The sequence below is a fragment of the Legionella jordanis genome, from assembly GCF_900637635.1.
In the GTDB taxonomy this organism is placed as follows: Bacteria; Pseudomonadota; Gammaproteobacteria; order Legionellales; family Legionellaceae; genus Tatlockia; species Tatlockia jordanis.
This window is the reverse complement of sequence record NZ_LR134383.1, coordinates 392,501-450,171: the sequence shown is the minus strand read 5'-3', so window position 1 is coordinate 450,171 and position 57,671 is coordinate 392,501. Positions and strand designations below refer to the sequence as shown.

The window sequence follows — 57,671 nt, the reverse complement described above, 5'->3', positions numbered from 1 at the left end:
GGTAAACCCATCAATTTGGCAGTTTTATCGAAAGCCTCACCCACAGCATCGTCCAATGTTTCACCCAGGATTTTATAATTTCCCAAAGATTGGGCCTCTATAAATTGCGTGTGCCCCCCCGACACCAGCAACGCCAGGAAGGGGAAATCAAGTTCTTTTGAATCCAGTTTGGCTGCCAATAAATGCGCTTCCAGATGATGGATAGCCAAAGCGGGAATATTAAGGGCCAAAGCCAGACTTTTTGCAAAACAGGCGCCTGTTAGCAAAGCGCCGATAAGACCTGGACCTGCCGTATAGGCAATTGCATCCATATCCTTTTTACTTAATTGAGCCTGTTTTAAAGCCTCATCCGTCAAGGACACCAAATATTTAACATGATCACGAGAAGCCAGCTCGGGAACTACCCCGCCGTACTGCTGATGGATTGCAATCTGCGAATGTAAGGCATGAGCCAGCAAACCTTGTTCTGAATCATAAATAGCAATGCCGGTTTCATCACAAGACGATTCAATACCTAAAACTCGCATTGGTTTATACCTTCCAAAACTTAGCATTATAAAAGATAGGGCTCAGAACACCAAGGCACAATGCCAAAAGGATGTTAAGATCCCCTTAAATTCCAGCGCTTACCACTGCGACATTATAAAAACAGGCTGGCTCTGCTTTGCCGCTTTGAGCTCAATTCATTATACTTTATCGTATTTAATGGTTTTATTATTTACATTGGCAGCATATAAAACTTGACGACCGCCCTAAGTGGCACTAGAATTGCCAGCCTATTATATTAAATTTAATCAGAGGAAATAAGTTAATGCCTACCGTTCGTGTTAAAGAAGGCGAAAATCCTGAATATGCATTACGTCGCTTTAAGCGTTCTTGTGAAAAAGCAGGTATTCTAACTGAATTACGCCGTCGCGAATTTTATGAAAAGCCAACTGCTGAGCGCAAACGTAAGCAAGCTGCAGCCGTTAAACGTCACCTCAAAAAAATCTCTCGTGACGTTGCTGTTTCTGCCCGCCGTAATGCCAAACACAGACGCAAGTAATCATGACTATTAAAGACCGCATTAGCAGTGATATCAAAGACGCCATGCGTGCCAGAGAAAAATCGAAACTGGATACGCTACGCCTTATTACTGCTGCGGTTAAGCAAGTAGAAGTCGACGAAAGAATTACCGTTGATGATGAACGCATGCTTGTCATCCTTGATAAGCTAGCCAAGCAAAGAAAAGAATCCATTGCCCAATTTAAAGCTGCCGGTCGAGACGATTTGGTTTCCCAGGAGCAATTTGAATTAGAGTTAATCAACCAATACCTGCCAGAACCTTTGTCAGAAACAGAAATCGAGACTCTAATCACTAAAGCGATTAGCCAAGTGGCCGCTGAAAAAATGAGTGATATGGGTAAGGTCATGGCTATTCTTAAACCCGAGCTCCAAGGCCGAGCCGATATGGCCAAAGTCAGTGCGCTAATTAAGGCCAAATTGAGCCAATAGACCATCATGTCTGGCTTAATTCCTCAGCCATTCATCGATGAGCTTCTTACTCGTACAGACATTATTGAGCTAATTGATGGCTATGTCCCATTAAAAAAAGCAGGTCACAGCTTTGTAGCTTGCTGCCCATTCCACAACGAAAAAACCCCTTCCTTTAATGTCGTGGCCAAAAAGCAGTTTTACCATTGTTTTGGTTGTGGCGCGAGTGGTAATGCAATTAGCTTCATCATGAATTATTTAAACCAGGGTTTTGTTGAAGCCGTAGAAACCTTGGCCTCACGTATAGGTCTGCAAATTCCAAGAGAAGGACGCAGTGAGAAGCAACAGCAATCCTTAAGCTTATATCAATTGCTCTCCCAGGTGAGCCAACTCTACCAGAAGCTGTTGAAAGCCAAAGGAGAAGCGGCCATTGCTTATTTAAAGCAAAGAGGCCTAAGCGGTGAGATAGCTAAACTATATCAGCTGGGTTATGCCCCAGCAGAATGGCAAACCCTGGAAAAATATTTCAAAAGGCATCGGGCTGAATTAATTACCACAGGCATGCTGATTGAAAAAAATGACGGTAAAACCTACGATCGATATCGGGATCGCATCATGTTCCCCATCCATGATCGTCATGGCAGAATCATTGGCTTTGGTGGGCGAGCCATTGCCTCCTCACAAAAACCGAAGTATTTAAATTCTCCCGAAACCATTATTTTTCAAAAAAGCCGTGAACTTTATGGCCTTCATCAAATTTTGAAATCTCAAAAGTCAGTTGATCACATTCTCATTGTTGAAGGATATATGGACGTCATTGCTCTGGCGCAGCATGGCATTTTCAATGCCGTTGCCGCCCTAGGAACAGCAACCAGCATTTATCACATTCAATTGTTGTCTAAATACAGTCAGAAACTCATCTTTTGCTTTGATGGGGATAATGCCGGCCGCCAAGCAGCCTGGCGGGCCCTCGAAAGCTGCCTCCCTCAATTGCACAGCGGTTTAAACGCCAGCTTCATTTTTCTGCCCGAGGGGCATGATCCGGATAGTTTAGTGCGCGAAGAAGGCAGTGAGCGCTTTAAAGAACGATTGCATCGAGCAAAACCTTTAAACCAGTTTTTTCTAGAGAGCATCTCACAGCAACTTGACCTCCATTCCGTAGCCGGCAAAAGCCAGCTCATCAACGCAGCCAAACCCTATCTCCTTAAGATTCAAGATAGCCCCTATAAGCAGCTATTGTTTGATGAACTCGCCCGGATAAGCCACATTGAAAGCCATCGCCTCGACCAGATGATTACGAATAAAACCGAATCGGCGATTCATGTGAAATCCATTTCCCGAACCCCCATTCGCATGGCTATCGCCCTGCTCATCCAACACCCTGAAATTTTTAAAGCTTGTCAGGAACATTTTAATCCTGAGTGGCTGGAAGGAAAAGAACAAGAGATATTGCAAACCTTAATCCAGCAGATCAAGGACTATCCGCAAGCGAACACCGCTTTTTTGATTGAGCTTTGGCGAGCCAGCCCTTTCTTTGACGCTCTAACAAAATTGGCCGGCTGGGATCATCAAGTCCCGGAACAAGCGATGAGCAAGGAATTTATTGATATTATTTTGCTTTTGCAAAAACAGAACTTAGAGAATAAAATTAACTCATATATTGAAAAATCACGTAATCAAGGCTTAACTTTATCAGAGAGGTTAAAATTACAGGAAATGCTTAAGCAGAAAGCCTCTAATGATTGATGATAAAAAATAACGCAAAATTTACTGGCAAGTTTGTCCGTGCAGGTTTATAATCAAAACCTTTTTGTAGCCCCTTAACCTCAGCAAATGCCTATGACGACTATGAATGACCAAGAACAGCAGCACTCGCAGATCACCAAAGTCATCCGCTTAGGTAAAGATCAAAATTACCTAACCTATGCCCAAATAAACGACTTGTTACCTAACATTGTCGACACCGAACATTTCGATGTCATCATTAGTATGTTAGAAGGCATGAACATTAAAGTCTTCGAGGTTTCTCCCAGTGAGGATGAATTAGCACTCCTGGGCACAACCGAAGAGGCGCCAGAAGACGTTGAGGAGGCAGCTGCTGTACTTGCCTCAGTCGACAAAGAAACTGGACGAACCACTGACCCGGTGCGAATGTATATGCGCGAAATGGGTACAGTAGAACTCCTCACCCGCGAAGGCGAAATTCGTATTGCCAAACGCATCGAGGAAGGCATCTACCAGGTTCTCAAATCCTTAGCCCACTACCCAGAGACGGTGCAGCTGGTGCTTGAAGATTACGACCGCGTTCTTAATGAAGAAATTCGCTTAAGCGAAATCATCAGCGGCTTCTCCGACGTGGATGAAGAAGCCCCTCCCTCCAGCATTGGTTCCATGCTCGAAGATTCCGAAGCAGACATCGACATTGCCGCGGCCTTGGAAGAGGAAGAAGACGAAGACGGTGAAGGCGGCTTGAGTGAAGCCGACGAAGGCCCAAATCCCGAACAGGCCAAAATTTACTTTGACGAATTGCGCGAAAATTTTGAAATCTCCATGAAGGCGTTAAAAGAGCATGGCCGCACTTCAGCCCACACTATTGAACTGCTGGATAAAATGTCTGATTCCTTCCTGAAGTTAAAATTGACTTCGAGACAAGTGGATCGTTTAACCAGACATTTTCGGCAGTTGCGTAATCACATCCGTGAATTCGAACGCAACATCATGCGCCTTTGCATTGAGAAAGCCAAAATTCCGCGTAAGCTGTTTATTGAAACATTCCCAGGCCAAGAAACCGATTTATCATGGCTTGAGACCATCATCAGCAAACATGGCAAAAAACTTGATTTGTCGCGCATTGAAGAATTCCGTGAAGAGATTTTGCGCCTACAGGCTAAATTAGCCAGCTTCGAAGAGGAATATGGCTTAAAAATTAGCGAAATCAAAGACATCAACCGCAAAATGTCCATTGGTGAAGCCAAAGCAAGACGCGCCAAGAAAGAAATGGTGGAAGCGAACTTGCGTCTGGTGATTTCAATCGCTAAAAAATACACCAACCGCGGTTTGCAATTCCTCGACCTGATTCAAGAAGGTAACATTGGATTGATGAAGGCCGTTGATAAATTTGAATACCGACGCGGTTATAAGTTCTCAACCTATGCGACCTGGTGGATTCGTCAGGCTATAACCCGCTCCATCGCGGATCAAGCCCGTACCATTCGAATCCCAGTGCACATGATTGAAACCATTAACAAGCTCAATCGCATTTCAAGACAAATTTTGCAAGAAACTGGTCGTGAAGCCACTCCTGAGGAATTGGCAGTCAAAATGGATTTGAGCGAAGATAAGATTCGCAAGGTCTTAAAAATTGCCAAAGAACCCATCTCCATGGAAACTCCCGTTGGCGATGACGATGATTCCCACTTAGGCGATTTCATCGAAGACAGCAACATGGAATCCCCCATTGACGCAGCCACGGCTGAAGGACTTCGCGAAGCCACTCTGGAAATCCTTGAAACATTGACACCAAGGGAAGCCAAGGTTCTTCGCATGCGTTTTGGTATTGAAATGAATACCGACCACACGCTGGAAGAAGTCGGCAAGCAATTTGACGTAACCCGCGAGCGCATCCGCCAAATCGAAGCCAAGGCACTGCGCAAACTACGTCATCCCTCCCGTTCAGAAAAACTGAGAAGCTTCCTCGAAGGCGACGACGCTTAAAATCAAGCAATAACTTTGCTATACTGGTTCTGATGAAAATCCAAAGATGTGCATCAGAACCAACAAATCAAAACCAGGCTGTTCTGGATTAAAATCAAAATTTTAGTGGCAATTCACCGCCATAACGATTAGAATGGCAACTCTCCGGGCCCATAGCTCAGTTGGTTAGAGCAGCGGACTCATAATCCGTTGGTCCTAGGTTCAAGTCCTAGTGGGCCCACCAATAAAATCTTAGCGGTTACAGAATTTTTCTTCCTGACCCATGGAGCACTTAGAAATAACAACCATTGCCAATAAATGGTGAGTTAAAGCAATTAATTTGTTATACCTTCTTGATATTTCCACTGGTCAACAACTTTAAAGCTGCAGATATTCTTTAGATAAGTTCAGTCCAGACTCTTTAATATTAGATCAATAGATCCGTAAACATGTAAAGAAGCAAGATCTTATGAGCTATTCAATTATTTGAACCCAATATGCTTTCTGTATATAAAAACGATGAATAGGCTAATGAGGCAATTATTAAGCCCTTATTCCCAAGCAATTTACCGAACAGTAATTTAAGAAATGAAAAATAAATACATCCATACTCAGCAAACTGGGCCAAGTTAAACTATAAGGGTAATCAATTAATTAAATGAATGATAAATGTATCAAGTCTTTTATGCTTTCCGGTCACATAAAATGCTTTGAAATAGGAGGGGCTTTTCATTTTAATACTCATATCCGTTTAGGCTTGTTTAATTCATTTTTTCTTGAATCAATCCATTCTTGCCAATGTTGATAATCGTATTCAGAATAATTTTGATGGCTAATTTCTTTAAGGGTAAGGTAAGCTGGGTTATGATTATTAGGCTGTTTTAATTTAAGTAAATTAACGAGGATATTGCCTGCCCCTGTTATTATTTGCTCATGTGTCGTGGCATCATTATGTGCAGCATGATATAAGACATTTGCCGCCTTATTCCTATCTGTAACCAAGGGGTAATTTAAGGCTTCTATTATTTTTTGTAGCGGTAAATCATCTATTTTATGAGTAGACAAAATGCCGGCAATTACTCGAAGGGAGTTATTTCTCACCACCGCGCTCTCATCATTCACATAGTCGAATAAAAATGAAGCCGTTGACCTGTAATCATCGGAATGAGCTAAAAGAAATATTGCATCACCGCGCTCTTCATCATTGGAGCTTAGGCGAATAAAATTCTTAAGCTGATTGATATTTTTGCTAGCTAAAGTTCTAAATTTCGGTAAATATTCATTGAGCTCTTTTTTATCAAACCCCCAAATACAATGCACTACAGGACAAGCTTGTTGTTTCGAGCTAAAGGTCCCCTTATTTATTAAGCTGATGTTATCCTCGTTATACCGAGACCATAATTTAAATAGGTTTTTAGTTTCAGTATTTAAAACTAGCTCTTTATCAATTTTTCTTTTAGGGGGGTTGGGAATACGAAACATTTCTGATGAAGGGACAATATCAATCGTCGTATATCTTGTGTTTTTATCTGGGTAATAAATAATTGAAATATCAACAAAGCTAAAATCGCCATATTTTTTTATTTGGTTAATGATTTGATCATGCAATTTCAAATGCTTTGAGAGTGCATCGTCCATTTTATCAGGACTAACAGCTCCCATATTTGATTCCATTTCAACATATCTTTGAATGTTTGCGTTAGATTGCCTAATTATTTTTGACGCGATTGGCTCATCAACACCGTACAGATCAATGATGGCATTGGCTGAAAAAAGATCATTAAAATAGAAGGTTAGGATTAAGATTTTAAAGATTTTGTTCATTATGCAGTTCGCTTAATTTCGTTTAAATAGACATGATTATCAATGTTGTGATTAACAATCTTTAGAGCTTCACCATTATAATCAGCAAGGCAGATGGCATTTTTATGAGGCACCCAGGAAAAATTAAAGCTTCTCTTCGTCATGAATGAACAGAAGATATCTAGATAGTGAGTTTGGGGCAAGATGTCTTCGATCCATAAAAATTGACCTTGTTCATTAACTTCCAAGAATACATATTCCTCTTCTGGAGTCACAATAAAATCGAAACAACCGAATACAATGTTCATCTTTTTCATATATACAATAATTAAATCTTTAATCGGGTTTGGAATTTCTGATTCATCTAACTCTAAACTGCTCGCTGCTGTTTTTCTCCAGTCCGTTTTACTTATATTACTGTTTTGAGAATCAATCTTGATTGCACTAATATGTGAACCAAAGCAAGTAATCCTTAACTCATATAATTTCTCTACATAATGTTGATAAATTCCCGGTACTATCCTAACCATTTCGTCTGCAGGAAGATCATCAAGTTCTATTTTTTGTGTATAAAGCAAATTAAATCCATTCTCATCATGCCAGGAATTAGGAGTGAAGGATTTATAAACAACTGCTGTTGCACCGGAATCGAGAAGAAAGGATTTAATATCGTCAGGGGAATTAGATATTAATGTATTGGGTAGCTTAAACCCACATTCCCTCGCTAACTTAAGTTGATATATCTTGGACTTCACTTTATTTTGCGAGGAAATGGGATTTATCCACCACGATTCCTTTGAAAGGAGATGCGGAATCGACTGAAAAAACACTTGGTTTTCACGTTTGATAAATTTTAAGTCATCCTGATGAGCGTATCCAGAGGGTATATGAGGTTGCCTTGGACGTCGCCACCAGATGATGGAATAGTCAGGAGAGGCCATATCGTGGTTGACTTTATCCGCACATAAGGAACTCCAGCTTAACTGCTCATTATTAATTAAAATTGAATTTTCCTGTTTGCTGGGCATGTCTGCTGAAAAGAATAAATCACAAGGAATTCCTTTTTCTTTTAGAGCTAATTGCACAATTACCGCATGAAAATCATCAGGTTCAGTTACAATTAATACCGCCATAATCATTCCTGTCTCATATTAGTTATGAACAATAGAGCAGTAGTAGGACTACTGCTTCTGTTTACCAATCCCATACTTCATCATAACGCACATCAGCATTACCAATTTGTCCTGTACCCTTTACGCTCCGCTCGTGAGTCATGCCGGCATTAGAACCTCCCGAAACCACTCCCAGTTCCTCTTCCGATATCTCGGTTGATTTTTTATAAGCCAATACTCGTTGCTTGCTTGTTTTGTCCATTTTTCCTCCATTATTTGCGTTGATTAACTGATAACCTCTCAATTTATTTTTGTTGGCTTTCTACATAAGTCTTGTGTATTAAATGCATTCATATATTCGTAAAGAATTCAGAAACCATCCCAAAAATAAACTTTTATTTGACATCTAAAAAAGCTAAATTCGTCTGCAACCCAAAAGATAGCTTCTATCTCTGAACGCTAATCCCCTCATGAGATAGTAGAACCAGGGAACTCTTTCAATAACGCTAAATTATTTTTTGCGGTATTTACCCGCTTGTTGAAGAATACTCTAACTATCTACCCTCTCTTACCCCCATAACCAATAGTTGACATTAAGAGGGTTGCTTTTTTCGGCCCATTCGGGCCCCTCATGACAAGATCAAGCATGGAACTTATTTATACGTGGCTCCAGAGAGATAAATAAAGATGAGCTTTTTCCCAAAAGGAATAGCCCCATCTCTATTCTTGTCACTTCGACTCCCTACAACTCTATGTAAAAATTAATATCTTTATGGTAAAATATGAACCAACATTAACTATGATTAAGAATAAATTCGATGAAAATAGAAGAGTTTCGTGAAGAGCTTAAACAGAACACCGGCAATTACTCAGATAAGAAATTATCAATCGAGGGAATTCAATCACAAGAAGACGTTGAGCAATTGATCGAATTGTTGTCAAATGATTCATTAGTATTTGGCAGCTTAAGCATTAAAGTTGATGACAAAGTTTCCGAATTCTTCATTTCACAACTTTCAGCTATGGAAACCAAACCTAAAATCATAGGTTTGGAATTACCTGAAATCAAATTATCGCATTCAAGCTGGCAAATTTTCTTTAAGGGAATATCAAATTTTAAAAGCCTAAATACTCTTGACCTATCAAACAGTAACTTTGATTACAGCAATGATCTCAATTACTTAGGTGAATATTTAGCAGGCAATCCCAGGTTAAAAAAAATCAATCTGTGTAGCGATGAGAAAATTAGCAACAAGACTTTTCAAACGGGTAGGGATGCTATCCGTCTACTTGGTTACTTAAAAACAAATAGAAACTTGATTTGCATTAAATATGGCCATAGCTTCGATGACGTTTTCAGCTCGAATTTAAGTAAAGAAATACAACAAAAACTTCAATCAAATGCACTGGAAAGTGTAAATGAAGAAAGGATTTATGAATCTGTGGCACGGCTAAGAAGTGATGTCTATTTACAAACATTAAGAGAAAACCTCGACCAGTTCCTTGTCCAGAGTATTAATGATTCTTTACTCAAAGGCACAAAAAATGAGGGTGGCATCCAATTGGATATATACGGGTTACCCCTAAGCATTAAAAAACTAAATATGGAGCTTGCCAGACTTGTAGAAACCCTAACCACAGCCAAACAAGATGAAGAGTTTTGTAAAAGTAACCAAGTAGATAACATTAAAAATCTCGGAAAATACTATTCTTCACAGTATTTCTTACTTGATGCACTCGATAAATTATATCAACAGGAATTGGATGCAAGCCCGCATGATAAACCTATCCTGCATAATCTTCGCGAAGACTTTCTCAATCGATGGAAAACTGTTGCAGCAACTAAAAATGTAACAGAGAGAAATAAACAAATGTCCAAACTAATTGGAGTAACGCTACAAAATTGTGAGCAAGCTTTAAAAGAAGTTAAAGATAAGACCAGTGGTGCTCTAATTAAAAATTTGTTATTGATTGTTAGTGCACTATTTACTGCCGGTATTTCCTTAGGGATATACGCTGCTGTAACTCGACAATCAAGAGCGGAAAGAGGCAGCTTCTTCTTCAAAGATATCGAGTTAAGTAAAAGTAGAATTGATGAAATGAAACACAGTCTTGAAGATGTACAAACGGAAGTTGGAAAAGCGCTACAATAATCGATAATTGTTTTATGGGACTGCATCCGTAGTCCCGTTTCACCCAATTCCTGTATTTCAAAACCAAAGGCAACTACCCCCGACAAAGTGTTTGCGCGCAACCATTCTTATGGGTTTAAGTGTCAGTTTTGTCGCAGTTCAAAAATGAAAATTCAAACTCGCCCATCCATTATCAACATACTGATGCTTATCGACCCAATAAGGCTGTGCTAGCTTTTTAAAGCAGATTGAAGTTTTTAACCGTAATCTGCCTATACATCAAAATAAATGATTCAATCTACCAAGCCCTTTCTTAACATAATTGTAATATTACTTGATGACAATGAAATAATGGGCTATTTTTAAACCCTGGATTTTTGCAGGAGAAAACATGTTCATAAAGCTCATTCTCGGATTTCGAAAGTTTCAAGGCAGTACTTTTAAAGAAATGGAATCCATTTTCGAGTTGTTGAGCCTTGGACAGTTCCCTGAGGTGCTCTTTATTACTTGCTCAGACTCACGGGTTGTCCCCACTTTGATCATAGATGGAGATCCTGGTGATTTGTTTGTTGTGCGTAATGTGGGAAATATCATTCCGCCATTTGCAACTCACAATGCTTCGAGTGAAGCTGTGGCCATTGAGTACGCCATCAAAGTCCTTAAAGTAAAACATATCATTGTTTGCGGGCACTCTGGCTGCGGAGCAATGGAAGGCTTAATGAAACCCAATATTGGGCAAGAATTACCCACGCTTGCTTCCTGGCTTAAGCACTCCTCTTCTGTCATTGAGCATTTCAAAGACAAGCAGGGCGTTCAACTAGAGGATGTCGTCAAGCAAAATATACTTGCTCAAATCGAACATTTAAAAACTTACCCGGTTATTTCTAACAAACTTGCTTCACAAGAATTGGCCATCCATGGCTGGTTCTATAAAATTAAGTCCGGTGAAATTCATGTGTACGATGAAAACCAAAAGGAATTTCTACACTTTGAGCAGGCTGTCAAAACTTCCCTTGAGGATAGAAAAAATAAAGTAGTTAAGCAGATAATCCATCATTATCTGGAACAATGCCTTCAACCTAAAACAGCGACAGAATTTCAAGAAGCCATGCGCTTATCTGCATTAATAAAATCCGATTTAACTCCGATTTGGGAGCACGTAAAACCGCTGGTAGAGAAGAAGCTCTGGGAGGAAATAGGCGAGCTATACTCAAGTCCCGCCGACCAGGAATTTCAGGCTTTGCTCGATTCGGGAGTAACCATGAAGCTAGAGGATTTGGAGGAGTTAAAAGTGAAGCTGCAAAACTCAAGCGGCTACCATCAGTTTTGCAGTCAGCATACTTTATTTACGAGTACTTCAGACACGAGCAATGCAAATTCAGATTTGGAAAATTTCCACTACCCTAAGTAAATGATTAACAATCATCAAATGAGTTGCGGAACTAATAATTGTTTTAAAAACCGATTGTTAAAATTCATGTTAAGATTCCAACTTATCCCACAATTCATGAGAGAATTAAGGCGCCATGGAAGAGCCTTTAATAAACCAGGATGACCCCGGGGGGCAGCTCACTGCATGGGCCATTTTCCTGATTTTTTTAAAGCTGGGTTGCCTCAGTTTTGGTGGTCCTATTGCCCATTTAGGTTATTTTCGTGAAGAATTTGTCAGGCGTCTGAAATGGCTAACTGACCATGCTTATGCAGATTTGCTAGCGCTATGCCAATTTTTACCCGGTCCGGCAAGTAGCCAAGTAGGCATGGCACTTGGATTATCAAAGGGAGGAATTCCAGGAGCAATCGCTGCCTGGCTTGGATTTACCTTGCCTTCGGCGCTCCTCATGCTGCTGTTTGGTCTGACCCTTGTTAAAATGGGGCCTCAAAATCATCTTCCCTGGCTTCATGGATTAAAAATTGTTGCTGTGGCTGTTGTTGCCCAGGCAATTTGGGCGATGAGTACTTCTTTGTGCCCCGATAAGACCAGGCTGAGTATGGCAGTGCTGGCTTGCATAGGTTCCAGCATCATGCCGTATGCAAGTGGACAAATCCTGATGATGATTGCAGGTGGGCTGTTTGGCCTGTTATTTCTAACTCCAAAATCATCACCCTATCCCAGAGAAAGGTTGGTCAATACAGGTAAGCACAAGGGAGTAATGTTGCTGTTGGTATTTTTTATTTTGTTAGTTGCTTTGCCCATTCTCTCTTCAGCTAAGCAACCCTATCCATTGCAACTTTTTGCGGTTTTTTATCGCGCGGGGGCATTGGTGTTTGGTGGGGGGCATGTGGTCTTACCCTTGTTGCAAGCAAAAGTAGTACCTAATGGCTGGATTGATAACTCAATTTTTCTCGCCGGTTATGGGGCGGCACAAGCCTTACCAGGTCCTTTGTTTTCTTTCTCGGCATTTCTGGGCGCAGCATCCACTCAGTCTCCAAATGGATGGCTGGGCGCAATTATTGCTTTGTTTGCAATTTTTTTGCCTTCTTTTTTATTAGTCATTGGCGTCTTGCCGTTTTGGAAGGATATCAACCGCCATCCTTTTATGCAGAAAGCCCTTTTGGGGATTAATGCCGCAGTGGTGGGATTATTGTTAACCGCCTTTTATCAACCGGTTTGGACAAGCGCTATTTTTTCCCTAAACGACTATTTATTAGCTATTTCTGCTTTTCTCCTGTTGCAATTTTGGCGGGTTCAAGCGTGGATTGTGGTCCTGTTCTGTGCCTTAATAACTGGACTAGGCTGGCGCTAGTCAGAACTTTAATTTTTCCTCGTCTATGGTGAATGACATTCAAATTGCGATAAAATTTAACAATAATACAGCCCAAGTCATCCAGAAGGTTCATTTTGTCTAGAACAGAACGGCTTTTCGCTCTTCTTCAAATCTTGCGTCAACATCGCTATGCCATTAGCGGGAAACAATTGGCCGCTGAACTTGGGGTCAGTCTTCGCACCGTGTATCGAGACATTGCCACTTTGCAAGCACAAGGAGCGGATATAGAAGGTGAGCCGGGCCTGGGATTCAAATTGCGCCCAGGCTTTATGCTGCCGCCTTTGATGTTTTCCGAAGAGGAGCTGGAAGCACTGGTACTCGGTTCACGTTGGGTTGCCCGAAGAGCAGATGCAACACTTAAACTGGCAGCCAATAAAGCTTTAGCGAAAATTTCAGCTGTCCTTCCCGGTGAACTAAGGCATCAACTTGAATCAGCCGGCCTCTTGATAGGTCCTGGGAAATCAGTTTCCACCAACCAAGATTATGAAGCAATCATCCGGCAAGCTATGCGCAAGGAAATAAAGTTATACCTCGGCTATATGGATGTTAAGGGGCAAGTATCTCTACGCACCATTTGGCCATTGGCTTTAGGTTTTTTCGAAGAAACACGGGTGATGGTGGCTTGGTGTGAGCTAAGGCAAGAATTTCGGCATTTTCGAACTGATCGCATCACCAGTTTAAAACTACTGGACACTTCTTTTCATCCAAGACGGCAAACTCTTTTGCAACAATGGCGAAACTTACATAGCATCCCCGAGCAATAAATGATTGCTGACAAAAACTGTCAGCAGCATCCATTACACTCTTCATCGATAACCATCATGAGGAGAATTAAATGAGATTGGAACCCAGTGCCATTGTTTTTTATGTGGGAAATCTTTCGCAAAGCCGTCAATTTTATCAGGATTTGCTCGGCATACCGCCAGAGGAGTCTTCACCTGCTTTCAATATGTTTCGTCTATCTAATGGAATGGGCATTGGTTTAAAGGATAAGCAGTCAATGCAAGCCAATATTGGCGAGAGTGGTGGTAGTGAATTAGCTATTACTGTGGATGATATTCGGTTGGTCGATGAGCTGTGTTCAGTTTGGCAGCAAAAGGGAGTTAGCATTGCGGAGCTACCTGCCTCCCTTCCATTTGGCTATACGTTCACTGCCAAAGATCCCGATGGTAATCGCATCCGAGTGGTTTGCCTAAAGAATTAACCCGTTTCAGCCGGCTCGCTGGTTTTTAAGAACAGCAAACCGTGATCACATTCAGGAGGACATATGACTGCATTAAAACCTGTGAAGCAATACGTGGAGCAATTCGCCATCACTGGCTTTTCCAAGCGGACAAAAAACATCGATGAAGCACACCCAGAACAAGCCAAGATTCCCGCACTCTGGCAGCAATTCCAGGAAAGTGACTTGAGTGCACATAAACCTGCCATAGCAGTGTATTCTGACTACGAATCCAATGCAGAAGGATTGTATACCATTACTGTCGGGGTGGCTCAAAACCAGCAACTGCCGTTGTGCAGCCGTGTGGAAATTAAAGCCGGACAGTATTTACAATTCAAAAATAATGGTCCCATGCCCGATACCATCATTAAAACCTGGCAAGAGATATGGGGTTATTTTAATGGCAACACTCACTATCTACGCAATTTCATCAGCGATTTTGAAGTTTACAATGGTCCAAATGAGTTTGCGATTTTCATCGGCATTCAATGACAAATGGAGGCAGGCTTATATAAAGCAGGGGATTTTCTGCATTAAAATTGCAATGACTGCAGAGAACCCCTACAATCGCGCTTCACAACATTTTGAGACAATAACATGAATGCAGAAACCAATTCTCCTTCCGCTGAAACCCTGACTCTTGAACATTACAGTAAGGCAATGAACTTTATAGGACATAACTTACTCGCCGCATTAAGCCAGTCTGTGGAAAAATTGCCGGCACAATTGCGCGATAACAAGGTAGTATTTCAAGGATTGTCTGCTTTTTTGGCAAATGTCATTCATAAGCAATTCCCCAAAAACCCAGAGTTTGGCTATGAAGTACTTGATGAACTTAACAAACTTGTAAAAGCGCAATTGGATAAGTTGCTTCATCCTTCTGAATAATTAAATTGGGTTCCTGATTTTTGACATCAGGAATCCAAAACTTGCCTATGCTGATTTGCCGTAGCGATTTAATACATGTAGGCCCATGTTTTTCGCAATTTCACCCTCTGCAAAAAATACCTTCCCGCTAATTTCCTTTTCCAACAATAAAGCTTCTTCTTCATCGTGGGTGCGAATAATAATTTCAATTTCTGGATTAAGTTGCTTGGCATAGTGGATCATTGTTCTAACCTGAACGGTATCGGACATGGCGATGATAAGCATTCCTGCACGAGCGATATGCCCCTGAATTAATACGGTTGGCTCGGAGGCATCACCGTATACCGCCGGGTGCCCTGCTGCTCTTAACCGTTTAATGGTTTCACGATTTTCATCAATCACCACATAAGGAATATTTTGCTCCGACAGCATATGTGCAATGCGTTCCCCCACACGCCCATAGCCTACGAGAACCACCTGCCCTGCTAAATATTTTTCTTGAACTGTGCTAGGTAAAGCGGCTAAAGGATCTTCAGAACGTTTAAACACTGGATGAAAGCGGACCAAATTAATGCGAGAGGCCAACTTTTGCAGCGGCGTGATGAGTTTAAACAGCAAAGGATTAAGTGCGATGGAGATAATGGCACCCGCTAGAATATAATTTCTTCCCTCCATCGGCAGCATGCCTAAACGAATTCCAAGTTCAGCCAGAATAAATGAAAATTCTCCAATTTGCGCCAAGCTTGCTGAAACCACCAGGGCAGATTGAAAGGAGTAGCGGAACAAGAGCACTAAAAAAAAGGCGGCAACGGATTTTCCAATGACAATAATGCCCAGAACCGTTAACACTTTTAAAGGGTGGGCAATAATTACCGCAGGATTGAATAACATACCCACGGAAACGAAGAATAGTACGGCAAAGGCATCCCTTAGCGGTAAAGATTCTTCTGCGGCGCGATGGCTGAGTGATGATTCCCGCATGATGGTGCCAGCGAAAAAAGCCCCGAGCGCAAAAGAAACTCCAAACAATTGGGCCGCTAGGTATGCGATGCTAATTGCAGCCGTAATTACACACAATGTAAACAATTCACGCGAACCTGTACGAGCCACATGCCAGAGAAGTTTTGGAAAAAAACGACGGCCAACGACAAACATGATGGCAATAAAAGCAGAAATCTTCAGCACGGTTAATAATAAAACCAGCCATAAAGGCTGCTGCTCAATGGTGGTTGTCTGATGTCCAAGCGATTGAGACAAGGCTGGGAGTAGCACTAGCACAATCACCATTGCCAAATCTTCGACTAAAAGCCAGCCCACGGCTATTTGTCCGTTGATGGACTCCAAAGTCCCCCTTTCTTCCAACGCCCTCAAGAGCACCACGGTACTGGCAACTGATAGGGAAAGACCAAAGATTAAAGCACTTCCATAGCTCCATCCCCAAAGCAGAGCAATGCCCCCTCCCAAGAGTGTGGCCACTACAATCTGAACAATGGCCCCCGGAATTGCAATTTTTCGTACCCTCATCAAATCGCCAAAGGAGAAATGCAATCCCACTCCAAACATCAGCAGCATGACACCGATTTCTGCAAGCTCCTGAGCAATATTAACGTCAGCAACCAATCCTGGAGTAAAGGGGCCAAGCATTACCCCTGCTAATAAATAACCGACCAATGCCGGGATTTTTAAGCGCACCGCAATAAAGCCTAAGAGGAAGGCCAATGCAAATCCCATTGCAAGCATGGTTATCAAAGGGATTGCATCATGCATATTTATAGTCCTTAAGGGTGCTTGGTAACATCTTAATGTTAGCCAAATTGCAAAATAGTGCCAATTTCAGCATATCGCTTAAATATTAATTATTAAACCGCTCAAATAATTAAATTTTTAGCAAAGGCTTTTGGCGTTTGCCCAGTCATTTTTTTAAATTCTTTAATAAAATGGGATTGATCAAAATAAGCATCGGCAGTTTGTATTTGCGACCAATCGCTCTGATTTTCAAGCTGTTTAAGGCTATTTTGCAAGCGGATCACCCTCAAATATTGTTTTGGACTTAAGCCGATGCAATCCAGAAAATGGCGCTGAAGGCTTCGCTCGCTGTAAGAATAGCTTTTTGCTAAATTGCCTAATTTACCCAAACCATCCTCTTTGATTACTTCATGCCAGAAAGACTTGATACGCGAGTTATCAAGTTTCCGATTTAATTGGCATTGCCCAAGCAGAAAAGATTGGATCAGAGAAAGCCTTTCATTCATCGATTTTGCCAAAGCAATTTGCTCTTGCAACACGTTGGCTGCTGCCGGTTTAATTATGTCGCATAATCCCAATGACCGATTACTTAAAGCTCTTGCAGGAATTTGAAACAATTTTGGAATGGCCCAAGGGTATAGAGTAAGCAAAACCGAGCCAGTGTTAGCCGATAATGCTTGAAAATCCCGAAAGCAAGTCAAAAGACCTGTAATCCCTATGTGTTTAAGCTTATGTCGATCATTTTTGCTGTCGACATAAGCCAGCTCACCTTGGAACTGAAATCCTAAAACAGGATATAAACCCGGAAAAATTCGATAAGCATCAATAGACGAAGCGTTCACCACAGAAATTGAATGTACATAAGTCCTTAATGCCGGGTGAATGGGAATTTGGACACTCATCTTACATTAAACCGGGTTGCTTAACATTAAAGGGGCTCAGATGCTGTTTCATCTTTGTGGAAAATCTCTAGGTTTTTTCTGCAACAACTCAAGCGTCTCCTGCACCTTAAGACAGGGCAACATAAACTTCAAGCCTTCTTCAATTTCTTCTGCGCTTAAACTTTGGTTAAACTGTACCATAATACTTTGCAGATCTTCATTTCTATATTGCTGCCAAAGAATTTCAGATTGCAGCCGCTCCTCTTCATCTATGTGTTGTAAATAAGAGGCTATGAAGCGATTAAATGCCAAATAGAGTTGGTGGCTGTCCTTTCCTGCTGTTAAATGCTGTATCAATGAGAGTTCCATCACATCCAGCTGCTGGTGCTGTTGATTTAGTCTATTTAATTGTTGCACAAATGGCTCAAAATAGGGGTGAATAAAACGTTCTTCAGACTGGCTGTGCTGTTTGATGTGAGACAACAACTGTTTCATTGATTGAGTTATTTTCTCATACTCTTCTGCATCATTTTCATCCATTTTAGCGATGGCGATGGCCAACTCATAAAGACGTTGCCTTTGAGCCTTGTGAATTAATTTGTATAAATTTAATTTCATCTTATACCTCGTGATTATGGAGTGCATAAGTGTGAACACCAAGAACTTTAAAATATTGTAATAATCCGCCAATTTTGCTGACAAAAGAAAGTATAAGTGGCTATTGAGATGCCTCTATTCAACTGTTATATTGATTCCGCAAAAAAATTACATATTGGATGTGAGACGATGATAAGGACTTTCACCGCAGCCTCTTTGCTGCTTTTTTCTTCCGCTTTACTGGCACAATCCGTCATTCAAGTCGCAAAAGACGTGGATTCGTCATCTGTTCAAGCTACAGGCCAACGTTCCATTAATGCCAAGCATTATCGACTAGTCGAAATTGACATCAACCAGCTGTATGCCGATTTAGAGAATGTGCCTAATCGGGACCATCCTGGCCTTGGCAATCCAACGATGATTGAATTGCCCCACCCAGACGGCAGCAATCATCGCTATAAAGTCCTTGCCAATAGTACCATGCACCCTGATTTGGCTGCCAAATTCCCGGACATTAAAACCTTTGACGCTTATAGCATGGATAAATCCGATGAATTTGTAAAACTTGACGTCACACCTCAAGGATTTCATGCCATGATTATGGTGCCTGGAAAAAATACCATCTTTATCGATCCCTTAGAAAAAGATAATACCCAATATTACATGGTCTATTATCAAAAAGATTTTGTGACCCACAAACGCATCAAATGCGGAGTCACTGGTCAGGATAGAGCTGTAAAAGATTTCAGCCACCTCAAACATTTTGCCAATTTTGCCTCTTGCGAATTAAGAACATACCGTCTGGCAATGGCTGCAACCGCAGAGTACACGGAATATCAGGGTGGAACAGTGCCCATGGCATTGGCAGCTGAGGTTACCACTGTGAACCGGGTCAATGGTATTTATGAACGCGACATTGCTGTGACCATGCAGCTTATCCCGAACAACGCCGCCATCATTTATACCGATCCCAACACGGAGCCTTATACTCATGGCAACCCACCCGCTTTGATTGAAGAAAACCAGACAAACCTAGATAACGTCATTGGTTCTGCAAATTATGACATTGGTCATGTGGTTGACTCAGCAGGCAGTGGTTTGGCGGCAGTGGCTAGCGTTTGCGATCCTGAAGACAAAGCCAAGGGAGCAACCGGGCAAGAAAATCCCGTGGGTGATGCCTTTGATGTGGACTATGTCGCCCATGAAATGGGACATCAATTTGGTGCAAATCACGTGCAAAATAACTCCTGTGAACGCCATATCCCCACGGCCGTTGAACCTGGCAGCGGCAGCACAATTATGAGTTATGCTGGCATTTGCCCACCTAACGTCCAGAGCCATTCTGATGCTTATTTTAATGGCATCAGCTTGCAAGAAATTGGTAGTTTCATTAATAGCCCCAGCCATACTTGTGCCGTCAAAACTCCTATCGGGCCAGCCCCACAAATCCTTGGGACGAATGGGTTCGTCACAATTCCTGCAAACACTCCATTCAGTTTAACCGCCTCAGCAACCAATCCTTCGGGATTACTGCCTACTTATACTTGGGAGCAAATGAACAACGAACCCTCACCTCAACCGCCCCAAAGTACGTCTCTGGTGGGACCTAATTTCCGAAGTTATAGTCCTTCGCTTTCGCCCACACGCTTTTTGCCAAATTTAATGGCTTTGGTTAACCACGGGCCATTTACTTGGGAGGTTTTGCCTTCAGTGTCGCGTGTTTTAAAATTTAGAGTCTCAGTTCGCGCCAACACTCCAGGGGGCTCTTGTAATGCATTCACAGACGTCCTCGTAACCACAGACAGTCACTCCGGACCCTTTCTAGTTACCTCCCCAAGCAATCCAGGCACAACTTGGCCGGCTCTGTCTCAGCAACTCGTAACCTGGAATGTCGCCAACACCAACGTTGCACCAGTGAATGCTCATACGGTGGATATTCTTCTCTCGACCGATGGTGGCATTACTTATCCTTATTTGCTGTTGCAAGGAGTGCCTAATGTTGGCGCGGTATTACTTACCGTCCCAAATCTCACAACATCGACGGCACGCATTATGGTAAGGGCGTCAAATGGCAGCTTTTTTAATGTTTCTGCGAGTAATTTTATTATTACTCAGCAGCTGCAATTAACGAAAGCGGATCGAAACCCGATGAACCGCAGAGAAGCTTTTATCCAGTACACAGGCTTAAATACCCAGCTGGTCACGGCTTATGTTCTGAATGGATTGCCGAATGCCACACTCACTTTGGACATGGTGCATCAGCGATTTGTGGTAAAAAACATTAATACCCCTCATGCGGTTCCTGTGTCCATTACATTGGTGAGACAAGACGGCAGAAATGAGACATCCAATCAAATTACTATCCCAAGCATTTTATAACAGAGGCTAAACATGAATAAATATTTTTCACTTTTAATGGGCTTAGGCTTACTGCCCTTAAACGCAAATGCCAGTTGGTATGGCGTTATTAATCTTGGGGGAAATGCCGTTGATGTCGAAAAACAACTTATCTATCCCTTGGAGGATCCTTTTGCTTCAACAGCCAATTTCGACAGTGGGTACAGCAATTTTCATGGGCAGCTGGCTGCAGGATATGAATTTTTATTTGCGGAACAATACGGCTTTAGCATCGAAGGAAATGCCGACCTTTTCACGGGGAAAGCTAAACATAATATTGATAATTGGTTCTTCAGTGAGTTTGCCCAGGCGGAAGAACAGTTGAAATACGGTTTTAGCTTATTTGCCCTTCCCGAATATCGTTACAACACTGCCGTTCGTTTATTTGCAGGTCCTGGAGTCTCAACCAGCAAATTTGAAGTCGGATATGATAATACGGCAGGTAATCTTGGGGTCAGCGGCAATTTTGATAAGTGGTTAACCGGCTGGAGTGTAAAAGCAGGAATTGCCAATCAAATCACAGATTACGCAGAACTTATGTTTACTTATCAATTTACCCAATACGAAAGTGTCACCTGGACCACCGTCGAACCTCTTTCTGGCTCATTGCTAAGAGGACGCTACCGACCCGATGCAAATCTGTTTATGGTTGGAATTCGATTCCACCTTCCTGAAAGCCAACCCTATCTGGAAAAATAATACTCACATTGAGACCCCTGCATGGGTCTCAACTGTTAAGCCGACTACTTAAAGTCAGCAAAACCATCGCATCCTAGGCTTAAACAGTCTAAAGTAATGCTTTAGCTATGGAGACACTATGAAAATAATTAGCCATGGGGCCTTTATCTTAGGATTGTGTCAAATTTTCAGTTTTCCAGCAGCATGTGCCGCGGGCTTACCTTGTCCTAAGGAGATAGATACGAGACAAATTTTGCTGCACAATATTCCTGGCTGGCAGAGCTACAGCGCTGCTTCAAATCAAAAGAATTACTTAAATCGTTTAACCTTTTATTCCGGCCATCCTAAAGAACAAGCCAGTCTCGCACCCGATAATGAATCATCCAAAAGTAAGATCTTGCAATGGTCTTTCAATGATGAAGAAATCTGGATTGCATGCGGATACGCAGAAACTAATATTGAACTCATTCGAAAATTGGAAAAACCTGCCCATCAGTGTAAAGTCAGCTACAATACGGCTGATTTGCCGATTTCAATGAATTGCAGGTGAGCCATTGTGAAACTTAATTTTTCACGTTACTACCTGCTTCAAGGGCCATCGGGGAGAAATTGGTAAATCCAATGATAGCTCTAAACCTTTGGTGACGGAGCTTATCTTATCTAATCATTAGCTTCGAGGAAACAGTATCCATGACCCACCAAGTAGCCAACCTTGGAATCGTCATTTTATGCTTAAGAGCTGCTGTTGCTTTTTCGCTAAACGAAGAATCTTTTGCGAATCCCGCCAAGCCACAAGTCGAAATGCGCTCCCCCTCCACCAGGGCGGAATCCGAGCCCAAAGCTCACCCCGTCCAGGGAAAAGGATTGCTTGATCATTTAGTAAAAAATACAAAAGCCAATATTAGCTTAACTTCAAACTATCTGTTTCGTGGAATTACTCAAACTGAAAACTCAGCTGCGATTCAAGCTGGATTGACTTACACGTCCCCTTTTAATGTATACGGCAACATCTGGTCTTCCAATAGTAAGTTTGCTGGTACCGATATCCGCTGGGAGATTGATCCGGGAATTGGGTTTTATAAGGAATTTAGCAACGATTTTAACATTGACCTGGGACTTTATCGCTATATTTTCCCCTCATATAACATTTGGAACTATAACGAATGGGTAGGACAAATCAATTTCAAATTTCTGCAATCGAATTTCGGTTACTCATCTAATGTCGTTAACGTAAAGCGCAAAGGAATTTATTACGATGCTGGGATCAACTCTGAACTTCCTGCACACTTTTTTTCAATTGAAGGGTTAAGAATTCTTGCTTTGTTAGGACGTTATGAACTACCCAAAGGCTTTGAGGACATTACAGGAATTAGCTATAACACATATGTTATTGCTTTAGCTAAACCTTTCAGGCAATACAATGTGGCCGTGTTTTTTAGCAACACGACTGAACAAGACTTTTATCGCCATTATGGCGGTCCACATTGGGTTTGCACAGTCACTGTAGAACTTTAAACTCCATCAGTGACAGTAACTTAAACCAGGGATTAAACGTTTAAAGAAGCTTCTGTCCTTAAGGATTCGTCAATGTTATCCAAGGCCTTTGCCTTCTTAAGTGAGAAAAAGCTAAAAATTCGATGGCTCGCCAATGCTTCACGGACATCTTTATCCAATCGTACATCAAGTACCTGTTTGGAAATAGCATTGGTTAAAGCAGACTTAATGCGCTGGGCCTTTTGATAGGAACCGAAATTAAAGCAACTGTCGCTGCTTTCCAAACGGGCGATTTCATTTTGGACCAGCTTAACCCCTAATGGCCTAAACGGGGAAGCGGATGATAGAGGCTCCGATGGAGAATAAGAACTTTCTGAGTTATGGTCATTAAGCAACTGCTCATGTTCTGAATGCGAGGTTGAGATTTCCTCTTGCGGGAATTCTACCGAAACTTTTAATGAGTCCGCTGGACGCTTAAGTGGGGCTTCGTTACGCGGGGACTCTAACAACTCTTCATCAGCTAAATCATGTTCTGGATCACTTTCATCATAGCTAAATTCCTGATCACCTTCGGAATCATCAAAATCATAAACAAGGGCGGCTCTTCTCTGTATTTCTTCCTTTCTCCTAATCGCTTCATTTTTTACAATAAAAGCCTCTGTAGGATCTTTATAAAAATCTTCAACAAGCTCAATATCTGAATCAGCCATCCGTCCCAACAGTTCGTCGTGGCTACGGCGAATGCCTTCAATATGTTCTTTATAGACTGGGAGTTCACAGTTATAACGCAAGAGTTCTTCCGGTAATGCGAAGGAATCATCCAAAGAAGCAATCCAGTCGGGGTGATTTAACGCGTATCTTAAGAACTCCAGACAAATCGGCCCGCAAGAAACCAGTTTCTTTTTCTCTTCCTCTGCAACGTCAGCATCACTTTGGGCTGCTATGTCTTTTCGCTCACTTTGAATTTCATGGGGGGAGAGGGCCAAAGGCATTCCAGCAACCATAAATTCACTTGGAAGTTTGAGTTTTTTCACCGCTCGGGCTCTCGCCTCAGAAGTTGGATACCCTAAAGGGTTAAAAAGAAAAAACTTAATGCTACCACTGGGTTGCCGGCAAAGTATCGCTGCCATGTAATGGGCACTCCCCATTTCAGGTTTAAAGAGAATGGGAAAATAGCGTTTGTTGGATTTAAGCAAAAGGCCTTTACAAAAATCGACTATTTCTTCGAAAGGAAGTTCATCGATGCCATCCATAAATACATAAGGGGGAAGAAATTGGTTCTTCTTGGTTTCATCGAGAGCTTTGGATTGCAGCATAGACTGATAATAAGCCCAAACAATACGTCGGCAATCATCCAGGTGATACCACACATTAAATTTGCGGCTATCCTCATTGTCTCTTTGCCTAAAATCCTTTTGCGCTTTGCCCATATTTCCCCCAAAGAATTAGTATATAAGACGCTTAAAAAGTCGGAATTACAGTTGGAAAGTTTTTAAATAGAATAGGCAATTAAACCATTTTTTGTTGAAAAAGTAAACAATATTGCTGGCTAAGCTGGCATTAAGCTTCAGTATTTAGAGTTATACTCGCCTAACCTTAAGCTTAACAATACTATTGCCCATTACAGTTGGACAATGTGATAGCAAAGTGTGAGACAAAAACTATGTCAGAAATTATTTTAGCAACCTCAAACCCTGGAAAAATAAAAGAATTACAAGAGATTCTAAGTCCGCTTCAATGCATCCCCCAAAATACCCTGGGCATTGAAACGGCCATTGAGACCGGCTTTAGCTTTATAGAAAATGCTATCCTTAAAGCTCGACATGCGAGTCGAGTGGCTAAAAAGGCTGCTCTTGCAGACGATTCTGGCCTGGTCGTGGAAGCTTTACAAGGTGAACCGGGGATTTATTCAGCTCGTTATGCTGGCGATAATGCCACAGATAAGGAAAACATTTCTTTGCTGCTCAACAGGCTGAGGCATGTCGAAGAAGAAAAACGCGAGGCTTACTTCTACTGTGCCATTGCCGTTCTAAGGCATGAACAAGACCCAACTCCCTTAATTGCCACAGGCAAGATGAAAGGTCGGATTGTGCTCAAACCTCAAGGAGAGCAAGGTTTTGGTTATGATCCTATATTTTTTCTTGACTCATACCAGTGCACTGTTGCCCAATTAACTGCTAAGATTAAAAATGAAATTAGCCATCGCGCACAAGCCTTGCAGCAGCTGCGCAGCCAACTGTTAGAAATGCCTTTATCATGAACATAGCCATTTATTCTTTTGAAGAATTAAGCATTAACACACTGTACGACATCCTGGCTTTACGCAACCAGGTTTTTATCGTTGAACAGCAATGCGTGTATCAGGATTTGGATTTTAAAGACCAGCAAGCACGACATCTACTGGTCTATGACGCAGGGAAATTGATAGCCTATGCCCGTATTTTGCCTTTCAATCACAAAGACATGAGCTTTGGCCGTTTGGTCACAGCGCAAAGCCATCGAAGATTTGGATTAGGCAAGCAATTGATGGCTAGTATTTTAACTTATTTACAAACCCATTTTGCTTCCCAGGCGATAGTCATTACAGCACAGCAATATTTGCAACATTTTTATCAAAGCTATGGTTTCCTTCCAGAAGGAGAACCTTTTGACATGGATGGCATTTTGCACATCAAGATGGTTAAAGCCCCATGACCGAAGATTTGGAGGCCTTGTTTGCACAAGCTTATCTTCTGCAAAGGAATAATGAATTAGCAGAAGCCATTGAGCTGTACAAAAAGCTCTTACGTCTTAACCCGGAACATGCTCAGGCTTTGCATTTTTTAGGTCTTGCTTATGCTCAAAAGGGAAATCTCCAGGAGAGTATTGATTTCTTGCATGAAGCACTGAAACTTAATCCTGACGACGCCAGCATTCATAATAATTTAGCCAACGCTTACAAAAAAAGTCATCAATCTGACAAAGCCATTGAGCATTATCAGAAAGCTTTGGAACTCTCACCAAATTACGCCCAGGCGCACCACAATTTAGCCATTGTGTATGGGGAACAGGGCCAGTATAGAAAAGCCCTGGAACAATATCGCTCAGCGATTCATGCAGAACCCGATTTTGCTGCGGCTCATTTTAATTTGGGCTTACTGCTTCTTCGTAATCATGAACTGCAAGCCGCAAAAACCCAATTCAAAAACGTGTTGGCCCTTTCTGATGGCCATTTGGAAGCCAATTTTTATCTAGGCGTATTGAATTTGGAATTCAATTTGCTGGACGAAGCAGAACAAGCCTTTAAAAATGTACTTCAGCAAAATGAACAGCATGTGGAATCTTTGGTAAATTTAGGGGTTATTGCTTTAAAAAGGCAACAAGGGCAAGTAGCCGTAGATTATTTTACCAAAGCATTGGCTTTCGATAATGATCACGTCGATGCACGTAATAATTTAGCCGCTACATTCATGCATTATGATCGTTTTGAAAATGCTTTAATGCATTATGATGTATTACTAAAACAAGACTCGAAAAATATTGAATACCTTTACAATTCTGGCGTGGCGCAGATGGCCTTAGGGCACTTAAGTGAAGCGATTGCTCATTTCGAAGACATTTTAGCGCAACAGCCTAAGCATTTTGCAGCATTAAGTAATCTTGCCGCCATTTACATTCGACTCGAAGATAAAGAACGAGCTCGTGCATTGCTGGAAAAAGCCCTTGAGGCGAATCCGGCTGATAAAGCCAGCCGGCACATGCTGCATGCCTTAAGCAATGATGAGTTAAATCCCAAGACTTGTCCTGAGTATGCAAGCAATTTATTTAACAATTATGCCTTGTATTATGATCAACATATGAACGATCAGCTAGCCTATAGCCTTCCACAACACATCAGCCGAGTGATTCATCAATTACCCATTGAACACGTTGAGAATGCCTTGGATTTAGGTTGCGGCACAGGATTAACTGGGGTTATTTTAAGGGAAGTATCACATCATTTAACTGGCGTTGATATCGCCCCCAAAATGCTGGCTCAAGCCCGTGAAAAAGACCTATATGATGATTTGGTTGAAGCCGAGTTGCTTGATTTTCTTAAGGAAAACAAGCAAGCCTATCAACTAATTGTTGCTGCTGACGTTTTTCCTTATTTTGCTGAGTTAGACAGCCTTTTTGCGGAAATTCAGCAGCATTTGAGCCAGGATGGTTTTTTTATTTTCAGCACGGAAATCAGTGCGGACAAGCCCTGGTTATTGCAAAGTACAGCGCGTTTTGCCCATCATCCGGATTACATCCAGGCATTATGTGCGAAATACGCCTTCAGCATGAAACAGCAGCACAAAATTGTAGCCAGAACGCAAAATGCTGCTCCATTAGAGGAAATGCTTTTCGTTTTGCAAAAACCATGCGTGGTTTAACAGCAATCCTTTGCCTTTATCCATGCAGCAGAGACAGCGATTCGGCAAGGTCTACTGCTAAGCCGTCCACGGACTTTGAACTTGCACAGCAAGTGCTGATGAATATCGCAGTTTCCGCATCAGCATAATCTTTGGCGGTTTTATTATCCAAATCAATAAGATCAGGCGATGCGCCATGCCCAAGCAACATTTTAATGAGTTCTTTGTTGCCCGTCGAAGCGGCATAATGCAAAGCCGTTTGGCCCTTATTATCAACCGCATCCAATTCAACCCTCACTTGAATTAATAACCTGGCGCAATCCAGATCTTTCAGGCAAGCCCAATGCAAAGCACTTCTTCCAAAAGTCGGATCGGGTGAATTAAGCTGCAATTTATCTAGGGATTCTACTAGCACTTTCAGTTCAAACAAACGCCCCCAGGCGGCGGCCCTTCTTAATGCCTGTTCGTAAACAGGATTGGTTGTTTCACCCTGTTTCCGCAGAGAAGTGCAAACTGTATTTAGTTGGATCTGGGCGGAAGTATTTCTCGATTCATTTAAAAAGCTCAGTAGTCCAGGAGCCAATTTTCCATTAACTTGTGCAACCACTTTTTCATTGGCTTGGACAAGCTTTTTGGTGACCGCATCTTTAGCCAATAATTCTTGGGTCCTTTCTATATCAATTTGGGACAGAGGCTTATCTTTAAAGAGTAGTTTTGACAATTCAAAAATAAGATCTGGCATTGCACCTATTAGGGAGGAATCACTGTCAACAATGGATTTTACCGCCATTAAATAGGAGGCAACGAACTCATTATTATTGGATAAATTCTGATAATAAGTTAATTTACTATCCCGCATGGCTTCAAGTGTACTCATTACCCCTGTTGACAGTACGAGACAAGAATAGGAATTTGCCAAAGCAAGGCGCATTGTTTTATTTGGCAGGGACTGATGATATTGAATTTTAGGTATTTCCACTCTGGAAGGTCCTAAATTTGTATCGCTCGCATAGGCTTTTTTAATTGTTGATGCCTCCGTGGTGAAATTCCCAACCAGCACGTAAGTATCCAGATCAGTTAATTTCATGTATTGAGCAATTAATTTATAATCTTTAGAGGAATCAACCGCTGCAAGATACATGAATCCGTAATTGGCCGAAGGAACAATGGAGGACAACTGTCCAGGATCACTATTATCGGCTTTTTCAATGTTAGGCAGCCCAAGGCGATTACTTCCCAAACCAGAACTGCCAATGAGGATATCATTCGCAGCGAAATGCGAATAAATATCTGGTTGATCCTTATCAATCATTTGCCTGTACATCAACTGCATTAAAAAAGAAGAAACATCTTTCTGATTTGCGGCGCCCACAAATAAAAATTTACTTTGGGGAGAAATGACACGTTTAACCAATTCAGCCGGGGCAAAATTGCAGCGATTGGCTTCGATGAAGGCCACCACGGTGTTTTCAACCGGATCAAAGGTTTCCAGGGCACAAATACCAATGCGCTCACCATCAATAAGCAAGTGCCTTTGGTCTGGCTTACCGTAAAGGCTTTCGAAGCGTTTAATACCATCTAAAGTACTGGTAAGCACTACATTGATATTGGAACTCATTGGAAGTTCCCGTGCCAGATCTCTAGCTATTACACCCGCATGCGCAAAATCACCTTTCGCAGTGGGGTTTTTACAATTGGCGTAAATTAAAATTACTTTTCCCATTGCTTAACTTCATTTTTACAACTTAAAAAAATTTTAAATGGGAAAAATTAAAAAAATATTAACAAAGAGCTTATTTTGAGATCTTTTTTGATAAATTTTACGCTATTAATAGGAAAGGGCCCGCAGCCCAGGCTGCGAACCTTAAAGCGATATTGTATTTGTGTTTAAAAGGATAAAGAGAGGCTGCTATCTAGACGTTGTAATTGCGCCCTGAACAATTCTTGAATTTGCTCAAGACTTTGCTGATCCCGTGCTTCAAAACGTGCTACCAAACAAGGGGTCGTATTGGAGGCCCGCAATAATCCCCAGCCATTGGCAAATTCAACCCTTAGGCCATCTATTGTAATTAATTCCGCTTCAGGGAACAGAGCTTCAGCACAAAATCTTTCCATAAATGAAAATTTTATGTCTTCTGCAATTGGAATCTTGATTTCTGGAGTATTAATGCTGTTTGGGATTTTCGAAAATTGCTGACTGACCGTTTGGGAGCTTAAACTTAAAATTTCTAAGAGGCGGCATGCACTATAGAGTGCATCATCAAAGCCATACCAGCGATCTTTAAAAAACAAATGGCCACTCATCTCTCCCGCTAATGCAGCCTGCTCTTGTTTCATGACTGCCTTTACAATTGAATGGCCTGTCGGACACATTCGGGCTATGCCACCACTTCTTTTAATGACCTCGGCCAGGTGACTCGAACATTTAACATCATAAACAATTGTGCCCCCTGCATTGTGCTGCAATACATGAGTTGCATAAAGCATGAGAAGGCGATCGGGCCAAATGGTTTCTCCCTTGTCAGTGACGACGCCTAAACGATCCGCGTCGCCATCAAAAGCAAGGCCAAGATCGGCTTGAGTGGCGAGTACGGTTTCCTTAAGATCTTGCAGATTTTCTTCAACACTGGGATCAGGATGATGGTTAGGAAAACGGCCATCGACATCGCAATAAAGAGGTATGACCTCACAACCCATGGCAGCAATAACTTTAGGGATAACAGGACCGGCAACACCATTGCCACAATCAACAACCACCTTAAGAGGTCTGCTGAGCTGGATGTCTTTTAAGACCCGCTGACAATAATCATCAATAATATCCATTTGGAGATATTGGCCTTGCCCCTTGAGTCGCTTTCGATTGGCCAGCGTCTCATGTAATTTTTCAATGTCCTGCTGCACCAAAGTTTTGCCAGCGAGAACGATTTTGATTCCGTTGTAATCAGAAGGATTGTGGCTTCCGGTAACAATTAAGCCGCTGTCCACTTCTTGACTATGAGTGGCATAATACATAATCGGTGTAGCAACTGTGCCCAGATCCAAAACCGTGATGCCGCTTTCAAGTAAGCCCTGTTGCAAGGCTTTTGCTAATTGCTCGCTGCTTAAGCGGCCATCCCGGGCAACATATATTTTGTCTCGCTGCAATTCATTTAAGCGATAGCCAATCGCCAAACCAATGGAATAAAAAGCATCCTCGTCTAATTGCTTCCCCACCAGACCGCGAATGTCATAGGCTCTAAATACCGAACGCTCGACCTCTTTTTGCACATAGCCCATCGCTACTGTCTCCCTGAACTACCAAAACCACCCTCTCCACGGCTGCTTTCATCGAAAGAATCAACCAGTTCAAAATTAGCACGCACAATCGGCAAAAATACCAACTGCGCGATGCGATCCCCTGGGTTTACGGTAAAATGCTCATGGTTGCGATTCCAGCAAGAAATTTTTAACTCTCCCTGATAATCGGAATCAATGAGGCCAACCAAATTCCCTAAAACAATGCCATGTTTGTGCCCAAGGCCTGAACGCGGCAAAATGACGGCCGCCAGATTGGGATCCATGATATGGATGGCCAAACCCGTTGGTAAGAGAACTGTTTCTTGTGGAGCAATTTGCATCGGCTTATCAATGCAAACTCTCAAATCAAGGCCAGCTGAACCGGGAGTAGCGTATTGTGGCAATTCAATGGATTTGCCGATTCTTGAATCCAAAATTTTTAATTGAATGGTTTTGTTCATGTCATTTCTCGTTTTGAGCGTGCTTGCCATTGTGAATATTCGAAGCCAGGATTGCAATGATTCGTCCGGCAACTCGTATTTTGTGGTCTAAGGGGAGCTCAACTTGATTATCCCTTGTTAAAATTGTGACTTGATTATCATCTTGTCCAAATGCCATTTTTGGCCCCACTTGATTGGCCACCACCATATCCAGTTTTTTCTTGATTAATTTTTCCTGAGCATGCTTTATGACATCCGTAGTCTCTGCAGCAAATCCCAACACATAAGCGGCTTTACCAGACGCCACAACCTCAGACAAAATATCCGGATTAAGTGTTAAAGAGAGTTCTAAATCCCGATGATTTTTCTTTTTAATCTTTTCATTAGCAGGCGATAAAATTCCGTAATCAGCCACCGCAGCCGTTCCGATAAAAATCATCCCTTTTTCTAACTTCAGCATGACTTGCTGCAGCATTTGTTGGGCAGACTCCACATAATGCACATCCACCCCGGAAGGAGGCGTTAGCGCAGTAGGGCCACTAATTAAAGTTACTTCAGCCCCTGCATGTTTGGCCGCTTCTGCCAAGGCATAACCCATCTTTCCTGAACTGTGATTACTAAGGTAGCGAACAGGGTCAATGGCCTCACGAGTTGGCCCTGCGGTAATAAGGATTTTTTGACCTTTTAGGCGCTGATGAATGTCAAAAAGACGAAGGGCATTGATAATACTGTTTGCTTCACTTAAGCGGCCAAAGCCCTCTTCCCCACAGGCTTGAGAACCTTCTTCAGGTCCAACGATCAACACGCCACGTTGAGCCAACAGTTGGCAATTGGACTGAGTGCTTGGATGTTGCCACATAGAGCGGTTCATTGCAGGGCACAATACAATTGGACATGTTGCCACCAGATGTATGGTGCTTAATAAATCATCGGCCAAACCATAAGCCATTTTAGCGATGGTGTTGGCAGAAGCCGGCGCAATTAGAAAATAATCGGCCCAGCGTGCAAGCTCAATGTGTCCCATGCCGCGTTCGGCTTCGCCATTAAACAAATCAATAGCAACTTCATGGCCGCTTAAAGCCTGCAACGTTAAAGGAGTAATAAATTTCTGTGCAGACGCAGTCATCACCACGCGAATCTCAGCGCCCAACTTGCAAAGCTCGCGAACCAGGTACGCTGCCTTATAAGCTGCAATACCGCCACAAACAGCTAATAAAATTTTTTTCTTGGCAAAATCTTGCATGGGATTTCATTTTTAATAAGAATTAAGGCGATCAAAGCATAAACCTCGCAATAAAGGAATAACAATGACCAAATCGTCAAGCGCTCCTGCTCTGGATGTGCGTGAAAAACTGCTGCGCCAGGGACCTGGCAGTTTATCCGATGTTGAATTACTTGCTGTGCTAATCAGTTGTGGAAGTGGAAAAAAATCCTGCCTGCAATTGGCCATTGAACTGCTGAAGCATTTGGGGGATTTGCGCAGCATCTTAAATTGTGATTTTAAACGTTTCCGGCAAGTTCGCGGATTGGGCTTAGTCCGTTATGCACAGTTGCAAGCCGTCAGGGAAATTTGCAGGCGCAGTGATTTCATTGGTTTGCAAAGGGAGACACAGCTTCAGAATTCCCGGCAAACCCATCTTTATTTAAAACGGCAATTAAGGGATAAAAAAAATGAAACCTTTGCTGCCTTATTTCTCGATAGCCAAAATCGAATTTTAGCTTATGAAGAATTATTTGCTGGCACGATTAATTTGGCCACTGTCTACACACGGCCACTGATAGAACGAATATTGCAACTCAATGCGGCCGCCATTATTTTAGCGCACAACCACCCTTCAGGTTTGTCTGATGCCAGTCCTCAAGATGTGGAAGTGACGAAACGCATGCGTGAAGCCCTGGAGCTAATTGATGCCAAATTACTGGATCATTTAGTCATCGGTGATAATGAAGTCTACTCCATTGCACATGGGGTGAAGTGGCCATGCCATTAATGGGGTGGGTCGAAACAGTCAATTGAAATAATTCAGATTTAATTCTATTCTAGATGCGGCCTTGAACAAAGGGATGTGAAGATGCCTTTAAATATTCATAAGAAATCATTTGACGAAACCACCACGGTTGCGATTATTGGTGCTGGTCCAAGTGGGGCTTTTACCGCAAAAGCGTTGCAGAAAATTGGTATTCCAGCCAAAAACATCACCCTCTTGGAAAAAAAAGGAGTTGCTGGCGGCAAATGTCATACCTGGCAGCATCCAGAAAATCAAGACGTCACAGCAGAGGAGGGTGCTGCGCTCATCACGTATAATTATGGAGTAGTCCTTGACCTCATTCAGGAGAAAAAGATTGCTCTTGAAGAAGTCATTCCAACTCAACATAGTTCCGTGCATTTCATCAAGCAATATGAGGAAAAGAGAGGTTTTGACAAAATGGCCTTTGCCGGGGAATTTTGTCTCGAATTGATGAAATACGACATGGCATTGCGCCAATACCTCCATACCCGCGACAATCATCTGGCCCTTCCTGAAGAATTTAAACTCCCTTTTGCTGAATTTGCAAAACGAAAGGGTTTAAATAAATTAAATGACTTATTACGACCGCTGGTGACCGGTTTTGGTTACGGGGCAATGGATGTTTTTCCCACCTATTCGGTATTTGAATACATCGGTAAAACTACCCACCTTACGATGGCTGCACCTTATGGGCCTTTCTTTGGCATTAAAGGAGGGTTTCAACGCTTAATTGAAGCAATCGTTGCCGATTATAATTTGATCACTTCTGCAACCATAACATCCATTGTGCGGAATAAAAATAGTAATCATCATGCCGTTCACATTAAGTATGATCACCATGGCACAGCCTGTGAGTTAAAGGCGGATTATTTAATTCTGGCATTGCCTCCTGTCCATTGGCATGAATTGGGCTTGGATTCTACTCCAGTCGAATTGGCTTGCATGCAAAATGTAAAATTCTATAAATATCTGGTTGCAGTTGGCCAGCTTGAAAATTATCCTGCTCAGCACACATTCTTTGAAGAAGCTTTGCATCAGGACGGGTTCGGCAAATTAGCGTTGATTACAACGAGAGATGCCCGTTCTAATCCCAAGGAAGGACGCATTGTTACCGCCTACTATAATCAACCGCAATGTTCTTTAAGATCTAATCCTGAACCAATCACCCCCGACATTGCCAAAATGGAAGATGAATTAAAGTTAGCGACTGGGGCAACCAAAGCCAAAATCCTTGAAACCCACCTCTGGGATGACTATTGTTCATCCTTATCCTGGGAGTTGATGTGTGAATTAGACAGTCACCAATTCACCAATGCAACCGGTTATGTAGGTCCCTATAATCTTGGCAGCTTTGAAGATGTTTGCTGTGTCGCTGAACATGCCACAAAACTCATTGCTTCTTACTTTGCTCCTGAGCCAGCCAAAGTTTATCACCATTCCTTAATGGCAGATTTAAAACGTGCATGGGGATTATTTAAAACGCCTAAAACTCAGCCAATGGGCTCGCCAAGCAAGGAAGAAACCTTAAACCCAAATGATGAGACATCATGCCTTTTATAGTTAGGACTGAATCTTACTCCAAACTTATCATGTTCCTACACTCAAGCCCTTGCACATTGCTGTGGTTTCTTCGAGCTGAGCAAGCTATTGGAATGGGTTTGTTATTTTGAATAGAACAACATGCGAGAGGCATTAACTGCCAGCACTTGAGGGGCAAATAACTTAAGGAGTCATCATGGCAACACAAATGTTGGATGTATTGGTGGTAGGAGCTGGACCTGTTGGCTTATTTTGCGCGAATGAACTGCATCGCCAGGGTTTAACTTGTCGTATTATTGACAAAAAAAGCGGCTTAAGTGAGAAATCAAAGGCTTTAGCGATTCACATCCGGTCTCTGGATGTATTGGATGACACCGGATTCATCGAGGAGATAGTAAGCCAAGGGCATAAAATTGTAGGAGCCTCTTTTCAGGCGGATGGTAAAGAGCTGGTTAACTTGAGTTTTAAAGACGTTGAGGCAAGCCGGCATTTTTTTATTGATTTGCCACAAAATAAAACGGAAGCCATTTTATATGAGGGACTAAATAATAAAGGCATCACAGTTGAGTGGCAGACTGAACTGACTGGAATTGAACAACACAGCAATCATGTGGTTGCCAGCATTAAACATAGCGATGGCCAGATAGAACAATTGCATGCCTTCTGGATAATCGCTTGCGATGGCTCACACAGTACGTTAAGAGAATTGATTCAAGCAAAATTTTCAGGTGAGGCTTATCCTGAAACCTGGTGGTTGGCCGATTTGAATATTCATTGGGATTTGCCTAATGATAAAATTGCCCTCTTTGCAAGCTCGAAGGGGCCATTGGCATGCTTCCCTATCGAGGGAGATCGCTACAGACTGGTTATGACTGCAGAACAAAAGGTTTCTCATCAGGAACCCAGCATGGATGATATTGTGCGGGTATTTAACGCGCGTGCAGCCATTCAGGCAACTCTGTCTGACCCGATATGGATTAGCCAATTTGGTATTGCCCATCGGCAAATTGAACATTATCGCCACGGGCGCATTTTTTTTGCTGGCGATGCGGCTCATGTGCATAGTCCTATGGGGGGGCAAGGTCTCAACACCGGCTTGCAAGATATCTATAACCTGGCCTGGAAACTGAATCTCGTTCAAAAGAATCTAGCTAAAGAAAAAATCTTGGATAGCTATCACCTTGAGCGTCATCCTATTGGCGAACAAGTTTTGAAAAAAACAGGCTTTCTTACTCATTTGTTTGTACTCAGAAATTCTTTTCTTATTGCCCTTCGTAATCAGGCAGTTAGACTTTTAGCTTCCTTTGGCCCTGTCATGAAGAAAATTACAACCGATATGGCTGAATTGAATATTTGCTACACCAAAAGCCCTATCGTAAAGCAACTTGGTCAGTCAATTGCTTTTAAGGCCGGCGAATTCCCTTCCCCTTTCATGCTGTATGAGGGAAGCAGTAAAAAAGGGCAATCCCTCCAAGAGATTACTCGCGGGAATTTACATCATTTATTTTTATTTTCTGCTAAAGAGGAAACACATAGCAGCGAACTCTTAAAAATTGCCTCAACCATGAAAGAGAAATTTAGCTCCTTGCTCAAAGTGCACCTTGTGTTTCCCGAAGAGACACAAACGGTCAATTTTGAATCACTGTTCTTCGATAAAAACCACGAGGTATACCGACGTTTCAATTTATCTGAAAGCTGCGCCTTATTGATTCGTCCTGATAAATACATTGGAGTAACACAATGTCCTATCAATGAGGGGGAATTACTTCGTTATATGAATGAACTATACATCAGCCGGTAATCACTTTGGAATGTTATTATGATGAGTCTTTTATATTTATTTTATTTTGTCGTGGGCCTGCAAATTCTATTCAGGCCCAATCGCCTGATTAAGCTGCAGTTTTTATTGTGCTTGTTTTTAACCATGCTTTTATTTAACTATCATAGTCATTTGGTGCGCCTATGATCACTCAAAATCAACTTCATCGTTTTGGCAATATTTTGGGATTGGCCATCTGTTGCGCCGTCTTGCTTGTGGCCTTTTATCAACAACTGATTGATCACAGCCTACCTTGTCCTTTATGTTTGTTACAGAGAGCTTGTTTCATCGCGGTGGGATTATGCTTGTGCATGAATCTGATGAGCGGTATTCGAGTTAGCTTTTATGGTTTGATGATCTTATCTTCGCTCCTGGGATTAGGAATTGCCCTCCGACAAATTTTTATCCATATTTCCCCGGGTGATTTAGGCTATGGTTCTCCTTTATTGGGCCTGTATCTTTACACTTGGTCCGCAATTGGTTTTGCCATAATCATTGGACTTTTATCAATAGGACTAATGTTTGATAGAGCCTTTTATGAACCAAGCACGCGTCCGAAATGGCCTTCCTATGTACTGATGAGTTTTTTTCTCCTCTTGATTCTCGCTAATGGACTCAGTACATTTCTTGAGTGTGGTCCCTTTATATGCAAAGATAACCCGGTTCATTATTACCTCTTTGATAATTTAGGTTGACATGATAAAAGTAAACAAATTAGTTTTCATTGGATTATCGTTGTTTTCATTTGCAAACCTGCAAGCCGATACGATGGATCATTACATGAGTATTTCAAATAGCATCCCGCAAATGGAGATGAAGGCCGATCCTCAAGCTCAAGCATGGGCTCGTTCCGCTCGCAATGTCCTCGCTATTGCGGATGAGAGCATAGCAGAAACACTTCTGCAGGCGAATGAAGCCGCGAAAGCCCAGGGAAAACCTCTATTTTGTCTTCCCTCTGGTGTTAGCTTAAATGCGATTATTCTCAACGGGATTATTTTGGAAACTTACCGCGAGATTTCAAGCCAGCAAAGTGATAAGGATAAAATGACCGTTTCACAGGTGGCAATGCTTGGAGTCGCCAAAAAATACCCTTGTCAGGCCGATACTCATGCCAAACAGATGGAACATATGGCCTCTTTATTAGGCAATTGACTATAGATTTATAATCATTCTGTATTTTTTTTTGACAAATATACTAAGGGCTGTTACCCTATTTACATCATTCAACTCAGGTATAGTCATGAATCCTCTCCTGCCCATTATGATAGCTCAGCAACCTCTTGCCCCTGATGAACGGCTGGAGACGGGGACTGTTCATGAGGCGCTTAGAAAGGGATTCTTTAGTCTTGCGAATCACTTAGGATTAAGCAGTGATGAAGCAGAATTGATCTCCTTTACAATGGATGTCAATGAAAGTGCCTATGGTATTGAAGATGAAGACTTATTTGAGTTGGAAGTAAACCATAAAATAGGTACTCCCAATGCTAAAATTTGTCACATGCGATGCTATGCGGATGCGACAGGTCGAGCTCATTGGCATGCCCTCTTTGCTGAATTTAACCAAAAAGGCGAGCTTGCAAACATAATCCTTACAGACTCAAGGCTTAAGGGAAAAAAAGGAATCACTGCGGCTCAGGACATGGACAGCAATCCCTTCCTGATCGCTCAAAAAGCACAGGTTAATTTTGTTCCAGGCCCCCAACAACCATATGGTATTCACAATTGCTGGGTGTATTGCCTTGCAAATCTTGCCTCATTAGCAGCACAGGGGAAAACCTATGAACCCCAAACCTCTAATTTAGGGCAGGAAATTGCAAAACACATCATGGATCAGGACCGTATTCCCTGCCTGCTTAGCGAAAAAACAGCACTTGTGCAGTCAGCAAACGATTTACATACTTCACAATCAGCTGAAACGGTATTAGTGTCTAAACCAACAGCTTCGGAAAACATCCACAGGCTTTTCGCTGTTAATGAAGCCGCATCCATGGGGAAAAAACAATCCCCTCCTTATGAAAATGAGGCCATCCTGAATAATCCTGAGCCCACTGGGCAGGAAGAGAACCGGCAAATGGATGTTGGCTTAATTTCTTTATTCCTGGGTGCCGATGCAATGGTTCTGGGCATGCTTTTGCTTGCCGCAGCTCCTCCCCTAAGCATTGGCGTGGGTTTAAGTGTTTTCCTGGTGGGTTTGATTTTAAGCGTTAGTGGGGTGGCCATTCTAACCAGTGGCTCACCCATGAAAAACCCAGAGCTTGTTGAAAGCCCTGAACATCTAATAACGGCCAGAGTCTAGTCCAAGTTAATTGGAAGTGGAGTCAAACCAATCAGACTAAGACCACTCTAGCTTTTGTAAAAGAATATCTAAACATTAAATTCTTCGAAAGCTTCCAAAGCCTCAGCAGCATACATCAAAGAAGGTCCACCACCCATGTAAACTGCCATGCCCAGAGTTTCCAGCAGCTCTTCACGAGTGGTTTGCAATTTAACTAAAGCTTGAGAGTGAAAACCAATACATCCTGGGCAATGGTTGGCAACAGCCAAAGCCATGGCAATTAATTCCTTCGTTTTTTTATCCAGTACTCCGTCTTTTGTGGCCGCTTGCGATAAAGCGGAAAATCCTGCCATTACTTCAGGCATTTCTTTTCTCATTTTAGCAAGCTGGGTACTAATTCCTTTTGTTACCTCGTTAAATTTAGACATCTTTACCACTCCTATGATTATTTATGCCAGAATTTTATATCATGGCTTCGCCCATAGAACAAATGCCATTTTTCTGAAAGACGAACCCTGGGTATTTTATTGTGAATCTCTTAAATCAATAGAGTGAGCCAAATTCAAGACCCAAGTACCTTTGGGAAAGCATCCTAAGGCCTTAGCACTTTAGAAAATTGCCTTTGTTGTATGATTTTGATAGACCATACTTAACACGCACTAATTCCAGTACTTAGCCATGGAAGCAATGTGGTCCCGTCAAAGACAAAGACCTAAGTTGCCTTGAGAAAGCTTCGGATTTGCAATTTTTAAAATTAAAACGCCACATTGCTGTACATCAATAAGCTGTTTACTTACAAGGTTACGCGAGCACTTCTTGCAAAAAATTCCTCATTGCCTGCAAAGCCCGCCGTTCTGCTTTGGGGTTGTATACCGTTCCCAAATGAGTGTCATGAGCATGGGGATTAGCAAATGCATGCTGGGTGTGACCGTAGATATGAACTTGCCAGTCCACTTTTGCATCAGTCATTTCCCGACAAAATTCATTAACCTGCTCTGGCCTCACCATGGGATCATCGTAACCATGCAAAGCTAAAATTTTGGCGTGGATGTGGTTGTTGGGAATGTCTTTGGGCTTGCCTAAGAGGCCGTGGAAACTGACAACACCCCTAAGCTCTGCCCCACTTCGGGCCAGATCCAAAGCACAAAGTCCGCCAAAACAAAAACCAATAACAGCAATTCGATTATTATCTACTTCGGACATAGCAATAAGTGCATCGTATGCGGCTCGAATTCTGGCTCGCAGCAGCAGGCGATCATTGACCAGTGGCTCCATCAAAGCCTTTTTTTCCGGCGTGCTCGCGCCAATTCGGCCTTGCCCATACATATCAAGAGCAAAACCAACATAACCCATTTCTGCAAGCATCTTAGCTTTTTCGCAAGCAAAATCATTTCTACCGGACCAATCATGAACTACTAACACGGCGGGACGAGGTTGATCAATATTTTCATCAAAGGCTAAAAATCCATGTAACTCCTGTTCACCGTGGTGGTATAAATAATTTGAAGTATCCATTACTAAAATTCCCTTGGGCTATTTATTGTCTTTAGTCTAAATTGATATTTATAAAAGTCTAGTAAGCTTTGTAAATTTCTTAGCTGGGTGCAATTTTACAGTGGGTAATTTGCTTAGAAATTTCTCATGTAGATGCGGACAGCTGGCTTGGATTTTGAAAAAAATTAGGCATAAGCTAAGCTTTATAATAGAAAAATGAGGTGGGAAAATGGTTGCTAATAAACTCACGGTAATTAAAGACTTGATGCATGCCCAGTTATGTTATCAATTATTTATTACCCCCATTCATTTGCCTATAGAAAAAGAATACCGTGACTTTGCACGTCGTGCTTGTGAATTTTTTCAGCAAACACGCACTGACGTATTTCATTGTGACAGCCCAAGACATCATGTGATCCATCGCTTTGCATCCTTAAGAAATGCGGACGCTAAAAAGGTGCTTATCACCCATGGATGGATGTCGAGGGCTGCTTATATGATTCGTCTCATTCATTCCTTAAGGCAGCATGGTTATGAAGTGTATGCTTTAGATTTCCCAGCTCATGGTGAAGCAAAGGGGGTACAATTACCCTGGACTGATGCCGTACTGCTGCTCAATCAGGTTATTAATCAATTAGGGCCTTTTTATGCCGTCATTGGCCACTCTTTTGGGGGCTCAATGTTGCTTAACACGTTAAATCTTGCCCAGCAATTTCCACAATGGCAGCTAAATTTTGAACCTGAACGAGTCGTACTGATTTCCTCCCCAACCCGTATGAGAGTTCCTGTAAGCAAATTGGCGAGAAAGTTAAAGTTAAGTCGCCAAGGCTTCCTTTTTTTACGAGAACTGTTCCAACAACATGCGATGACGGATTTAAAATGTCTCGATTTCCACCATTTCATTAGCCGCTCCAACATTCCCGTACTTTGCCTGCATGGCGATAAAGACGATTCCATTGTCCCCATAGAATCCATCGTTTTTTGCGAGCAATATCCCCATGGACATTTGGCCTTGCTCCCGGGAGCAAATCACGTGGATGTGTTGTGGGATGAGCGCGTAGAAAAAACAGTCGGCCAATTTTTATTTTAAGTCATTTAAATGAGCAGTCTTTGATGTGGGTATATTTACCCATGGATGATTTCCTTTCCTGTCCTTATAATTGATCTTATTTTGCACTCATTGTTGAATTTATATTTCATAGTGCCCTCGCAACCCTAACCAATCATAAGAGCAAACATGCAAACATCTCAATTTTACGTAAACACAAAATCGAAAGTCTTAAGAAAAATCCAGGGTGGTAAACTGTATAAAGCAACCACAAGTTCAGCAGGTCTGGGGAAGTTAGAAGAAAATTTGCCAGGAAAAACCTTGCTCACCATCAGTTATATTAAAGATGACAAGATTTATAGACTTCCTGATTATCCGATTTCAACCTATCAAAGCGCCCAAAAGGCCGGGGTTTGTGCTTTGACTGCTCCCAAAAATAATTTTTTTGGTCCTCATTACGATGGCCCAGAACGGATCATTGAGAAAAAAATTTCAGATTACCGCAAAACCTGTACCCGAATAACACAAATTGCCTATCTCGAAAATGAACTGGTCGAGCAATTTTATACTTTGCTTAAGGCCGCTGAGCTCGATAACGAATCAGATTCAGATGACGAAATAAACTCAGACAACGATATGAATTCAGACAGCGACCTAATAGGGGCAAAGGAATATAAGATCGATCAATTGGTAGGAAGCAATGCACTGTTTGTGGAATTTGCAGAATTATCCAAAAAATACAGCCACGTCGATGGTAACGGTAATTTGATTAAGAATTCAACTGACAAATGCTTCGCACAATTTCTTTTAGCCTATTTATTAAAAAATAACGAATATCATCCCTCTTGGCCTCAGGCAATTCAAATCTTTAAACTGGTTTTGCATCAAAAAAATCTAACATCACTTTTTATTAGGCTTTTACAAAATTTCTTGGCTGAGCCAAGGGCTAGGGTTTTCGCGTATTTTGTTGAAGAACAACAGGCAAAAGGCATTATTGATGAAGCCAAAATTGCCAGTATGAACTTTAATTTTGATATTGATAAGGCTGTTGCTGAACGAGCTAAAAAGAAGGGAGTTTCATCGATTGATGAACTTGCACCGGGTAATTTATCGACCTATTATGAACGTGAAATGCAATCCTACATTCTGTCACTTCAGGGTTATAAACCTACCGGCTGGCAACCTAACAAAGGCATAGAGCCTTTATTGGAAGAATTAAGATCGGGTTTTTGCGTTGTTGAAATTGATCCAAGCTTTATTGATTTCTCAAGCCAGACACCTTCCCTGCATTTTAATGATCACTTTGAGCAAGGTTATCTGATCCATGAGGTTAAAGAGAAAGAGGACTCACAAGGTTCAGAAACTCATATAATTAAAATCATTGGTGCTGAATCAGGAAATGGCATTGATTATGTGTATTACCTTGATCCAAATGACGAAAGCGCACCGGACAGGCCCAGGAAGATTTATAAAATTGAGTTATCGCTTTTTTCGAGAATTTTACTGAATGACTTAGGTGAAGTGGCTTGTAAAGACAATATTGATACAGATGGGAATTTAATTCCGGTTCTTTTTAAAGCAGTCGTAGAAGAGGTCCCCCCTACTTTAGCTCCAATTAAGGACTCCGGCAGCAATGAAGCGAATCCTCACCTACTGCCAAAAGGCCAGCATAGCTATTTTAATGGTTTCTACTCGATGTTTCGAAGTGCCTCTAAGGCTCCTGATGCCCCAGGCTGTTATTCAAATGACAATAACAATAACAATCTGTAATCTTAAAACGGAATCTGCTAGCCTGGTTAGCAGATTCTGCTTAGTCGAGGGTCTGACGATACCGTTTGAAACTGATGAGCATGACAATCAAGGTAAAAATAAGAATGGGTATGACTTCTCGCCAAACCTCCATGAAACCATTGCCCTTCAATAATATTCCACGAACAATGATTAAAAAATGAGTTAAGGGGAATAAATTACCTACCCATTGTGCCCATTCGGGCATGCCGCGAAAGGGAAACATAAACCCTGATAACAGCATTGAAGGAAGAAAAAAGAACATGGCGGATTGTACTGCTTGCAACTGGTTAGTAGCCACAGTAGAAAAGGTCAACCCCATGGAGAGGTTTGCGGCAATAAATGGCAGGCAAAGAATGAACAACAGGATAATGCTCCCCTGCATGGGCACGCCGAATAAAATTTTGGCCATGATTAAAATTAAAGAAACTTGTGTGTATCCGACAATAATGTAAGGAATAATTTTACCCACCATAACTTCTAGGGGCTTAACTGGGGTTGCCAGCAGGTTCTCCATCGTTCCCCGCTCGAATTCTCGAGTTAATACCAGGGCCGTGATGATAACCATGGTCATAGTTAAAACCACTCCTAATAAGCCTGGTACGATATTATAAGCCGTTATTGCTAAAGGGTTGTAAATGGCGTGAATCACGGGTTCATAAGGTGTGGCTCCTGGATTAAGATTTTTTAATGGGCCAATAAGCTCCTCTTTGAGCACTAAAGAGGCTAAATCATTGAATACAGAGAGAGCCCTGCTGGTAGCAGCGGGATCAGTGGCATCAGCTTCCAAAAGTAAGCGTGGTCTTAATCCTTTTACTAAATCATGGGAAAAGTTAATGGGAAAGTTGACCACAAATTGAACTTTGCCACGCTTAATCAAATCAAGAGCTTCAGCTTCCGATACTGCGGGCGAAATAAAGCGAAAATAGGTGGAATTCTCCATGGCCGTGAGAATGCGCCGGCTAAACCCGCTGTAATCTGGATTCACAATGGCCGTTGGGAGGAAGCGTGGATTCGTGTTTATCGCATAACCAAATAAAATTAATTGCAAAAGAGGTATACCAATAATCATTGCAAAGGTGGCTTTATCACGACGCATTTGAATAAATTCCTTGCTAATGATTGCAAATAAGCGAGGAAATGAAAAAAGCTTCAACTGGTCTCTCCCTGTGATTGCTTAACCAGGTTTATAAAAGCATCTTCTAAAGTTGGTTCAATGACCTTCCATTTTAGATTGTATTTATCCGACAAAGCATTCAATTCATTTTCGATTAATTGTTCATTAAAACCACAAATGTGAACCTTATTACCGAAAAGTGCTGCTTGGGTTACTCCTTCTAACCTTTTGACTTCTTGCAATATGGAAGTGGTCACATTTCCAGATAGCTCCCAGGTTAACAAGCCAGTTTTGGCAATAACATCCCTCACTGTGCCTGTCACGAGGAGCTGGCCGTAGGCTAGGTACGCCAAGCATGTGCAGCGTTCCGCTTCATCCATATAATGGGTAGAAACCAAAGTGGTGATACCTTGTTCACTTAATTCATGAATTTTATCCCAAAACTCACGGCGGGCGATGGGATCCACTCCAGCCGTAGGTTCATCCAGGAGAAGCAAGTCAGGCTCGTGCAATAGGCAAGCCGCGAGAGCCATCCTTTGCTTCCAGCCTCCTGACAAATTTCCTGCTAATTGGCGCCTACGATTTACAAGACCCAGATCTTCCAAGGCTTGCTGCACGCGCATTTTCTTATTGTCGAGATTATAAATCCGTGCAATAAAATAAAGATTTTCTTCGATGCTTAAATCCGTATAAAAACTAAATTTTTGCGTCATATAACCGACGTGTTGCTTAATTTTTTCCGACTCAGTCAAAATGTTATAACCTAAACAGGTCCCCTCGCCTCCATCAGGGGTTAACAAGCCACAAAGCATGCGAATGGTGGTTGTTTTTCCGCTGCCATTTGGTCCTAAAAAGCCAAATATTTCTCCTTTATTCACCCGTAAAGCGATGTCATTAACAACAATCCTGCCGTCAAAACATTTCCTTAAATTTTTTACATCAATAACCGCATCCGTCATGGCAGCATCACCGACACAGGTTGACCAGGTTTAAATGCCTTAGGTTGTTCAATTCTGGCTTTGATGCGAAATACCAGTTTATCGGAGTTTTCTCTGCTGTATACCAAGGGTGGAACGAACTCTGCTTCAGGTGAAATGTAATTAATGATTGCCGTGCCATTCGTTTGACAGCCGTAGCAATTAAACTCAATTTTTTGTCCTCTATGAAGCTGAGGCAGAATGTCAACGGGAACAAAAAATTCAACCCGGATGTTTTCATAAGGAAGAAGGGACAAGATACTTTGTTGGGCCCCAACAAATTCACCGGTGCGATAATAAGTGTCAAAAATATAGCCGTCGCGAGGTGCATGAAGCTGCTTTTGCTCCAACTCCCATTTCGTTTGTTTTAATTTGGCCAAGAGAGAAAGTACCTGCGCTTGCTGTGCTTTAATTTGCTCTTCCCGGCTTCCTAATTTTGCCAGCTGTAAATTGGACTCATATTGCGACTTTAGTTTTTGTTGCTCCTGGTAATTGCTGACTGCCGCATCCAGCGTGTCCTTGTCGACTGCCCCCTTCTTATAAAGTTCTTGATAACGATGAACCCTGATTTCGGCCAGCTTAAGTCTGGCATCGGTTTGCTCAATTTGAGCTTCAATGGCTTCAATTTCAGGCGTTCGGCGCGGCTTTTCCAAATCCAAAAGTACCCGTTGTGCCTGTTGCAAACTCGCCTCGTCTTGTTGTACTGCTAAAATTTGGGGATTTACATCCAGTTGAAACAGCATTTGCCCTTTTTTTACCTCATCACCTCGTTGCACAAAGAGCTCCATCAAAATTCCTGAATAGGGCGATGCCAGATAAAGGTTTTCCCCTTCAACGTAGCCCTGATAGCTATGCTCTTGCTTACGAGTGCAGGAAGTCAGCAAAATAATAAAGAAAAACAGAACGAGCAGTTTTTTCATAAGAGCGACGTTGTTTAGTTAGAATTTTAGTATAATGAAAGGGATGCTTCTTGAGTATCTATTTTTTGCAGCAGTCTCTAAGTGTCTCAAAACGCATTATGTGTTAAAATTTTTCCTTCATTATTCTCATTGCATATGTAGATTTTATCCAATAAACATGGAAGTGGCGCTTTATAAATAGGTGTTTCATGTTTAAAGAATTTTATCAAAATTCGGCTACTTTTGTACTTCGAAAAATTTCAAGTGGCAAGTTGTATCAAGTGAATAGCCGAACCCTTGGCCTTGATGCTTTAGAAAAAAATCTCCCTGATTCAAACACACTTCTTACCGTAACCTACATTAAAGATGGTAAGATTTGCCGGATACCCGATTTTAATATTCCTCAGAACCAGAGTGCGCAAAAAGGAGGAGTCTGTGGTTTAGCCGTTTCTAAAAATCATTTTTTTGGTAAATTTCTTCAAAACCCGCATCGGGACATTGAACAAAAAATTTCGGCCTATCGCAAAACCTCAACTGAATTAACCGAACAAAAAGCCTGCGAAGATTCCTTTGTTAATTGGTTTCAAACTGAAATCAGGCAACTTGGCTTGGCTGAAGATTCTGGTAAAGCAGACGCAATACGGGTGTTCTCGAGTCTCTGTATGCAAAATGGCATTTACCCAGCCTTGCTCAATATTGACAATAACCACACCATTGAGAAATTGTTTGCCCAATTCCTTTTGTTGCAATTGCAAGCCAAAGAACATAGAGAACCTGCTTTGGTTTTCAATCAAAATCAACGATTAGCCAAGAAATTGCTAAGCGATTTTCTAAAAAATCCTCACAGTAACTTAGCTGTTTTTGTTCAAAACCAACAAGAGCAAGCTATCATTAATGCCTGTTTGAAAACCAGCCGAAATCTTAATTTTGATATAAACAAAGTGGTTCGCGAAAAAGCCCGTGATTTTGGCTACTCGTCGCTCGGGGACATACCGGTGGTGGAGCTGGCTACTTTGTATGATACAGCCTTACTGGAATATATTTGGCATCTTCAAGGGTATCAACCCTGCAATTGGCATCCTTATCAAGGGATTGAACCCTTAATGGAGCTACTAAGACAAGGGGTTTGTCTTGCAACCATTGAGTACAGCTTCATACAGTCAGCAGCAAATTCCCTTAGACGTTTTTTTGCCAGTGATGAAGATAATGGATATTTTATTGACGACATTGAATTGATACCCAATGCTGAAAGGAATGAAGAAACGCATGTGATCAAAATTATTGGTGCTGATTTGGCCAATGGCGGCCATGTTTATTATCTTGATCCAAATGATCCCAGTCTTGCCGATGAGCCCAGGCTTGTGCATCGAATTTCTTTTGACCTCTTTGTGCGGATTCTGCTGGATCATAAGGGTGGGCCAATCCCTGCCAAACCAGAGCAGGTCGATATGGACAAACTTGAAATCGTTTTACACTTTGCCAAACAGCGTGAAGACAATCAACCCATCATCCTGCCGCCCATATTGTCTAACAGCCCTAGAATTTCAAAACGCAAACGGGATGAAGCAAGAGAAAACAAGGAACAATTGCATGATGAGGAAATGCCCCCTCTGTATCAGAGCTGCTTTACGTCACTAAATTAAACCAGTTTGAATTCTTCTTGATTCCGCACCAGCTAATTACACAGCTGGTGAATTTGAAAGAAAGAAGCACATGCTCCATTTTTCGAGTGGTCGGCGCGGTTTTGCTTTATTTATGTTTTACTTAAGCAAGGCTTCAATGCTAAATTCCCTTGAAGATTAATTCAGGGATATTAGAATGAAATTTGATCTCATTGTTCTAGGTGGCGGCAGTGGTGGCATAGCAAGTGCCGTAAGAGCGGCACGCTATGGTGCCAATGTTGCTGTCGTTGAGGAAAAATATTTAGGGGGGACTTGCGTTAACCTGGGTTGTGTTCCCAAAAAAGTCATGTTCAATGCTTCCATGGTCGCTGAAATTCTTCATAAATCTAGAGACTATGGGTTCAGCCCTAGCCCTATTAATCTGGATTGGCAAACCTTAGTTGGCCGACGCAATGCCTACATTGAAAAATTACGTGAAATTTACGCGAAACGTTTCACCGAATATAAAATGACTTATTTACATGGAACTGGCGTCTTTGTAGATAGCAACACTGTTGATGTCTGCGGCAAGCACTATCAAGCTGATCACATCATCATTGCCACAGGAGGAGAGCCAGTCCTGCCTACGGATATTTTGGGTATTGAATATGCAATTGACTCCGATGGTTTTTTTTCACTCTCTCATCGGCCAGACAAAGTTGCAGTGATCGGCAGCGGCTATATTGGTGTTGAATTGGCTGGAGTTTTAAATGCCTTAGGTGCAGAGACGCACCTCTTAATCCGAGGCGAGAGGCCGCTAACCCGTTTCGATAGCACCATAGGCGATACATTATTGGAAATAATGGAGCAACAAGGGATTAAAGTTCACTTCAACCATCGGGCGCAAAGCATAGTTATGCAAGAAGATGGTCGCAAATGCATCCATTGTCATAGTGGTTCGATCATTACTGATCTTGATACCGTTATAGCCGCTGTGGGCAGAGCACCTCGCACTTTTGATTTGAATCTTGATGCCATTGGCGTTGATAAAGACAGTCGGGGCCTCATTGCCGTGGATCAATTCCAGAATACCTCTGTACCAGGCATTTACGCCATTGGAGATGTGACTGATGCTCCTGCGCTAACTCCGGTCGCCATTGCGGCCGGTCGCAAATTAAGTGATCGTCTTTTTGGTGGCCATAAGGATTCCCATTTAAATTACGAGAATATTTGTTCCGTTATTTTTACCCATCCCCCCATTGGGACAGTTGGTTTGAGTGAGGATGAAGCAGTGGCCAAATATGGTCGTGAGCACATTAAAGTGTATAAAACCCGTTTTAATCCCATGTTTGATGCCCTAAGCGATCTCAAAACTCCCACAGTGATGAAGTTGGTGACCGCTGGCGAGGAGGAAAAAATCGTCGGTGTCCATATCATTGGCTACGGCGCTGATGAAATGCTGCAAGGTTTTGGAGTTGCCGTTAAAATGGGGGCTTTGAAAAGGGATTTTGATAATACGGTGGCTATTCATCCCACAAGCGCAGAAGAATTGGTAACCATGGTGTAAACAATGCATAACATTCGAACTTTTTCAGGCATAGCTCCGCTGTTGGGTGAAGGTATCTATATTGATCCCCAAGCCACGGTTATCGGCGATGTGAGATTGGCAAATGATGTCTCAGTATGGCCTATGGCGGTTATACGCGGGGATGTCAATTACATCTCCATTGGTGAGGCTTGCAATATTCAAGATGGAGCTATCCTGCATGTTACTCATGATGGACCTTATACCCCAGGCGGCCAGCCTCTAATCTTAGCGAAAGGAGTTACAATCGGTCACAAAGCAGTACTCCATGCCTGCCAAATTGATAATTTTTGCCTGATTGGTATTAATGCCGTGATTCTTGATAAGGTGCATATTGAACATCATGTGATGGTTGCAGCAGGAAGCATTGTTCCTCCTGGTAAGCGCTTGCAGAGCGGTTATTTATACCTTGGTAATCCAGCCCGAGCCGTTAGGCCGTTAACGGCAGATGAGATGGCGAATTTGGAATATTCAGCTGAGCATTATGTTCAGCTTAAAAATAAATATTTATGAATTGGGCCTACTGCCATGGAACTCCTCATCAAAAGCAGGGTGCTGATTGTCCAAGTAAAAATTGCAGTGCGCAAGCGGCGTAACTTGAGTTTTTTTCAGCCATTTATTAGTTATCCAGATAACTAGAAATAAAGGTAGTCCAATGTAAGAAATGAATAAACCCTGCCAATCCAACTCATCCGCCATGAAAACGGCGTAGTTTTGCCCGACTATCACAAGCAAACACAAAAGAATGGCAAAAAAAGAACCGTAGGGGTAACCTTTGGCTAAATAAGGAAGCTGGGACAAATCCTTGCCTTGGTAAAGATAAGCTTTGCGAAATCGATAATGACTAATAGCAATGCCCATCCAGGCAATGAAACCGGACAAACTGGCTGCACTGAGCAGCCAAAAATAAACAATTCCATCCCCATAAAAAGAGGATAAAAATGCGAGTGCTGCAATGCTGGCGGTCGCCAGCAAGGCATAAATTGGAATACCCCTTTTGTTGAGCTTGGAAAAGAGTCGGGGAACATGATTCTCTTTGCTCATATGCCAAAGCATCCTGCTTCCCACAAACAAACCTGCATTGGCTGTTGATAATATCGCCACAAGAATAACAGCATTCATGAATGCGGCTGCCATTATTTTATTCCATTGACTAAACACCATGGTAAAGGGGCTCATCATTAAAGTGGAATTTTTAAGTTGGTCTGAGGTATAAGGAATCAATAGACTGATAACTACAATAGACAAAATGAAGAACAGTAAAATCCGCCAAAATACCAACTTAACCGCCTTACTGATGTTTTCAGCGGGTTGGCTGGTTTCTCCTGCAGCAATTCCAAGCAATTCAGTCCCCTGGAAAGAAAAACCGGCCACCACAAATGCACCCATCACTCCCCACCAACCATTGTGAAAGGGAGCATCATTAATGCTCCAATATTGCCACCCGACAGCTTGCAACTGATTGAAACCACAAATGAGGCTGATGCCAATCACCAGGAACAAAATAATCACAGCTACTTTTAAAAAAGACAACCAATATTCGATTTCGCCAAAAACTCGAGTTGAGATCATATTGAAGGCGAAGATTAGGATTAAAAATACAGCGCACCATAGAAAGGACGGACTGGCCGGAAACCAATAATGCATGATTAAGGATGAAGCAGATATTTCAGAAGCAATCGTGATTGCCCAACCATACCAATAATTCCAGGCAAGAGCATAACCTAAAGAGGGATCAACGAATCTCGCCGCATACACCGCAAACGAACCCGTCGTTGGCATGAATGCTGCCATTTCCCCTAATCCCATCATTAGGTAATAAATAAGAAAACCCATAATGCAATAGGCGACTACAGCTCCGCCAGGACCCGCAATGGATAAGGCATTACCACTGCCGAGAAAAATACCTGTACCGATTGATCCTCCCAAGGTAATCATACTCAACATTCTTGCATTGAGTTTACGCTGAAGCGAATGCACCTGCTCCCTAGGTCTGCTTTGCATGAAGAACACTCCAATCCTTTGAGTTGCTGCGGTCTTTGATTAATTATTTAAAAATTCACAGAGTAAACGTTGAAAATGATGTGTCCCAGGTTCCTTGCTGGGAGAAAAGCGCCCTTGATCATAGAAACGGGAGCGAATCCCTTTTTGCACGGATTCAACCACTGCTTCATCTTCTCGCTCCACCAGGTCGAGATCACCTCCCGCACCTCGGTCTAATTTAGTTTCATCGAGTACATAGGTTAAAAAAGAAACTTTGGTTAAATTTGGAGCTAGCGGCTTCACAACATTTACGGAACAGCCCCAAGGATAAAAATTAAGCATGGTATTGGGGAATATCCAGTAATAATAAGCAGCCACTTGCTTTCCATAATCAGGAGAATCCTTAGGCAAATCAAAATGCTCTTCCCCTGGAGAGGCTAAAGCCAATTGCAAATTGCAATAGCGGCTAATTTCAGTTGTATAGGTGGTGCAGTCAATGGCTTTTCTTAATCCTGGATGAACAAATGGTATGTGCAGTGGCTCCAGATAGTTCTCACAATACAAAGCCCAGTGTGCCTTTACCAAATAATCGCGTGAACGATTACTGTCCAGACGCATGTCGCTCATGGGCAGCCAATATAGACGTTCCTTAATTTCCGCAAAGACCTCAGCAAATGACATTTGTGGGCAAAGCGAGGCAAATAGAAAAGGCTCTAAACTATCAAAAGGTATTTGGCTCAAATTGTCCTTTGGGCAAGGAAAATTATGCACCCCTTCGAACTCCGGCATGTGAAGAAACTCACCCCTCAAGTCGAATCGGCGTCCATGATATGAGCATTTTATCTTGCTTGCAGAACAGGGTGTTTCAATTAATATGTTCCCTCTGTGAGTGCAGACGTTGCTTAAACACCGCAGCATATTTTGTTCATCGCGTGCAAACAGCAGCGGCTCATCAAGAAACCCAGGCAGAAGGGTATAGGGAAACAGTTGATTACTTAATCTTAATTCTTCTGTGCTTAAACAAAATTGCCAGGTTTTAGCAAAGATTTTTTCTTTTGACTGCTCAAACCAATCCTGGCTGGTATAAAACGAGGATGGGATGGTTGAGGCTTTCTTGATATCAGGATCCACATAAAATGCATTCATAACTACTCCCTTTTTTATAGACCATCCTCAATAACCCGTTAAAGCTATTGCATTCAGGAGCCCTTTGTCAATGAATGTTTATATGCACCATTATGAATATCATTTACCTATATCTTTAGAATTTCATTTGATTATGCGTGCCCAAGGGGGATGAAGAACAGATCTTAAGAGTCATCAGATAAAGTAAGTAGTGGCTAAAACAATAAGGAGCAATTGTATAGTTAACTTATGAAGCGCAAGAAAATGCTTCTGAAGCGCTCTAGTGACCTCCACCTATAATTTCTTGGTCATTTTATCAATTACACATCACCCATTTAGGGCAGTAATGTGCTCATTACACTTTCGTTTCGGCCATAATTTTATAGCGGAACGGTGCAAATAAAAGCCAAAAGGACTAAGTCATTCGGGGACTTTGAATGTCCTCTGTTTCAGCCGAATCAAGCTCACCTATCACGGTTTTAGAAAAATCCGCCAGGGCTTTTGACAGCTCAGTTTCATGAGTATTGCGAGGAAGATAGCTCTTATTATCAATATAAGCCTTAGTAAGAGGCCCCATTGTAGCGATTATAACCAATGTAAACACCACATTTTTTATGTTCTGCTCTTCATAACCTGCCAGGTGCAATAGATTTGCCAGGATTAAGATAGCCATAAGGCCATTAAAATTCTGGCTAACCGCTTGAGTATACGGCCAAGATTGACGTTCTCTAAATCGTTCCACATAATTGCCGTATTGTTTTGAATGAATCTCATCGGTCTTAAGCAGCTGGTCCGTGCTTTCAATGATTGCTTCCAAATAGTGTTCGGCACGATGCGACCTTGCTTTTATACTTTTTTCAAATTCCGAAATAACGGTTTCACTTTTAATCTCCACTTCTTTGTTTTTAGTAGATTTCGCCCAAAAACCATAGGCAGAAAAGGCAAGTTCTAATTTAAAATTAATATTGCTGGTTTCTAACTGTTTCAATTTATGCCGCCTTGCGGACTGAAACAGATCGAAGGGGGTTAAAATAGGACTGGGAACGCGCAATAAAACGTAAGGCGCTGGGCTCGTCATTTTTATGTAGCCAATTGGCAGCCTGATGTCTGCAAGTTGTAAAGCAAAATTGGCTGCATCCGCACAATTATGCTTTAGATAATGATAGCAATTTGGATCATTATACTTCGAGCTTTCAAAACCCTCACAAAAATCCTTAAAACGTATCCTGCTGTGGAAACTCACACAAAGATCGTTATCATAGTTTTTCAATTCAGACTGGGGGATGGTCAAACTAGGGCTATTCGCATTATGCCATATTTTGACTTGATAAGTTTTACTGCCACTTAGTTGATAGCAATCTTGCTCATTATCAGAATAGGCATAAATTTGTGCACAAAGCTGGTCTTTTAAAACATTTAATTTTATATACATCGCTGGATTTAAAGTTGGACAATCATATAATCCATGGACTTTACCATATTGGCAATTAAATGATCAATATATATCAGTTTGTTCCTAACTTATTCAAATAAAAACAGCATTACTTGCCATAATGCCCTTAGCATCGATTCATGGCTTTTACGGCTAACTAAAGGACAGGATTGTGATCTCGGTCTTAGATAAGACGCATAATAATGTCATGCAGAATCATTGTAACGACCATGGTTAAGAGCAGTCGTGTTTTATATTAAGGATAGAATTCCGTCGTAGTTTGAAACCACACTCGCCCCTGCAAGATGAGTTAGGAAAAGGAAATGATGGCACCCGAACCAGAAACAGCTGTAATTCTTATGTTAGAAGATGTCTAAGAATTTTTAATGCCATTGTTAAAGCCTTGTCCTATCGGTTTTTTAAGTGGCTAAGAATCGTAAAAATAATCCGGGCTGGTTGTTGGCTTAGTGAATGTAAGCACCTCAACGTGGAGTACAAAATCACGAGGCTTTTTGATGAAATGAATGCGAATGAGAGTGCAAAATCAGCACGCCAGGCGAGAAAAATGGGTAAAAAAAAAGCGGCTTAATAGCCGCTTTAGGAATAAAGCCCTGGCGATGACCTACTTTCACATGAGGAAGCCTCACACTATCATCGGCGCTGGTCTGTTTCACTTCTGAGTTCGAGATGGAGTCAGGTGGTTCCAAACCGCTATGGTCGCCAGGAAAAACGTTGTCCTGCTGAGCAAATACCCATGTTAGGGGATATTCATTCATCAGGCTGGTAAAGATAAATATTAGGGAAACACAAGCTTGCCAAGCCTTGTCTTTGACTTGCCACATAAAAGCCATTCAGGTTATATGGTCAAGACAATCAGCCAATTAGTACGAGTTAGCTTCACACATTACTGCGCTTCCACACCTCGCCTATCAACGTCGTAGTCTTCAACGGGCTTCATGGGAAAACTCATCTTGAGGGAGGCTTCCCGCTTAGATGCTTTCAGCGGTTATCCCGTCCGAACTTAGCTACCCGGCAATGCAACTGGCGTCACAACCGGTACACCAGAGGTTCGTCCACTCCGGTCCTCTCGTACTAGGAGCAGCTCCTCTCAATTTTCCTACGCCCACGGCAGATAGGGACCGAACTGTCTCACGACGTTCTAAACCCAGCTCGCGTACCACTTTAAATGGCGAACAGCCATACCCTTGGGACCTGCTTCAGCCCCAGGATGTGATGAGCCGACATCGAGGTGCCAAACACCGCCGTCGATATGAACTCTTGGGCGGTATCAGCCTGTTATCCCCGGAGTACCTTTTATCCGTTGAGCGATGGCCCTTCCATACAGAACCACCGGATCACTAAGACCTACTTTCGTACCTGCTCGAGCCGTCACTCTCGCAGTCAAGCACCCTTTTGCCTTTACACTCTTGGTACGATGTCCGACCGTACCGAGGGTACCTTTGTGCTCCTCCGTTACTCTTTGGGAGGAGACCGCCCCAGTCAAACTACCCACCATACACTGTCCTCAACCAGGATTACTGGTCCAAGTTAGAACCTCAATAATGACAGGGTGGTATTTCAAGGTCGGCTCCATGCGAACTGGCGTCCGCACTTCATAGCCTCCCACCTATCCTACACAGTCATCATCAAAGTCCAGTGCAAAGCTGTAGTAAAGGTTCACGGGGTCTTTCCGTCTAGCCGCGGGTACACTGCATCTTCACAGCGATTTCAATTTCACTGAGTCTCGGGTGGAGACAGCGTGGCCATCGTTACGCCATTCGTGCAGGTCGGAACTTACCCGACAAGGAATTTCGCTACCTTAGGACCGTTATAGTTACGGCCGCCGTTTACCGGGGCTTCGATCAAGAGCTTCTCCGAAGATAACCCCATCAATTAACCTTCCGGCACCGGGCAGGCGTCACACCCTATACGTCTTCTTTCGAATTGGCAGAGTGCTGTGTTTTTAATAAACAGTCGCAGCCACCTGGTCTCTGCGGCCCTCACCAGCTTCATTTCGCATGGAAACTAACCAGCAAGGGCGTACCTTCTCCCGAAGTTACGGTACCATTTTGCCTAGTTCCTTCACCCGAGTTCTCTCAAGCGCCTTAGTATTCTCTACTTGTCCACCTGTGTCGGTTTGCGGTACGGTTCTCTATAAGTTATGGCTAGCAGCTTTTCCTGGAAGCTTGGCATCAATGACTTCCCTGCACCCCGAAGGGTCAGGACCACTCGGCACCTCAGCGTTAATGAGAAACCGGATTTGCCAAGTCTCTCCGCCTACATGCCAGTACCGGGACAACCAACGCCCGGCTCACCTAGCCTTCTTCGTCCCCACTTCACCACTTATAAAAAGTCCAGGAATATTAACCTGGTTCCCATCGACTACGCTCTTCAGCCTCGCCTTAGGGGCCGACTCACCCTGCTCCGATTAACGTCGTGCAGGAAACCTGGGACTTCCGGCGAGAGGGTTTTTCACCCTCTTTATCGTTACTCATGTCAGCATTCGCACTTCTGATACCTCCAGCACACTTCTCAATGCACCTTCATCAGCCTACAGAACGCTCCCCTACCACGTGCACTAAGTGCACATCCGCAGCTTCGGTGTATGGTTTTAGCCCCGTTACATCTTCCGCGCAGGCCGACTCGACCAGTGAGCTATTACGCTTTCTTTAAAGGATGGCTGCTTCTAAGCCAACCTCCTGGCTGTCTGGGCCTTCCCACATCGTTTCCCACTTAACCATAACTTTGGGACCTTAGCTGGCGGTCTGGGTTGTTTCCCTCTTCACGACGGACGTTAGCACCCGCCGTGTGTCTCCCGTGATTCAATTAGCCAGTATTCGGAGTTTGCATCGGTTTGGTAAGCCATGACAGCCCCCTAGCCGAAACAGTGCTCTACCCCCAGTAATCATTCACGAGGCGCTACCTAAATAGCTTTCGGGGAGAACCAGCTATCTCCGGGCTTGATTAGCCTTTCACTCCTAGTCACACCTCATCCGATAATTTTTCAACATTACCCGGTTCGGACCTCCAGTTGGTGTTACCCAACCTTCATCCTGGACATGACTAGATCGCCCGGTTTCGGGTCTACTCACAGCGACTTCCGCCCTATTAAGACTCGATTTCTCTACGGCTTCCTTATTCAGTTAACCTCGCCACTGAAAGTAACTCGCTGACCCATTATACAAAAGGTACGCAGTCACACGCCACAAGGACATGCTCCCACTGCTTGTACGCAAACGGTTTCAGGTTCTATTTCACTCCCCTCTCCGGGGTTCTTTTCGCCTTTCCCTCACGGTACTGGTTCACTATCGGTCAGTAAGTAGTATTTAGCCTTGGATGATGGTCCACCCATCTTCAACCAGGATTTCACGTGTCCCGGCCTACTTGTTCGTATGCTTAGTTCCTCATCAATACTGCGTGTACGGGACTATCACCCCCTATGGTCAGACTTCCCAGACTGTTCCACTTCGCATCAATGATAAATCATACCAGGCTCTTCCCCCTTCGCTCGCCGCTACTAGGAGAATCTCGTTTGATTTCTTTTCCTTCGGGTACTTAGATGTTTCAGTTCCCCGAGTTCGCCTCTCTACCCTATGTATTCAGATAGAGATAACCTACTCTCGTAAGTTGGGTTCCCCCATTCGGACATCTTAGGATCACCGCTCGTTTCCAACTCCCCTAAGCTTTTCGCAGGATTCCACGTCCTTCTTCGCCTCTTACTGCCAAGGCATCCACCGTTTGCGCTTCTCTTCTTGACCATATAACCTCAATCGCCTTCAGCAGCTAACCCCAAATCTCGTCGCCTCAATTCAAAGCCATCGCTAAAATCAATAAAGGTCATACTACAAAGACAATACTAATTCGCTTGTGTTTACCCTTTTTATCTTTACCAAATTGTTAATGAACGTCCGGATTAACCAGATGAAAACAATCTTTCAAAAATCACTTTCATCTGACAAATCCCACAGAAAAAACATGGTGGAGCCGGGGAGGATCGAACTCCCGACCCCCTGCGTGCAAGGCAGGTG

The 57,671-nt window shown here is 42.4% G+C and carries 50 protein-coding genes, 2 tRNA genes and 2 rRNA genes (2 of these 54 running past the window's edge); 31 read left to right on the top strand and 23 right to left on the bottom strand.

All coding sequences use genetic code 11. From position 1 onward, the window contains the following. Positions 1 to 527: the 5' portion of a tRNA (adenosine(37)-N6)-threonylcarbamoyltransferase complex transferase subunit TsaD gene (tsaD, locus tag EL203_RS02090; RefSeq protein ID WP_058471144.1), read on the bottom strand. It extends 487 nt beyond the left edge of the window; the window shows 527 of its 1,014 coding nt (coding positions 1–527); the start codon lies at positions 525 to 527; its stop codon lies off the left edge, out of view. A gap of 284 nt (positions 528 to 811) precedes the next feature. Here tsaD and rpsU point away from each other — a divergent pair, with 284 nt between their 5' ends. The 5 genes from rpsU to EL203_RS02065 all read left to right on the top strand — a co-directional run bounded on the left by rpsU (position 812) and on the right by EL203_RS02065 (position 5,410). Beyond that, the gene (rpsU, locus tag EL203_RS02085; protein WP_058471145.1) at positions 812 to 1,045 is read left to right on the top strand and encodes a 30S ribosomal protein S21; all 234 of its coding nucleotides are present in this window, start codon (positions 812 to 814) and stop codon (positions 1,043 to 1,045) included. Positions 1,046 to 1,047: 2 nt separating this feature from the next. Next, the gene (locus EL203_RS02080) at positions 1,048 to 1,494 is read left to right on the top strand and encodes a GatB/YqeY domain-containing protein (protein ID WP_058471146.1); all 447 of its coding nucleotides are present in this window, start codon (positions 1,048 to 1,050) and stop codon (positions 1,492 to 1,494) included. A gap of 6 nt (positions 1,495 to 1,500) precedes the next feature. Next, positions 1,501 to 3,219 (top strand): DNA primase, encoded by a 1,719-nt coding sequence (gene dnaG / locus EL203_RS02075; RefSeq protein ID WP_058471147.1) that lies wholly within the window; start codon positions 1,501 to 1,503, stop codon positions 3,217 to 3,219. Between the two features lie 102 nt (positions 3,220 to 3,321). After that, the gene (gene rpoD / locus EL203_RS02070) at positions 3,322 to 5,187 is read left to right on the top strand and encodes an RNA polymerase sigma factor RpoD (protein WP_058471148.1); all 1,866 of its coding nucleotides are present in this window, start codon (positions 3,322 to 3,324) and stop codon (positions 5,185 to 5,187) included. 146 nt (positions 5,188 to 5,333) lie between these two features. Next, positions 5,334 to 5,410, top strand: a tRNA-Ile gene (locus EL203_RS02065). A 497-nt stretch (positions 5,411 to 5,907) separates the two neighbouring features. On the opposite strand, the gene EL203_RS02060 is transcribed toward EL203_RS02065, so the two are convergent. The 3 genes from EL203_RS02060 to EL203_RS02050 all read right to left on the bottom strand — a co-directional run bounded on the left by EL203_RS02060 (position 5,908) and on the right by EL203_RS02050 (position 8,343). Continuing rightward, complete coding sequence (locus tag EL203_RS02060; protein WP_058471149.1) at positions 5,908 to 6,990, bottom strand: hypothetical protein; 1,083 nt, start codon at positions 6,988 to 6,990, stop codon at positions 5,908 to 5,910. Then, positions 6,990 to 8,102, bottom strand: a complete 1,113-nt coding sequence (locus tag EL203_RS02055; protein WP_058471150.1) for a hypothetical protein — start codon at positions 8,100 to 8,102, stop codon at positions 6,990 to 6,992. Before EL203_RS02055 ends, EL203_RS02060 begins: the two co-directional genes overlap by 1 nt. Before the next feature lie 61 nt (positions 8,103 to 8,163). After that, on the bottom strand, positions 8,164 to 8,343 hold the full coding sequence (locus EL203_RS02050; RefSeq protein WP_058471151.1) for a hypothetical protein: 180 nt from the start codon (positions 8,341 to 8,343) through the stop codon (positions 8,164 to 8,166). 556 nt (positions 8,344 to 8,899) lie between these two features. On the opposite strand from EL203_RS02050, the gene EL203_RS02045 reads away from it, so the two are divergent. The 7 genes from EL203_RS02045 to EL203_RS02015 all read left to right on the top strand — a co-directional run bounded on the left by EL203_RS02045 (position 8,900) and on the right by EL203_RS02015 (position 15,088). After that, positions 8,900 to 10,234, top strand: coding sequence for a hypothetical protein (locus EL203_RS02045; protein ID WP_058471152.1), 1,335 nt, complete (start codon positions 8,900 to 8,902; stop codon positions 10,232 to 10,234). Between the two features lie 370 nt (positions 10,235 to 10,604). Continuing rightward, positions 10,605 to 11,624 carry a carbonic anhydrase gene (locus EL203_RS02040; protein WP_058471153.1) on the top strand — a complete coding sequence of 340 codons (1,020 nt, stop codon included), beginning with the start codon at positions 10,605 to 10,607 and terminating at the stop codon, positions 11,622 to 11,624. A gap of 115 nt (positions 11,625 to 11,739) precedes the next feature. Next, positions 11,740 to 12,957, top strand: coding sequence for a chromate efflux transporter (chrA, locus tag EL203_RS02035; RefSeq protein ID WP_058471154.1), 1,218 nt, complete (start codon positions 11,740 to 11,742; stop codon positions 12,955 to 12,957). A 95-nt stretch (positions 12,958 to 13,052) separates the two neighbouring features. After that, positions 13,053 to 13,742, top strand: coding sequence for a helix-turn-helix transcriptional regulator (locus EL203_RS02030; protein WP_058471155.1), 690 nt, complete (start codon positions 13,053 to 13,055; stop codon positions 13,740 to 13,742). 71 nt (positions 13,743 to 13,813) lie between these two features. Continuing rightward, positions 13,814 to 14,182 (top strand): VOC family protein, encoded by a 369-nt coding sequence (locus EL203_RS02025; RefSeq protein ID WP_058471156.1) that lies wholly within the window; start codon positions 13,814 to 13,816, stop codon positions 14,180 to 14,182. A 63-nt stretch (positions 14,183 to 14,245) separates the two neighbouring features. Further along, on the top strand, positions 14,246 to 14,692 hold the full coding sequence (locus EL203_RS02020; RefSeq protein WP_058471157.1) for a GyrI-like domain-containing protein: 447 nt from the start codon (positions 14,246 to 14,248) through the stop codon (positions 14,690 to 14,692). Between the two features lie 105 nt (positions 14,693 to 14,797). Continuing rightward, a complete protein-coding gene (locus EL203_RS02015) occupies positions 14,798 to 15,088 on the top strand; it encodes a hypothetical protein (RefSeq protein WP_058471158.1) in 291 nt (96 codons plus the stop codon). A gap of 45 nt (positions 15,089 to 15,133) precedes the next feature. On the opposite strand, the gene ybaL is transcribed toward EL203_RS02015, so the two are convergent. The 3 genes from ybaL to EL203_RS02000 all read right to left on the bottom strand — a co-directional run bounded on the left by ybaL (position 15,134) and on the right by EL203_RS02000 (position 18,312). Continuing rightward, positions 15,134 to 16,834: a YbaL family putative K(+) efflux transporter gene (ybaL, locus tag EL203_RS02010; RefSeq protein ID WP_058471159.1), complete on the bottom strand. Its 1,701-nt coding sequence runs from the start codon at positions 16,832 to 16,834 to the stop codon at positions 15,134 to 15,136. 101 nt (positions 16,835 to 16,935) lie between these two features. After that, a complete protein-coding gene (locus EL203_RS02005) occupies positions 16,936 to 17,715 on the bottom strand; it encodes a helix-turn-helix domain-containing protein (RefSeq protein ID WP_058471160.1) in 780 nt (259 codons plus the stop codon). 48 nt (positions 17,716 to 17,763) lie between these two features. Then, positions 17,764 to 18,312, bottom strand: a complete 549-nt coding sequence (locus EL203_RS02000) for a hemerythrin domain-containing protein (RefSeq protein WP_058471161.1) — start codon at positions 18,310 to 18,312, stop codon at positions 17,764 to 17,766. Between the two features lie 168 nt (positions 18,313 to 18,480). Between EL203_RS02000 and EL203_RS01995 the strand changes: the two genes are divergently transcribed. The 4 genes from EL203_RS01995 to EL203_RS01980 all read left to right on the top strand — a co-directional run bounded on the left by EL203_RS01995 (position 18,481) and on the right by EL203_RS01980 (position 22,881). Further along, positions 18,481 to 20,670: a reprolysin-like metallopeptidase gene (locus tag EL203_RS01995; RefSeq protein ID WP_058471162.1), complete on the top strand. Its 2,190-nt coding sequence runs from the start codon at positions 18,481 to 18,483 to the stop codon at positions 20,668 to 20,670. Positions 20,671 to 20,682: 12 nt separating this feature from the next. Then, a complete protein-coding gene (locus tag EL203_RS01990; protein WP_058471163.1) occupies positions 20,683 to 21,387 on the top strand; it encodes an outer membrane protein in 705 nt (234 codons plus the stop codon). A 118-nt stretch (positions 21,388 to 21,505) separates the two neighbouring features. Next, positions 21,506 to 21,916: an STY0301 family protein gene (locus EL203_RS01985; protein WP_058471164.1), complete on the top strand. Its 411-nt coding sequence runs from the start codon at positions 21,506 to 21,508 to the stop codon at positions 21,914 to 21,916. A 140-nt stretch (positions 21,917 to 22,056) separates the two neighbouring features. Beyond that, positions 22,057 to 22,881: a TorF family putative porin gene (locus tag EL203_RS01980; protein ID WP_058471165.1), complete on the top strand. Its 825-nt coding sequence runs from the start codon at positions 22,057 to 22,059 to the stop codon at positions 22,879 to 22,881. A 32-nt stretch (positions 22,882 to 22,913) separates the two neighbouring features. On the opposite strand, the gene EL203_RS01975 is transcribed toward EL203_RS01980, so the two are convergent. Further along, on the bottom strand, positions 22,914 to 24,290 hold the full coding sequence (locus EL203_RS01975) for a hypothetical protein (RefSeq protein WP_058471166.1): 1,377 nt from the start codon (positions 24,288 to 24,290) through the stop codon (positions 22,914 to 22,916). A 233-nt stretch (positions 24,291 to 24,523) separates the two neighbouring features. Between EL203_RS01975 and rdgB the strand changes: the two genes are divergently transcribed. The 3 genes from rdgB to EL203_RS01960 are packed head-to-tail and all read left to right on the top strand — an operon-like array spanning position 24,524 to position 27,257. Continuing rightward, on the top strand, positions 24,524 to 25,120 hold the full coding sequence (gene rdgB, locus EL203_RS01970) for an RdgB/HAM1 family non-canonical purine NTP pyrophosphatase (RefSeq protein WP_058471167.1): 597 nt from the start codon (positions 24,524 to 24,526) through the stop codon (positions 25,118 to 25,120). Then, complete coding sequence (locus tag EL203_RS01965; RefSeq protein WP_058471168.1) at positions 25,117 to 25,554, top strand: GNAT family N-acetyltransferase; 438 nt, start codon at positions 25,117 to 25,119, stop codon at positions 25,552 to 25,554. Before rdgB ends, EL203_RS01965 begins: the two co-directional genes overlap by 4 nt. Further along, a complete protein-coding gene (locus EL203_RS01960) occupies positions 25,551 to 27,257 on the top strand; it encodes a tetratricopeptide repeat protein (protein WP_058471169.1) in 1,707 nt (568 codons plus the stop codon). The genes EL203_RS01965 and EL203_RS01960 overlap by 4 nt, the downstream gene beginning before the upstream one ends. A gap of 16 nt (positions 27,258 to 27,273) precedes the next feature. On the opposite strand, the gene ankY is transcribed toward EL203_RS01960, so the two are convergent. The 4 genes from ankY to coaBC form a co-directional block, all read right to left on the bottom strand. After that, positions 27,274 to 28,959 (bottom strand): Dot/Icm T4SS effector AnkY/LegA9, encoded by a 1,686-nt coding sequence (ankY, locus tag EL203_RS01955; RefSeq protein ID WP_058471170.1) that lies wholly within the window; start codon positions 28,957 to 28,959, stop codon positions 27,274 to 27,276. Between the two features lie 164 nt (positions 28,960 to 29,123). Then, a complete protein-coding gene (locus EL203_RS01950) occupies positions 29,124 to 30,512 on the bottom strand; it encodes a phosphomannomutase/phosphoglucomutase (RefSeq protein WP_058471171.1) in 1,389 nt (462 codons plus the stop codon). A gap of 2 nt (positions 30,513 to 30,514) precedes the next feature. Beyond that, the gene (gene dut / locus EL203_RS01945) at positions 30,515 to 30,973 is read right to left on the bottom strand and encodes a dUTP diphosphatase (RefSeq protein ID WP_058471172.1); all 459 of its coding nucleotides are present in this window, start codon (positions 30,971 to 30,973) and stop codon (positions 30,515 to 30,517) included. Position 30,974: 1 nt separating this feature from the next. Further along, positions 30,975 to 32,195, bottom strand: coding sequence for a bifunctional phosphopantothenoylcysteine decarboxylase/phosphopantothenate--cysteine ligase CoaBC (coaBC, locus tag EL203_RS01940; RefSeq protein ID WP_058471173.1), 1,221 nt, complete (start codon positions 32,193 to 32,195; stop codon positions 30,975 to 30,977). Positions 32,196 to 32,259: 64 nt separating this feature from the next. Here coaBC and radC point away from each other — a divergent pair, with 64 nt between their 5' ends. From radC to EL203_RS01910, 7 genes are all read left to right on the top strand, one after another. Continuing rightward, positions 32,260 to 32,943 carry a RadC family protein gene (radC, locus tag EL203_RS01935; RefSeq protein ID WP_058471174.1) on the top strand — a complete coding sequence of 228 codons (684 nt, stop codon included), beginning with the start codon at positions 32,260 to 32,262 and terminating at the stop codon, positions 32,941 to 32,943. Between the two features lie 81 nt (positions 32,944 to 33,024). Then, positions 33,025 to 34,521, top strand: a complete 1,497-nt coding sequence (locus EL203_RS01930; RefSeq protein WP_058471175.1) for an FAD-dependent oxidoreductase — start codon at positions 33,025 to 33,027, stop codon at positions 34,519 to 34,521. 175 nt (positions 34,522 to 34,696) lie between these two features. Next, complete coding sequence (locus tag EL203_RS01925) at positions 34,697 to 36,301, top strand: FAD-dependent oxidoreductase (RefSeq protein ID WP_058471176.1); 1,605 nt, start codon at positions 34,697 to 34,699, stop codon at positions 36,299 to 36,301. A gap of 18 nt (positions 36,302 to 36,319) precedes the next feature. After that, on the top strand, positions 36,320 to 36,466 hold the full coding sequence (locus tag EL203_RS14740; RefSeq protein WP_221033342.1) for a DUF5993 family protein: 147 nt from the start codon (positions 36,320 to 36,322) through the stop codon (positions 36,464 to 36,466). Continuing rightward, positions 36,463 to 37,014: a disulfide bond formation protein B gene (locus EL203_RS01920; RefSeq protein WP_058471177.1), complete on the top strand. Its 552-nt coding sequence runs from the start codon at positions 36,463 to 36,465 to the stop codon at positions 37,012 to 37,014. The genes EL203_RS14740 and EL203_RS01920 overlap by 4 nt, the downstream gene beginning before the upstream one ends. A gap of 73 nt (positions 37,015 to 37,087) precedes the next feature. Further along, positions 37,088 to 37,471 (top strand): hypothetical protein, encoded by a 384-nt coding sequence (locus EL203_RS01915; RefSeq protein ID WP_058472217.1) that lies wholly within the window; start codon positions 37,088 to 37,090, stop codon positions 37,469 to 37,471. Between the two features lie 88 nt (positions 37,472 to 37,559). Then, positions 37,560 to 38,615, top strand: coding sequence for a hypothetical protein (locus EL203_RS01910; RefSeq protein ID WP_058471178.1), 1,056 nt, complete (start codon positions 37,560 to 37,562; stop codon positions 38,613 to 38,615). Positions 38,616 to 38,683: 68 nt separating this feature from the next. Here the strand turns inward: EL203_RS01910 and EL203_RS01905 are convergent, their stop codons facing one another. Further along, positions 38,684 to 39,022, bottom strand: coding sequence for a carboxymuconolactone decarboxylase family protein (locus EL203_RS01905; RefSeq protein WP_058471179.1), 339 nt, complete (start codon positions 39,020 to 39,022; stop codon positions 38,684 to 38,686). Positions 39,023 to 39,395: 373 nt separating this feature from the next. Then, positions 39,396 to 40,109, bottom strand: a complete 714-nt coding sequence (locus tag EL203_RS01900) for a dienelactone hydrolase family protein (RefSeq protein WP_058471180.1) — start codon at positions 40,107 to 40,109, stop codon at positions 39,396 to 39,398. Between the two features lie 208 nt (positions 40,110 to 40,317). On the opposite strand from EL203_RS01900, the gene EL203_RS01895 reads away from it, so the two are divergent. After that, on the top strand, positions 40,318 to 41,178 hold the full coding sequence (locus EL203_RS01895) for an alpha/beta hydrolase (protein WP_058471181.1): 861 nt from the start codon (positions 40,318 to 40,320) through the stop codon (positions 41,176 to 41,178). A 147-nt stretch (positions 41,179 to 41,325) separates the two neighbouring features. Then, positions 41,326 to 42,906, top strand: a complete 1,581-nt coding sequence (locus tag EL203_RS01890) for a hypothetical protein (protein ID WP_058471182.1) — start codon at positions 41,326 to 41,328, stop codon at positions 42,904 to 42,906. 40 nt (positions 42,907 to 42,946) lie between these two features. On the opposite strand, the gene EL203_RS01885 is transcribed toward EL203_RS01890, so the two are convergent. Genes EL203_RS01885 through EL203_RS01875 form a run of 3 tightly spaced genes read right to left on the bottom strand, consistent with a single transcriptional unit; the run spans position 42,947 to position 45,938 of the window. Next, positions 42,947 to 44,023, bottom strand: coding sequence for an ABC transporter permease (locus tag EL203_RS01885; protein ID WP_058472218.1), 1,077 nt, complete (start codon positions 44,021 to 44,023; stop codon positions 42,947 to 42,949). A gap of 53 nt (positions 44,024 to 44,076) precedes the next feature. Further along, complete coding sequence (locus EL203_RS01880) at positions 44,077 to 45,000, bottom strand: ABC transporter ATP-binding protein (RefSeq protein ID WP_058471183.1); 924 nt, start codon at positions 44,998 to 45,000, stop codon at positions 44,077 to 44,079. Then, entirely contained in the window at positions 44,997 to 45,938 is a 942-nt protein-coding gene (locus EL203_RS01875) for an HlyD family secretion protein (protein ID WP_058471184.1), read from the bottom strand. Before EL203_RS01875 ends, EL203_RS01880 begins: the two co-directional genes overlap by 4 nt. A 188-nt stretch (positions 45,939 to 46,126) precedes the next feature. On the opposite strand from EL203_RS01875, the gene EL203_RS01870 reads away from it, so the two are divergent. From EL203_RS01870 to EL203_RS01860, 3 genes are all read left to right on the top strand, one after another. Beyond that, complete coding sequence (locus EL203_RS01870; protein WP_058471185.1) at positions 46,127 to 47,560, top strand: hypothetical protein; 1,434 nt, start codon at positions 46,127 to 46,129, stop codon at positions 47,558 to 47,560. 175 nt (positions 47,561 to 47,735) lie between these two features. After that, complete coding sequence (gene gorA, locus EL203_RS01865; RefSeq protein WP_058471186.1) at positions 47,736 to 49,085, top strand: glutathione-disulfide reductase; 1,350 nt, start codon at positions 47,736 to 47,738, stop codon at positions 49,083 to 49,085. A 3-nt stretch (positions 49,086 to 49,088) separates the two neighbouring features. Next, positions 49,089 to 49,616, top strand: coding sequence for a gamma carbonic anhydrase family protein (locus EL203_RS01860; RefSeq protein WP_058471187.1), 528 nt, complete (start codon positions 49,089 to 49,091; stop codon positions 49,614 to 49,616). Here the strand turns inward: EL203_RS01860 and EL203_RS01855 are convergent. The 6 genes from EL203_RS01855 to EL203_RS01830 all read right to left on the bottom strand — a co-directional run. Beyond that, positions 49,611 to 51,107 carry an amino acid permease gene (locus EL203_RS01855; protein WP_058471188.1) on the bottom strand — a complete coding sequence of 499 codons (1,497 nt, stop codon included), beginning with the start codon at positions 51,105 to 51,107 and terminating at the stop codon, positions 49,611 to 49,613. The genes EL203_RS01860 and EL203_RS01855 overlap by 6 nt on opposite strands. 39 nt (positions 51,108 to 51,146) lie before the next feature. Then, the gene (locus tag EL203_RS01850) at positions 51,147 to 52,232 is read right to left on the bottom strand and encodes an SRPBCC family protein (protein ID WP_058471189.1); all 1,086 of its coding nucleotides are present in this window, start codon (positions 52,230 to 52,232) and stop codon (positions 51,147 to 51,149) included. Positions 52,233 to 52,626: 394 nt separating this feature from the next. Further along, positions 52,627 to 53,643: a hypothetical protein gene (locus EL203_RS01845; RefSeq protein ID WP_058471190.1), complete on the bottom strand. Its 1,017-nt coding sequence runs from the start codon at positions 53,641 to 53,643 to the stop codon at positions 52,627 to 52,629. A gap of 609 nt (positions 53,644 to 54,252) precedes the next feature. After that, a 5S ribosomal RNA gene (gene rrf, locus EL203_RS01840) occupies positions 54,253 to 54,368 on the bottom strand. Between the two features lie 135 nt (positions 54,369 to 54,503). Beyond that, a 23S ribosomal RNA gene (locus EL203_RS01835) occupies positions 54,504 to 57,401 on the bottom strand. 218 nt (positions 57,402 to 57,619) lie between these two features. Beyond that, positions 57,620 to 57,671: transfer RNA gene (locus EL203_RS01830), tRNA-Ala, on the bottom strand (it continues 24 nt past the right edge of the window).

Coding starts and splice junctions, on each gene's coding strand:
- rpsU (WP_058471145.1), top strand. CDS start 812: ATGCCTACCGTTCGTGTTAAAGAAGGCGAAAATCCTGAATATGCATTA.
- EL203_RS02080 (WP_058471146.1), top strand. CDS start 1,048: ATGACTATTAAAGACCGCATTAGCAGTGATATCAAAGACGCCATGCGT.
- dnaG (WP_058471147.1), top strand. CDS start 1,501: ATGTCTGGCTTAATTCCTCAGCCATTCATCGATGAGCTTCTTACTCGT.
- rpoD (WP_058471148.1), top strand. CDS start 3,322: ATGAATGACCAAGAACAGCAGCACTCGCAGATCACCAAAGTCATCCGC.
- EL203_RS02060 (WP_058471149.1), bottom strand. CDS start 6,990: ATGAACAAAATCTTTAAAATCTTAATCCTAACCTTCTATTTTAATGAT.
- EL203_RS02055 (WP_058471150.1), bottom strand. CDS start 8,102: ATGGCGGTATTAATTGTAACTGAACCTGATGATTTTCATGCGGTAATT.
- EL203_RS02050 (WP_058471151.1), bottom strand. CDS start 8,343: ATGGACAAAACAAGCAAGCAACGAGTATTGGCTTATAAAAAATCAACC.
- EL203_RS02045 (WP_058471152.1), top strand. CDS start 8,900: ATGAAAATAGAAGAGTTTCGTGAAGAGCTTAAACAGAACACCGGCAAT.
- EL203_RS02040 (WP_058471153.1), top strand. CDS start 10,605: ATGTTCATAAAGCTCATTCTCGGATTTCGAAAGTTTCAAGGCAGTACT.
- chrA (WP_058471154.1), top strand. CDS start 11,740: ATGGAAGAGCCTTTAATAAACCAGGATGACCCCGGGGGGCAGCTCACT.
- EL203_RS02025 (WP_058471156.1), top strand. CDS start 13,814: ATGAGATTGGAACCCAGTGCCATTGTTTTTTATGTGGGAAATCTTTCG.
- EL203_RS02020 (WP_058471157.1), top strand. CDS start 14,246: ATGACTGCATTAAAACCTGTGAAGCAATACGTGGAGCAATTCGCCATC.
- EL203_RS02015 (WP_058471158.1), top strand. CDS start 14,798: ATGAATGCAGAAACCAATTCTCCTTCCGCTGAAACCCTGACTCTTGAA.
- ybaL (WP_058471159.1), bottom strand. CDS start 16,834: ATGCATGATGCAATCCCTTTGATAACCATGCTTGCAATGGGATTTGCA.
- EL203_RS02005 (WP_058471160.1), bottom strand. CDS start 17,715: ATGAGTGTCCAAATTCCCATTCACCCGGCATTAAGGACTTATGTACAT.
- EL203_RS02000 (WP_058471161.1), bottom strand. CDS start 18,312: ATGAAATTAAATTTATACAAATTAATTCACAAGGCTCAAAGGCAACGT.
- EL203_RS01995 (WP_058471162.1), top strand. CDS start 18,481: ATGATAAGGACTTTCACCGCAGCCTCTTTGCTGCTTTTTTCTTCCGCT.
- EL203_RS01990 (WP_058471163.1), top strand. CDS start 20,683: ATGAATAAATATTTTTCACTTTTAATGGGCTTAGGCTTACTGCCCTTA.
- EL203_RS01985 (WP_058471164.1), top strand. CDS start 21,506: ATGAAAATAATTAGCCATGGGGCCTTTATCTTAGGATTGTGTCAAATT.
- EL203_RS01980 (WP_058471165.1), top strand. CDS start 22,057: ATGACCCACCAAGTAGCCAACCTTGGAATCGTCATTTTATGCTTAAGA.
- EL203_RS01975 (WP_058471166.1), bottom strand. CDS start 24,290: ATGGGCAAAGCGCAAAAGGATTTTAGGCAAAGAGACAATGAGGATAGC.
- rdgB (WP_058471167.1), top strand. CDS start 24,524: ATGTCAGAAATTATTTTAGCAACCTCAAACCCTGGAAAAATAAAAGAA.
- EL203_RS01965 (WP_058471168.1), top strand. CDS start 25,117: ATGAACATAGCCATTTATTCTTTTGAAGAATTAAGCATTAACACACTG.
- EL203_RS01960 (WP_058471169.1), top strand. CDS start 25,551: ATGACCGAAGATTTGGAGGCCTTGTTTGCACAAGCTTATCTTCTGCAA.
- ankY (WP_058471170.1), bottom strand. CDS start 28,959: ATGGGAAAAGTAATTTTAATTTACGCCAATTGTAAAAACCCCACTGCG.
- EL203_RS01950 (WP_058471171.1), bottom strand. CDS start 30,512: ATGGGCTATGTGCAAAAAGAGGTCGAGCGTTCGGTATTTAGAGCCTAT.
- dut (WP_058471172.1), bottom strand. CDS start 30,973: ATGAACAAAACCATTCAATTAAAAATTTTGGATTCAAGAATCGGCAAA.
- coaBC (WP_058471173.1), bottom strand. CDS start 32,195: ATGCAAGATTTTGCCAAGAAAAAAATTTTATTAGCTGTTTGTGGCGGT.
- radC (WP_058471174.1), top strand. CDS start 32,260: ATGACCAAATCGTCAAGCGCTCCTGCTCTGGATGTGCGTGAAAAACTG.
- EL203_RS01930 (WP_058471175.1), top strand. CDS start 33,025: ATGCCTTTAAATATTCATAAGAAATCATTTGACGAAACCACCACGGTT.
- EL203_RS01925 (WP_058471176.1), top strand. CDS start 34,697: ATGGCAACACAAATGTTGGATGTATTGGTGGTAGGAGCTGGACCTGTT.
- EL203_RS14740 (WP_221033342.1), top strand. CDS start 36,320: ATGATGAGTCTTTTATATTTATTTTATTTTGTCGTGGGCCTGCAAATT.
- EL203_RS01920 (WP_058471177.1), top strand. CDS start 36,463: ATGATCACTCAAAATCAACTTCATCGTTTTGGCAATATTTTGGGATTG.
- EL203_RS01915 (WP_058472217.1), top strand. CDS start 37,088: ATGGATCATTACATGAGTATTTCAAATAGCATCCCGCAAATGGAGATG.
- EL203_RS01910 (WP_058471178.1), top strand. CDS start 37,560: ATGAATCCTCTCCTGCCCATTATGATAGCTCAGCAACCTCTTGCCCCT.
- EL203_RS01905 (WP_058471179.1), bottom strand. CDS start 39,022: ATGTCTAAATTTAACGAGGTAACAAAAGGAATTAGTACCCAGCTTGCT.
- EL203_RS01900 (WP_058471180.1), bottom strand. CDS start 40,109: ATGGATACTTCAAATTATTTATACCACCACGGTGAACAGGAGTTACAT.
- EL203_RS01895 (WP_058471181.1), top strand. CDS start 40,318: ATGGTTGCTAATAAACTCACGGTAATTAAAGACTTGATGCATGCCCAG.
- EL203_RS01890 (WP_058471182.1), top strand. CDS start 41,326: ATGCAAACATCTCAATTTTACGTAAACACAAAATCGAAAGTCTTAAGA.
- EL203_RS01885 (WP_058472218.1), bottom strand. CDS start 44,023: ATGCGTCGTGATAAAGCCACCTTTGCAATGATTATTGGTATACCTCTT.
- EL203_RS01880 (WP_058471183.1), bottom strand. CDS start 45,000: ATGACGGATGCGGTTATTGATGTAAAAAATTTAAGGAAATGTTTTGAC.
- EL203_RS01875 (WP_058471184.1), bottom strand. CDS start 45,938: ATGAAAAAACTGCTCGTTCTGTTTTTCTTTATTATTTTGCTGACTTCC.
- EL203_RS01870 (WP_058471185.1), top strand. CDS start 46,127: ATGTTTAAAGAATTTTATCAAAATTCGGCTACTTTTGTACTTCGAAAA.
- gorA (WP_058471186.1), top strand. CDS start 47,736: ATGAAATTTGATCTCATTGTTCTAGGTGGCGGCAGTGGTGGCATAGCA.
- EL203_RS01860 (WP_058471187.1), top strand. CDS start 49,089: ATGCATAACATTCGAACTTTTTCAGGCATAGCTCCGCTGTTGGGTGAA.
- EL203_RS01855 (WP_058471188.1), bottom strand. CDS start 51,107: ATGCAAAGCAGACCTAGGGAGCAGGTGCATTCGCTTCAGCGTAAACTC.
- EL203_RS01850 (WP_058471189.1), bottom strand. CDS start 52,232: ATGAATGCATTTTATGTGGATCCTGATATCAAGAAAGCCTCAACCATC.
- EL203_RS01845 (WP_058471190.1), bottom strand. CDS start 53,643: ATGTATATAAAATTAAATGTTTTAAAAGACCAGCTTTGTGCACAAATT.